The organism is Flindersiella endophytica (assembly GCF_054779015.1).
Window position 1 is genome coordinate 275,575 of the sequence record NZ_BAAGYY010000023.1, and the last position, 55,881, is coordinate 331,455.

Genomic DNA, 55,881 nt, shown 5'->3' on the forward strand with positions numbered 1-55,881 from the left:
CCTCGGCGATGTCGTCGGGCATCTCGTGGCTGTCGAACAGCCGGGCGATCTGGTCCGCGGCCTGTTGCGGGGCGCCGGCGAGGGCCTCGAGAATCCGCTGCTGCAACTGGTTCCGCGCGACGAAGCGCAGGTAGGCCTCGGTAGTGACGTGGAAGCCGGGCGGCACGGGGAGCCCGCCGTTGGCGAGCCGGGCCAGGCTCGCACCCTTGCCGCCGGCGACGGCGAGCTCGGCGGAAGGGTCGTCGAGTGCCAGAACCAACGGTGCCATCAGGCGTTTTCCTCTCTGGCGGCGCGGTCTGCGCTGTTGGACTTGTTAGCGCTATCAGTGGTGTTGGTGCTGTCGGGGTTGTCGGCGTTGTCGTCGCTCAAGCCGATCGCCGCGTCGAACTGGTGCCGCGCGATCGCCAACGCGTTGTCGACATACCCGATGGTGGCGCTGATCAGTGCGGCTTCCTCGCGGTTGCCAGATGCCTGCTCCGTGCCGAGCGTCCGGTAAATGGTCTCGGCGATCAGGTCTGCCCGTTCGTCGTCTGTGATCTCGTATTCGGCGGGCATCATCGGGCTGGCGAACAGATTGCCCAGGAACGTCGCGCTGACGACGTTGACGTGCGCCCGAGTTGGCAAATCTGGGCGGACCGCGCCATGCTTCTCGAGGATCGCCACATAGTCGGCGTACCCCAACCTCTGCGCGGCGTCGCCGCCCTGGCGCGGTCGCTGGCCGGCCAACCGCCCGAGGATCGCCTGATCCCCGAGGAATACGGCTTTCAGTAACGGGCGCTGGAGCATGGCGGCGGCGAAATGCCGGAACAACGTACGTACGATCGGCGCCTTGCAGTCAGTGGTGAGGCGCTGCCGTACGTCGGTCAGCAGCACGAGCCTTTCCTGCCGCAACAACGCGAGGAACAAGGCGTCCCGCGTCGGCCAGTGCAGATAGATCGTGCCCTTGGCAACCCCAGCCGCCCGCGCGATGTCGTCGACGGTGGTCTTGTCGAATCCCCAGCGCTCGATCAACCCGCCGGCAGCCACCAAGATCCCCTCGGCCCGCTCCCGCCGCCCAGCGATGTCGTCTTTCCGCAGCCGACCGCGCACGCTGTCCTCACATCTACCGTCTAGTTGACCAGATAACGTCTTTTGGTCAACTGTACGCTTCTAGTGCGGTCGAGTGGTCACCGAACGAGGTGATGCCCACCACAGCCGCGCGGAGGCAACGGCAGCGGTCCCACGCACCCGCCGACGATCACGGCCACGGCAAATTGCGGTAGCCGCAAACTCAGGCAGCCGCGACCAGCGGCCTAGACGCACTGCGCTGGTCGCGAAGACGCGGGGCCGCACCTCGTACACGCAGAAGGCGCCCCACCCCGCGATCTGCGGGACGGGGCGCCTCCTGTCGTAACGCCTACAGCGCGAAACCTCAGGCGGACAGCTTCGCCGCCAGGTTGTCGGCCAGCGAGCCGAGGAACTCGTCCGTCGTCTGCCAGGTGGCGTCGCCGCCGACGAGCAGTGCCAGGTCCTTGGTCATCGCACCCGACTCGACCGTCGAGACGCAGACCTGCTCGAGCGTGTGCGCGAACTCCGACAGCTCCGGCGTTCCGTCGAGCTTGCCGCGGTGCGCCAGCCCGCGCGTCCACGCGAAGATCGACGCGATCGGGTTCGTCGAGGTCTTCTCGCCCTTCTGCCACTGCCGGAAGTGCCGCGTCACCGTGCCGTGCGCCGCCTCCGCCTCGACCGTACGGCCGTCCGGCGTCATCAGTACCGACGTCATCAGGCCCAGCGACCCGAAGCCCTGCGCCACCACGTCCGACTGCACGTCACCGTCGTAGTTCTTGCAGGCCCACACGAAGCCGCCGTCCCACTTCAGCGCCTGCGCGACCATGTCGTCGATCAGCCGGTGCTCGTACGTGATCCCCGCGGCCTCGAAGTCGCCCTTGAACTCAGCTTCGTAGACCTCGGCGAACAGGTCCTTGAACCGCCCGTCGTACGCCTTGAGGATCGTGTTCTTCGTCGAGAGGTACAGCGGGAAGCCCCGGTCGAGCGCGTACCGCATCGTCGCGCGCGCGAAGTCGCGGATCGACGAGTCGAAGTTGTACATGCCCATCGCGATACCGCCGTCGGTGAACTTCGCGACCTCGAACTCGATCGGCTGCGAGCCGTCCTCCGGCGTGTACGTGATCGTCACCGTGCCAGGGCCGGGCACCACGAAGTCGGACGCGCGGTACTGGTCGCCGTGCGCGTGGCGCCCGATCACGATCGGCTTGGTCCAGCCCGGCACCAGCCGCGGAACCGTCGAGATCACGATCGGCTCACGGAACACCACGCCACCGAGGATGTTACGGATCGTGCCGTTCGGCGACCGCCACATCTTCTTCAGGCCAAACTCCTCGACCCGCGCCTCGTCCGGCGTGATCGTCGCGCACTTGACGCCGACACCATGCTGCTTGATCGCGTTCGCGGAGTCGATCGTCACCTGGTCGTCGGTGGCGTCCCGGTTCTCGATCGACAGGTCGTAGTACTCCAGTGGCACATCAAGGTACGGCAGGATCAGCCGGTCCTTGATGTCCTTCCAGATGACCCGCGTCATCTCGTCGCCGTCGAGCTCGACGACCGGGTTGGCTACCTTGATCTTCGCCATCGTTCCGTTCTCTCCTCAAACGCTTGTCAGTCGGCGCTTTACAGCTCTCAAAGGTTCTGTACGTCGGCCTGCTTGGCGCGGACCGCCTCGGCGGCCTCCTTCAGCGCGGCGAGCTCGGGCTCTGTGAGCTCGGTCTCGACCACGCGGCGCACGCCGTCGCGGCCCAGCTCGGCCTCGACGCCGAGGTACACGCCGGAGATGCCGTGCTCGCCCTCGACCCACGCACAGACCGGCATGACCGCGCCGGAGTCGTCGATCACCGCGCGCGCCATCCTGGCGGCGGCCGCACTGGGTGCGTAGTACGCGGAACCGGTCTTGAGCAGCGCGACCACTTCCGCACCGCCGTTGCGCGTACGCGTGACCAGCTCGTCGATCTTGCTCGCCGGCAGCAGGTCGGCCAGCGGCTTGCCGTCGACCGTGCACCGCGACGGCACCGGCACCATCGTGTCACCGTGCGAGCCGAGCGTGAGCGTACGTACGTCCGCGATGGGTACGCCGAGCTCCTCGGCCACGAAGTGGGTGAAGCGTGCGGTGTCGAGCATGCCGGCCTGGCCGAGTACGCGATGCTTGGGGAAACCGGTTGCGAGCTGGGCCAGCGCGGTCATCTCGTCGAGCGGGTTGGAGACCACGATCACCACGGCGTTCGGCGCCTGCTTGGCGACGTTCTCCGAAACCTGACGGACGATCTTGGCGTTGGTCTCGATCAGGTCCATCCGGCTCATGCCGGGCTTGCGTGGCAGGCCGGCGGTGATCACCACGATGTCGGAGCCGGCGATCGCCTCGTAGCCCTCGCCGTCGCGGCCGGTGGTCTGGCCGATCACCTTGGTCTCGAAGCCCTCGATGGAGCGGGACTGGTTCATGTCGAGTGCGAGCCCTTCCGGCTTGCCTTCGACGATGTCGGTGAGGACGACCGTCTCGAACCGGTCGTACTCCGCGAGCCGCTGCGCTGTCGTCGAGCCGTAGAAGCCCGCACCGACCACGGTCACCTTGCCCTGTCGCGCCATGCTCCGCCTTCCCGCGTATATCTTGGCGTCAAGATACCTGTGCCGAGCCTATCTGATGTTGTTCGGAACGATGACCGCGAGGACCGCGATCGCGACCCCCATCACCGTCATCACGGTGACGTCGAGGGCGCGGCTGCGTAGCACCAGCAGGCCGGCGCGCCTCGTGGGGAGCAGCAACCGGAAACCGGCGCCGAGCAGGACAAAACCCGCGAACAGCAACGTGCCGACCAAGTAGTTCTCGACGACCACGATTCCGAGGGAACAGACCAATCCGGCCAGGACGAGCCCGAGCGGCCACTGCCTGGCGAGCAGGCTCCGGCGAATCGGTCGAGGAACGGGGCCGCGTACCGGCGCCTGCGTCATCGCACTCTCCTCCAGCTTGTTCGACGGCAGGCTATCGCTCCAGCCCGTCCGCTCTGCTGTCGACGGCCAGCAACCGGTTTCTGAGCCCAGGCCGGCGGCCCGAGGCTGGGCACGCTCCATCGACTTCCGGCAACCGAGCCGAGCCGAGCATCGCCGGCGCCCGAGCACCTCGCGCCAGCTAACTCGGCCACGTCTGCATCGTCGCGCCCGGACAATCGAAACCGTCCGAAACCGGTTTCTCACCGGCCGACACGTACGGCCGCCGAACCGACGATCAGAAACCGGTTTCTCGCCAGCCGACACGTACGGCCGCCGAACCGACGATCAGAAACCGGTTTCTCGCCAGCCGACGCGCACGGCCGCCGAACCGTGGTCCAGAAACCGGTTTCTCGATCTAACGCACGCGCATGGCACTAGCTAGCGAAGCGCTGGCGGGGCAGGTCCCTGCGGCACGCCAATGCGACGCCTGCAAACTGTCAGTGAAACCGGTTTCTCGACTGCGATCCGCGGTACCGCCAGCCCCGACCATCGTGCGTGAAACCGGTTCCCGGCTTCGCGGTGATCCGTCATGGACGTGCGCGGATCGCTCAATCCACCAGGCACAGGCCGCGCTCGGCGACGCGTACCGACACGCGTTGGCCGAACGACAGCGCCAACCGGTCCGACTCGATGCCGTCGCCGAAGACGACGAGGCGATCGCACTCCACGGTGAGGGCGAGCTCCCCATCCGCCGTCACCAAGCCCTCGGTCAGCTTCGTGCCGGTCACCGGCGACGGCCACGCCTCCCGTACGAACCAGGCGAGAAACCGGTCTCCCGGACTCGGCAACGCGAACGGGCTGTGCCGCTCCTGCCATACCGAGCGACACCAGCCCGTCGCTCCCGTACCCGTGCCGACCAGCACCCCCGATGACGACTGCTGCTCGGCCTCCCCCGCCGGCACGTCCAGCCGGTAGCGCGCCGACTGGTGGGTCTGATGTCCGACGTAGATCTCGTTCAGCGCGACCAGCCGCTGCCCGTCGTCAGCCGCGGCCGCGACCATGGTTCGTTCGGTGATCGCCGCCGACCGGTCCGCCGCCCGTACCAACAGCCCACGCGCCGCCGACGCCGGATGCGTGACCAGCACGCCGGCGTTGCGTCCCGGCGCCGGATCCACTCCGATCACCGGCTGCGCATCGGCGTACTTCGCGACGTTCGCGACCAGTCCGTCCTGCCCGACCACCACGATCACGTCGTCCGGCGCGAACAGGAAGCGATCGAGGTCCGACCGTTCAACCTGCCCCCGCCGCCAATCCGACGGAACCGCCGCAGCGACCGCATCCAACGCGGCGTTGAGCTGGTCGTGCCGCTCACGCACCGTCGCCAGATCGGAGCCGCGCTCCCGCAGGAAGAAACCGGCGGCGGCAGGCGTGCCGTGCCGCGCGACCAGCTCCTCGTACTCGCTCCGCCGCCACACGACCACCGCCCTCGGTGCGAGGCTCATTACGAGGCCTCGCCTCGGCCGTTCAGCGACCGAGTCACCGTTCCGAGCAGGTCGGTCACGGTGTCGGGGGTGATCGTCAACGACCCGATCTCCGGTAGCTGACCTGCCAGCTCGCGTACCGCCAGCAGCGTGATCACGGCCCGGTCCAGGCTCTGGTACGCAGCCAGCTTGTCGCGCTCCACCTCGGCCTCGGCCAGCCCGACCTCGCGAGTCGACTCGGCGCGGGCGGCCGCCAACGCGCGGTCCCGCTCGGCCTGTACGGCGGTCGCCAGTCGTTCGCGCCCGGCGCTCGCCTCGGCGTCGATCCGGGCGGATGCTGCCTTCTCCTCCGCTTTCCGACGGAAGTTTGCGCCCTCCTGCGCGACCAGTTGCTCCTGGCGCTTGGCCAGCTCGATCTTGTTCTGCAGCTCGTTCTCTGCGATGGCGCGCTCGCGCTCGACAGCCCGGGCGCGACGCTCGTACGTCGCCCGGTCCGCTTCCTGTTGCACCAGCTCGCGGGTCGGCGTCTGCAGCGCGCGTTCCAGCTCCGGCTCCGGGCGGATCGCGACCACCCGTACGCCGACGACCGTGATCCCGGTCGCGGCCAGCCGGCCGTCCTCGGCGAGGGCGCCGGCGATCCGGTCTCGGACTGTGGGCACGCCTTCGGCGAGCGCGGCCTGCAGGTCGAGCCCGACGAGTGTGTCCAGCGCGGGCTGCTGGGCGAGCTCGGACAGGAGGCTCGCGAGCTGCTCCAGCGGAGCAGACCGCCACCGGCCGGTACTCGGGTCGATGGAGAAGTCCATCCGTTCGGACGCGACGGCCGGATCGGTGATGCGGAACGTCACCGCGGCTTGCACGGTTATGTCCTGGAAGTCGCGCGTACGAGCGTGGAAGAGCAGGGGCAGCTCACGGTCGTCGACCGGGATCTCCGACAGCACCGCCGACAGCGAGCGGAACCAGAACGCCAGCCCGACGCCGTCGTGCACCAGCCGGCCGCGCCGGTGGTGGCGGACGTGCTGGGTCGGCGATCCCCGCAGGTGACGCAGGAACAGCAGACGCGTGATGTCGGCCATGGACCCTCCCGAACTTGATATCGTCAGTCCGACGATAAACCCATCGCCCATTTCTCGTCAAGGTGACATGAATAGCAGCTCGTACCCACCCTTCGCCGTGACCGTCGACCTCGTGGTGCTCACGATCCGGGCACAGGCACTGCACGTACTCGCCATCGCGCGCGGCGAGGAGCCGTACGCCGGCCGGCTCGCGCTGCCTGGCGGTTTCGTCCGGATCGACGAGGACCTGCCGCGGGCGGCCGCGCGCGAGTTGGCCGAAGAAACCGGTCTCTCACTGGACGCGGTGCATCTGGAGCAGCTCGCGACCTACGGCACCCCCGACCGCGATCCGCGGATGCGGGTGGTGACCGTGGCACATCTCGCACTGGTGCCGGACCCGCCGGAGCTGACGGCCGGCACCGACGCGGCCGCTGCCTACTGGGAACCGGTTTCTCACCTGGCGGGCGACCAGTTGGCGTTCGACCACGGCCGCATCCTGGCTGACGGGCTGGAACGGGCGCGGGCGAAGCTGGAGTACTCCAGCCTGGCGACGGCGTTCTGCCCGCCGGAGTTCACGATCGCGGAACTGCGGCAGGTGTACGAGATCGTGTGGGGTACCAGGCTGGATCCGCGGAACTTCCACCGCAAGGTCACTGGCACGCCCGGATTCCTCGAACCCGCCGGCCAAGCCGTCCTCCGCCACGAGCGCGGCCGGCCGGCTCAGCTCTACCGCAAAGGCGCCGCCGACATCCTGTATCCGCCGATGCTTCGCCAGCCCCAGAGCTAGCGCCGCGCACGCCTCGCCGAAAGCGCACGACGCGGGCCGAGAAACCGGTTCCTGGAACCGGTTTCTCGATGCGTTTCCGACGGGATTGCTGCGCTCATCAGGAGGCTCAGCCACCGAAACCGGTTTCTCCTCGAATACCGGCAGACGGACCGCTAGGAGCCCGAACGGCGAACCCCCAACGCAGAAACCGGTTCCCCATCGGCACCTCGAACCACACGGCCCACTGGAGGGTCGGGCGGCGGGCTCAGCCGAGAGAAACCGGTTTCTGGGTTGAGGTCCCGATCACGTGTCGGGCAGCGAAAGCCGGTCGAAGAAACCGGTTTCTCCACGACTAACGAACAGTCAGCGGCCAACGGCGGAGCGCGCGCCACCGGGTGAGGCTCATCGGAGAAACCGGTTCTCCCTCACTGCGGCCCACCCCACGAGCCCGGCAGCAGGCTCATACGCAGAAACCGGTTACCCGGCCCCGCCAACGGCCGATTGGGCTCCCGCGGCGGAAGAAACCGGTTCCTGGCAAGCCCAGGACGAAGGGCGGGCTCGTGGCGAGGAACCGGTTTCTCGCCACGCCGGCGGTCGAGGCAGCTGAGCTTGTGCCGGCGCTCGGTTCTAGGGGGTGTCCTGTAAGTGTCGGTGGATAGCGAGGACGGTCATGGCGCCGGGCTGGCAAGGCGGGCGGAGTCGTTCGTATCGGTCATACGGGCGATCTTCGTCCAACGCAGCCAGCGTGGGGCCAGGGCCGCCGCAGCCCGGCGACACTTGCAGGACACCCCCTAGAAGAGCCAGTCGAGGCGGGCGTAGTAGTCCAAGCGTGGGTCGCTGGGATTGGCGCCGTACTCGGTGAGGAAGCGGGCGACATGGGACTGCCCGTACTGCGGGTTCATGGTCTCCGAGCCGATGCTCCTACACATCAACGCCAGGTCGGCGTACCGGTCGGCACGACCCAGGCGGCCGAGGTCGACGAGGCCGGTCGGGGTGAGGGTTTCGGGGTCGATCATGACGTTGGGCAGGCAGTAGTCGCCGTGGCAGACTGCCAGGTCCTCCATCGGCGGGCGGGTGCGCTCCAACTCGGCAAGCAGCCCACGCCGGTCGAGGTCGCGTTCCCACTGGTCCATCTCCTCCACCCCGCGCTCGAAGAGGCCTTCGTCGAGGGCGCGCCGGACGTTGCCGAGTGCGACGTCGAGCGTTCGGTCGAACGGACAATCGCTTACAGGCAAGGCGTGCAGCGCCCGCAGGATCTCAGCCACCGAGTCGATCACCCGCATCCGCTGGTCCACCGGCCACGGATCGGACGCCGGACGGCCGGGCACGGCGGTCATGACCAGCCAACGTACGGCTCCGGACGCACCGGCGTCGACCACCTTTGCGGCCGGAAAGCCCTTCGCCGTAAGCCATTCCAGCCGCCGCGCCTCCGCGAGTACGTCCGCCCGCGGATCCGGATGCGCGGAAACCCTTGCCAGCTTGACGAACAGCTCCGACAGCCCGGCCAGCCGATAGGTCAGCGCACCCGACATCCCATGCGTGACGGGAATCCACTCGTGCGACGGATACGCCGAGCGCAGCCTCGCCTCAACCGCTTCGAACACCCGGGCATTGTCTAGTGGAAGAAGTGCCTCGTGCCACTGAAATACAGCGCGACGCCCGCCGCCTTCGCAGCCGCGATCACTTCCTCGTCGCGTACCGAGCCGCCCGGCTCCACGACCGCCTTCACACCGGCGTCGAGCAGGACCTGCAGGCCGTCGGCGAACGGGAAGAACGCGTCGGACGCCGCCACCGAACCCGCCGCCCGGTCACCGGCGCGCGCCACCGCGAGCTTGGCCGAGTCGACCCGGTTGACCTGGCCCATGCCGACCCCGACCGTCGCGCCGGCGGACGCGAGGAGAATCGCGTTGGACTTGACGGCGCGAATCGCGCGCCAGGCAAAGGAAAGGTCGGCCAGATCGGCGTCAGAAACCGGTTCCCCGGCAACCAGCTGCCAGGTCGCCGGGTCGTCGCCAGGGGCGTTGATCGCGTCGGAGTGCTGCATCAGCAGGCCCCCGGACACCGCCCGCGTCTCGACCCCGCCAGGCGTGGCCGCCGCGCTACGCAGCAACCGGATGTTCTTCTTACGGCTGAGGATTTCCAGCGCGCCAGGCTCGAAGTCCGGCGCCACGACGACCTCGGTGAAGATCTCCGCGACCTGCTCGGCCATCGCCACACTGACCGGCTGGTTGGTCGCGATCACACCGCCGAACGCCGACACCGGGTCACACGCGTGCGCCTTGCGGTGCGCTTCAGCCACGTCGGCACCGACCGCGATCCCGCACGGGTTGGCGTGCTTGATGATCGCCACGCACGGCCGCGTGAAGTCGTAGGCCGCCCGCCGCGCCGCGTCGGAGTCGACGTAGTTGTTGTACGACATCTCCTTGCCGTGCAGCTGTTCCGCCTGGGCGAGACCGGGCTGCGTGACGTACCCCGACGTGTACAGCGCGGCCGGTTGGTGCGGGTTCTCGCCGTACCGCAGCACCGCCTTGCGGTCCCACGTCGCGCCGATCCAGGCGGGGAAACCGGTTCCTTCATCGGTTGGCGCGACGACGTTGCCGATCCACGAGGCGATGTGCACGTCGTAGTTCGCGACGTGCACGAACGCCTCGACCGCCAGTCGCTGCCGCTGCTCCAGCGTGAAACCGCCGGACGTGACGGCCGCCAGTACGTCGGCGTACCGCTCGGGCGACACCACGACAGCGACCGACGCGTGGTTCTTCGCAGCCGAACGCACCATCGCCGGCCCGCCGATGTCGATCATCTCGACGATCTCGTCCTGGCTCGCGCCGGAGGCGACCGTCGCGGTGAACGGGTAGAGGTTGGAGATCAGAAGGTCGAACGGTGCGATGCCGAGCTCGTCCAGCTGCCGCTCGTGGTCGGAGTTGCGCAGGTCGGCGAGCAGACCGGCGTGAATGCCGGGGTGCAGCGTCTTCACCCGCCCGTCCAGGCACTCGGGGAAACCGGTTACTTGCTCCACCCGCGTGACTGGTACGCCCGCCGCCTCCATCGTCGCGGCGGTCGAGCCGGTCGACACCAGCTCGACGCCCGCCTGCGCGAGGCCCTGCGCGAACTCGGTCAAACCGGTCTTGTCGTAGACGCTGAGCAGTGCGCGCCGAACCGGCCGCTGTGTGTCGCTCACGGTGCTCACGGGATGGTGACCTTTCTTCCCGAAACCGTCCAGCCCTCGCGGACCATCCGGCCGATGTACTCCACGAGCTGTGCTCGCTCGACTTCCTTGATCCGGTCGGCGAGGGTGTCCTCGGTGTCGTCGTCCTCGACGGGTACCGCGACCTGCGCGATGATCGGACCGGTGTCGACACCATCGTCGACCAGGAACAAGGTGGCTCCGGTGAGCTTCACGCCGTACGCGAGGGCGTCGCGGGGGCCGTGGATGCCTGGGAACGCCGGCAGCAGGGCGTTGTGGGTGTTGAGGTACTTGCCGCCGAACGCGGTGAGGAACTGCTTGCCGACGAGCTTCAGGAAGCCGGCGGAGATCACCAGGTCCGGCTCGTATGCTGCGACTGCCTTGGTCAGCGCGGCGTCCCAGTCGTCGCGGGTCGGGTGGTCAGGCACCCGTTCGACAAACGTCGGGATGCCGGCGCGTTCGGCGCGCGCCGTGCCCTCGATGCCATGCCGATCCGCACCAACCGCGACGACCTGCGCGCCGTACGACGGGTCTTGCGTAGCGTCGAGCAACGCTTGCAGATTGGTGCCGGAGCCTGACACTAGGACGACGAGTCGGGCGGGCAGGGCGGCCTCCTTGAACCTTGGGCTGAGTAGTTCGACACGATATCGGGAGGAGCGGGTTCGTCCGGTGGCGGGCAGAGCCCGCTGGGTCGGAGCCGACGTGGCAGACGCGGACCGACGCGTGGAAAGACTTGGACAGAGACCGCACCGGTAGCGCAGATGACCGGACGACAGGAGGAGCCTGGTGAGCAGTCCCGAAGAGCCGCCGACGAAACCAACGGCGACGAACGGTGACGCCGCGGACGAACGCGGCACACCGCAGCCGGCGGGCGGCCAGGGCGCGGCCAAGGCCAAGCCAGACGCGGACCGGCCGGGTGGTGGACAGCCTGGCCAGCCGGCCGGAGCGGCACAGCCGGGTACGTCAGCGCAGCCGAGCGACCAGCGGAGCACAGGCCAGTCCGCCGCGGACCCGCAGCGCGACGCGGGCAGCGACCAGCCCAGCGCGAGTGACGACCAGCAGGAGCAGCCGGCCGGAACAGCACAGCCGGCTACATCCCCGCAGCCGAACGACCAGCAGGGCACAGGCCAGTCCGGCGCGGGTAGCGAGCAACAGAGCGCGGGTCAGACCGAGGCGGACGCCGGGCAGTCGGGTGCGGGAGGAGCTGACGGCGAGTCGGCCATTCCGCAGCTTTCGCCGATTCCGCCCGGAGGGACATCCGCGCCTGTCGATTCCGACCGGGTGTTCGGGCGGACGGGGCAGCCGTTCGCCGGGGCGCCGACTCCGGCTGAGCCAGGGTCGGGGTGGCAGCGATCCCCGTCCAGCCAGGCGGAGCCTGTCGCGCAGCCGACCGAGGCCGACCTGAAGAAGATCCGGAGCTTTGGGCGTTGGGCGCTCGCGTTCGGGATCATCGGGTTGCTCACGCTGCTGGTCCCCCCGTTCGGGCTGATTCTCGGCATCGCCGCGATCGTGGTCGGGGTCATGGGGCGGAGACTCGCGCGGCGGAAGTCGGTGTTCAGCCCTGGCGCGGTACCAGGCATCGTGCTCGGGATCGTTTCGACGATGATCTCGGCCGTGATCGCGGTGTCGCTTGCGGTGTTCTGGACGGAAACCCGTACCTACATGACGTGCCTCGAAGGCGCCAACACGCACAGTGCCCAGACCAAGTGCGTGGACGAGTTCAAGGAGAGCCTGGAGAAGCGCGGACTGGTCACCGAACCTCAGTAGCGCCCTCGCCGCCGGCATCGTCCTCGGCCGGGCCGTACTCGGAGTCGGCCGGGTCGGTGGGCGCGTTGCGCCAGTACACGCGTACGTGATCGACGGTTGCCGCCACGGCGCCGGCGATCACGAACGTCAGTACGGCCACCAGCCCGCAGACCAGCGGGTCCGGGCCGAACCGCGCCATCCGTCCCGGGCCGGCCGCGCCGTCGGCCAGCAGGATGCAGAGACAGTAGCCAGCTCCGGCTACCGCACCCGCCAGGGCGCCGCGTAACGCGACCACCTCGAGCCGCGGCACCGGCACGATGCCGTCACCGGATTTTGCGGTAGCCGCAAAACGCGCTGACCGCCGAGCGGCGACCACGCCGCCGTAGGCACCCGCGGCAAGCGGCAGCACGAAGACGCTCATCAGCCACGCGGGCGGCGGCTCACCGGTCGGTACGGCCGCCAGCAGCGGGAACGTCGGCAGCGCGCCAAGCACCACGCCTGTCGGCGCGACCACAGTGCCGGTGCCGAGCGCGAAGCCGGGACCGAGCGTGTACGCGGCGGCGTAGATGGCGGCGTTCGGCAGGTACGCCACGCAGGCCAGCACCACCAGCACCCCGCCGATCGGGCCGGCGCGCAGTCCGCCCAGCAGGTCCAGCGCCCGCCCGCCGTGTGCCAGCAGCCCGATCAGCACGAGCACACCGCCGGCCAGCAGCAGCGCGCCCAGCCCTACGAGTCCCCCGGCCAGCGCCGAGCGAACCTCGACCGGCAGCCGGCGCACCAGCTTGCGTACCCGCCGCGACAACCGCGCCGACCGCGCCATCCCGGCGCCACCGCAGCACATGGCGAACAGTCCGGCGGTGAAGAACGCGCGTACCGGCTGCGGTCCGGTCTCGCCGGAACGAGCCAGCGCCGCCGCAGCGGCCGCGAACGCACCGTACGAGAGCGCCAGGACGCCGGCACCGACCGCGACGTCCCGTGCCCCGCGTAAGACAGAAGTCTCGGCCGCCCAGCGCCCGGCCCGCAGGAGTACGAGCGCGGCGATCATGGTCAGTCCGAGCGGCGTCAGGCCGAAGTCGCCACGCTCTGCGAGCTCGACGGGAACGAGGTGAGCCAGTAGCCACCCTCCGACACCGACCTGTACGGCCTGCCCGGCTGTGCCACCGTCCGTAGCGAACCATCCGATCACAGCGAGTGCCGAGCAGACCAGCATGCCGGCTACCGCGGCCCAGCCGGCGGCGAGTACACCGGCGACCGACGCCGGACGCAGGGTCGGACCAGTGGGCGCGGTGGCAGCTCCGGATGACGCGGCCGGACCATCTCCGTCGTCGGGCGGAGTGTTCTCAAGCCGGCCAGGCATCAACTCGGTCATCATCGTCATGGTCGCAGCCGGTCCCGGAGAATCCCGGCCGAGACACGCCGTCCGGATACCGGATGAGCCCTCGACACAGGCAGCAGCTGCCACCGCCAGATGCCCGTCAGCAGGACGGAAGCACTCTGAGCATCTGCATGCACCCGACCTGTACTCAGCCTGACCGGCCCACTTGACGGACGCGAACCCGCTGGTGAATGGTCACAGGTAGGTTCCAGGCACCGGATCGCCCCTCGCCATCGGCACCCGAACAAAGATAAGTTCGTCCCTGCGCGAGGCGATGCAGCGCAGAAAGCCCGGATCCCGGACTCCGATCTGGTGGCGATCTTGCCGAAACCCAGTGCAACCTCGTGGGCAGGTCCCGTGTCATCTGAAGGTGAGAGTCGGCTAGGTGGAGGGCTAATGGAGAGCGCCGACGACTTCGACGCCTTCTACCACGCCACGCGGGGGCGCTTGCTCCATCAGATGTACGCGATGACAGGGAACATCGCCGACGCCCAGGACTGCGTTCAGGAGGCGTACGCAAGGGCTTGGCAGCATTGGACGAAGGTTTCGGAGCACGTCAATCCGGAGGCATGGCTTCGTACGGTGGCATGGCGGGTCGCCGCCAGCCGCTGGCGCAAGGTCAAGAACGGCATCGCCGCGATGGCAAGGCACGGACCGCCGGCTCACTCGCCGGAGCCGAGCCCGGACAACGTGGCGTTGGTCACAGCGCTGAAGGAGATCCCAGAGGCGCAACGGCGCGCCATCGTCCTGCATCACCTGGTCGGACTCTCGGTGGATGAGGTGGCCCGCGAAACGGGGGTCGCCAGCGGCACGGTGAAAGCACGGCTCTCACGTGGACGTACCGCTCTCGCGGAGTTGTTGCGCGAGGACGGTCCGCAGCAGGCGCCCGAACAGGAGAGACAGAATGCCCGCTGACGAAGAACGGCAGGTAGACGACGAGTTGTCGCGCCTGCGGTCCGACGTCGACCAGGTGGATTGGTCTGACGCCTCCGCCGTACGGCACCGTGGGCAGCAGCGCGGGCGGCAGCAGGCTGCCGCGGGCACGCTGGCTCTCGTACTCAGCGTTGGTGTCCTGGGGGTGGCGGCGACCGGTCGGTTTCCGGGGCAGGACGGGCAGTCTCCGCTGATCACGGCGGCGCAGAACTCGAAGACGCAGTCCGCGGGCTCCGAGGATGGCAGCGAGACGTCGAAGGACTCGCACGGCGAGGGCGGCGGCAAGGACGGCAGCAACCCGAGGACCGGCGAGTCGACGCACAAGAACAACGATCCGTCGTCCGACGATCCGAAGGCTCCGACCGCGACGGCTACGGCGACCACGCCGGCCGGCTCGGTCACTCCGACACCGACGAAACCCGGCTCCGAGACACCCGGGCCGACCGACCCGACTCCTACGAGCTCGACGACCGTACCGACGCCGCCCGAACTGACGGCTGCGGCGCTGCTGACCAGCGACCTGATGCCGACGGTCAACGACACGACCGAGACCTGGTCGGCGACCGGCGACACCGACGGTGAGGGCGCGATGAACGCCTCGGTGTGCGCGGATGGGAGCTTGGCGGGGCTGGGTGCCCGGAGCGTCATACGCCGCGACTACTCCTGGGGACCGGCCGGCTCCACCGTCGTCGGCGACAACGTGGTCGGGGTGTTCGAGACCAGCGAGGCCGCCGGGACGGCGTTCGACTCGTACTCCGGGTGGATCGGCTCGTGCGCCTGGGCCAACCAGCCGCAGTCGGCGGCGACCGAGGTCACGGTTGACGGCGGGACGGCGCGGTGGTGGGTGGCGAAGAAGACCACCTCGGACACGACCGGCGAGATCGAGGTCGTTGGCCTGGTACGTCGCGGCATGGCGCTGTCGGTGATCGTGTGGCACCAAGAGGGCCAGGACCTCAACTACCAAACCGACCCGATGGCGGCGAGCCTGAAGAGCTCGGCCTCGCGCCTCGAGTCGTTCGGCGGCTGAACCCCTCGGTCCGAGGTTTTGGGGACTCCTCAGGTATCCGCAAGTTTCGCCGCGCCGAATCCTGCTGTCGTGTGTGGATGCCGGGTTGGCATTTTGCGGTAGCCGCAAAATGCGGTCGTCGCATGAGGTGGTCAGCGCGAGTCGCGGCACCGCTCCGGTCGCAGTCAGCTCGGACAAGCGGGCAAGCGTGGCACGTGACGCCGGATCGGCATTGCGAATAACCAGCGCGCGGTGGCTAGGTGGTGGCGGGCGAGCAAGTGCCCCGCCGGGCCCGTGCCGGCGAGGCGGGCGCTGGGTGGGCTAGCCGGCGACCAGGCAGCGGCGTGACGACAGCACGACCAATGCCATCGGGACCAGGAGGAAGCCGGTCAGGCAGAGCGGGCCGATCGCGGTTGGGAGGTTGGGGTCGCGGCTGATGAGGGTCGAGACCAGGCCGAGGCCGCTGAAGATCGCCGCCACGATGAAGCCGAAGACTCCCACCGCCCTGCCCAGGCGCGCCGGCACGTTCGGCCCGCGCGGGCCGCAGAGGGCGGCGACTACCAGCGCGAGGACGATCGACGTGGAGCCGAGGTAGTTCGTCGCGAGGTCGATGAACGGGAGGCGCTGGTCGTTGCCGCGGACGATCAGGGCGTCCCAGACGTAGGTCCAGAGGATCGGCTGGATGATCAGCGTCAGCGCCACCAGCAGTGCCGTGCGCCGCCCCTGTGCCAGCCCGATCTCACGCTGGTACAGCGGCGCGAGCTCCGCCACCGTCCCGAACTCCGCCACCGCCTGTTCCTCGGCCTCCGAGCGGGAAAGCCCGTGCAGGTAGTACGCGTCGGCCACGTCGGTCAGCCCGTCGCGGGCTTCGGTGAGGAGGTCGGCCTTGGTACGCCGGGACCCGCGAAGCGCGGCTTCCAGCCCGGCGATGTAGTCGTCGATCACCGTCACCACACCAGTATCGGCCCCGGGCGGGCGATTGTCGTCAGGGACGTTCCCCGCCCAGCCCTGATCCGCCGGGAGATGCCGAGAAAGCCAAGCCGCCGAGAGCCGGAATACCGGACCAATCGAAGCGGCACCGGCTACAATTGTCCATTACAAGTCGCACCGACTGGATCGCCGAGTGTCATAAGCAGCGCTCAGAGCCGCATACGTGCGCCTGCCAGGCGTTTGACGGTTACACTCGGAGACTGCTACCAGGTGATCCGGCCTGGTTACCGAATGACTCAGACAGAGCGAGATGCGCTCGAGGCAGGCTCGAGCAGCGCTCTACCGTCCCTGGGGGTGACCCCGGGCCCCCATGTTAGGCGAAGCACTCTGACCACTTTCAAAGAACTAGGCGCGCTGCCGGAGATCGTAGAAGCCCTCGAAAAGGTGGGGATCGCCGAGCCGTTTCCGATTCAGGAGATGGCGATCCCGATCGCACTGACGGGCACCGATCTGATCGCACAGGCGCGCACCGGCACCGGCAAGACGTTCGCGTTCGGGCTGCCGCTTCTACAGCGGATCGTCGCCCCGGACGACCGCGACTACGCCGACCTCGACGCACCTGGCAAGCCGCAGGCCCTGGTCGTGGCTCCGACCCGGGAGCTCGCCGTCCAGGTCGCCGCCGACCTCACTCTGGCCACGTCCGTACGCAAAGCGCGCGTGCTGACCGTCTATGGCGGCGTCGCGTACGAGCCCCAGCTCGACGCCCTGAAGTCCGGCGTCGACGTGGTCGTCGGCACTCCCGGCCGGCTGCTCGACCTGGCCGACCGCGGAACCCTCAACCTCGCGCACGTCAAGATCCTCGTACTCGACGAGGCCGACCGCATGCTCGACCTCGGCTTCCTGCCGGACGTCGAGCGTCTGATCAAGCTGACCCACGAGATGCGTCAGACCATGCTGTTCTCCGCGACCATGCCGGGCGACATCGTCCAGCTGGCCAGGCGGCACATGCGGCATCCGGTCAACGTACGCGCCGAGTCGGTGGGCGAGAGCCAGGTCGTTCCCGCGACCGCGCAGTTCGTCTACCGTGCGCACGATCTCGACAAGGCCGAGGTCATCGCACGGATCCTGCAGGCCGAGAACCGCAGCCGCGTGATGATCTTCTGCACCACCAAGCGGGCGGCGCAGAAGGTCGCCGACGACCTGGCCGACCGTGGCTTCGCCGCGACGGCGATCCACGGCGACCTCGGGCAGATCGCGCGTGAGAAGGCGCTGGAGCGGTTCCGTTCCGGCAAGATCGACGTGCTGGTGGCCACCGACGTAGCCGCTCGCGGCCTCGACGTCGAGGGCGTGACGCACGTCGTCAACTACACCTGCCCCGACGACGAGAAGACCTATCTCCACCGGATCGGACGTACCGGCCGTGCCGGCGCGTCGGGTGTGGCCGTGACGTTCGTCGACTGGCCGGACCTCACCCGCTGGAAGGTCATCAACAACGCGCTCGGCCTGCCGTTCGACGAGCCGACCGAGACCTACTCCACCTCCGACCACCTGTTCCACGACCTCGGGATCCCCAAGGCGGCGACCGGGCGAGTCGGCGAGCCGCGCCCGTCCAGCGGCGGTTCGTCGCGTACGCGGGAGCGCGGTGACCGTGGCGACCGCGGTGATCGTGGTGGCCGCGGCGGGCGCGACCGTGACCGGCGGCCGGGCCGTCGGCGCGGAGGTGCGGCCGAGAGCGGTGGCACCGGCGAGCAGGCTGCCGAGGACACGACGCCGCGGCGCTCGCGTCAGCGGCGTCGGCTGCGCGCCGGCGTGCCCGTGGACGGCGCCGAGCAGGCCGCTCCCGAAGGCGGCGCGGTGGAGCCCGGGGAGAGCAGCGGTGGCGAGTCCGCTGCCGCTGAACGCCCGCGGCGCAGCCGTAACCGGCGTCGCGTACGCAAGAGCGCGGACTCGGCCGAGGCGACCACGCCGGCGAGCGAGTAAGCGTCTCCGCAAGGGGCCGAACTAGCCAGATCGTGCCTGTCGCGCAGGGTGGGTTTCCCACCTGCTCGCGGCAGGCACGATGCGTCTCCGGCGGGACGATGACAGCGCTCTGCGGATGCCGCAGCACAGCCACCGTGCGTGCGCATGTGCGCCGGCGACGCAAAAGGGCTGAGGCAGCCAACCGTGGTTACGACAGGACAATCATGCGCTGTGGAGCCCGCCGGCACAGCCGCAGCCGTCGTCGCGTGCACAACAGCCCAGCTTCGGCCGAGGCGACCACGCAGGCCAGCACTAAGGCAGCTCCGCAACGGCCTAAGCGGGCAGATCGTCAGCAACGCCCGAAGCACGGCGTTGCGTACAGGAAGAGTGCCGATTCGGAAGATGCGGAGGGCTGAGGCAGGCGGACCGTGGCTACGGCACGACGATGACGGGAGTGCCGACCTGGGAGAACTGCCACAGGAAGGCCGCGTCTTCCTGTTTCTGGCGTACGCAGCCGTCAGACAAGGACTGCCCGAGCTGTGCGGGCGTCTGCACCGGCTTGTCGTCGGCGATGCGGACGGGGATGTTGTGGAAGCCGATGGCGGCGTTCTGCCCTTCGGTGAACGTCACCATGAACTCCATGCGCTCCGTGCCGTGGTAGCTCGTGGTGTAGCGCTTCTTGCGCAGGACGTCGTAGTTTCCGGGCTTCACCTGGCCGAAGCGGGTGCCGGAGACGAGGTAGCTGCGGACCACCTGGTTTTCGGCGTCGACGAGCCAGACGTGGTTGCCGGCCAGTGTGTAGACGACGCGCTTTCCGCTGCCGGACCCGGCGGGTAACGGCTGGGCGGGGTCCGCCTTGGAGTCGGTCGGATCCGGCGTCTGGTTGTCGGTCGGCGATCCCTGGCCGGCGACGTCGGTGGGCTCGGGCTCGGGCGTCTCGAGCTTGGCCGCCCGGTCGACGACGGCGCGGTTCTGGCTCTGGCCGGACCCGTCGTCGGCGGCTGCGTTGAGGGTCGTGGGCTTGAAGTCGAGTACGCCGACAGCGGCCATCACCGCCACTGCGATGGTGAGCACAGAAGCCACTGCTGCCGCTACGCGCCCACGGCGGACGCGGTACCGCGAAGCGGCGTGCCTCATCGCTCTCCCTCCGACTCGTTCGGCCGCAGACCACTCTAACGGTCCGCCGCTGCCGACGTTCACCCCGTGTTGCCTGCGGGCCTATCGTGATCGATCATGAGCACGCCTCGAAACCTGCGGTTGCCGGATGGAGTATGCCCGACCCGGCTGGTCACACCGCGTGGCGAATTCGCTGCCCTGGAAGCGACACACAGTCAATGGAACGACCTCGGCCAGGCACAGCGTTCCGCCGTCTTGTTGATACCCGGTTGGACGGGAAGTAAGGAAGACTTCCTGGCGATTCTGGCCGGGATCGCCGATGCCGGTCACCGAGCCGTCGCGATCGACCAGCGTGGGCAGTACGAGACCGCGGGGTCGGACGACGAGGCGGCCTACACGTTGACCGAACTCGGCCGCGACACGACTGCGATCGCGGCCGGGTTGGGTGCGGGCCGCGTACACCTGCTCGGGCATTCGTTCGGAGGGCTGGTGGCAAGGGCTGCCGTACTCGGCTCGCCGGACACCTTCGCCTCGCTCACGTTGCTGTCGTCGGGACCCGGCGCTTTCACGGCCGAGGAGCAGACGACGATGCTGCGGCTGATGGCGGAGGCGATTCCCACGATGGGCTTGGAGAAGGTGTACGACGCCAAGCGCGAACTCGAGCGCGGGCGCGGGCTGGCCGAGCCGCCGCCGGAGATCGAGGCGTTCCTGCGTACGCGGTTCGTGACGAACGCGCCGGTGTCGCTGGCCGCCATCACCAGGCACCTGGTCGACGCGCCGGACCTGGTCGACGAGCTCGCGGCGATCGGGATACCGAAGCTGGTGGTGTTCGGTGAGGACGACGACGGCTGGCCGCCGGCCGTACAGATCGAGATGGCCAAGCGGTTGTCGGCTGACTTCGAGGTGATCGCCGGAGCCGGGCACTCGGCCGCGGTCGACCAGCCGGACGAGACCCGGCGTGTGCTGGCGACGTTCTTGGCCGCCGTCGACGGACGTCAGAACGCGCCGGGGAACAACGCGCCGTAGGCGACGATCCCGAACGCCCACGAGATCAGCAGGTAGAGCCAGCCGCGGCCGGTCTTGTCGGCGCGCATGCCGAGGAACGCCAGCGCCGCGACCGGTACCAGCAGCCAGATGCCTTTGGTGATCACGCCGTTGGCCATGCCGAAGGAGTAGAGCCCGGCGACCACGGCGGCGATGATCGTGGCGACGCCGAGGAAGAAACGTGGACGCTGGAACAGGTCCGACGGGTTCATGAGCGCAAGGTTATCCGTTCCAGGTTTCCCGCACCCCCACTCTGGCCGGTCCGGACTCGTCGGTGGCGAGTCCTTCCCACGAACGACGGGCGGGGAAGGCCTCGCGGCCCTGCGGGCAGTGGGCCGCGAAGTCGCACCAGCGGCACTGTGGACCCGGGCGTGCCGGGAACACGGTGTCGACCTCGTCGCCGTGGAGATCGGGGTAGGCGGCTTCGGCTTCGGCGACCTCTTCGCCGATCGCGTTGGCGCGCTCGATGTGGCGGGTGAGTGACTGGGTGGTGTGTTGCCAGCTCACGACCGTACGGGACGGGAGATGGTGCAGCTCGACGCGGCGGCACGGCTTGCGCAGGGTGCCCTGCGCGGCGGCGGCGTAGACCGCGAGCGCGAGCGACCCGCGGGCGTCGTCGGTGGTCGGAACGTGCCGGCCGGTCTTGTAGTCGACGATCACCAGCTCGACGGGTGGACGCTCGCCCGCGTCCGCCGCGGTCGCGTTGCCGCGCACTGTTCCGGTGGGACTCGGGTCGGCGGCGGTCGACGTGTCCGGCGCTGGACCGGAAGAGTTCGCGCCGGTCGCTGTCGCGGTACCCGCCACCGATCCCACGGGACTCTGCCCGGCGGTGGACGCACTGCGTGGCCAGGCGTCCGGATCGTCGTCGAGGTCGTCGCCGGGTGGTGCGGGTAGGCGCTCGTCGATCCGGTCGGCTCGGCCGGACAGTGCGAGCACCGGCGTTCGCAACGCCACTGTGCGTTCGACGCCGATCGGTTCGTCAGAGGGGTCGAGCCCGGCGGTGTAGTCCTCGACCATCTCGCGCGCCAGCTCCCGCCAGCGTTCGGACTGGTCACGGTCGCGGAAGCCGTCGGTGAGCCAGCCGTTGACCAGCAGGGCCCCAGCCGCCTCAGGAGTGCGCCGAGCCACCGGCAGGCGCCACCACTGGGCCAGTGCCGTGTGTACGGCCGCGCCCAGGCTGTTGTGCGCCCACGGCGGCCCCTTCTGCGGCGTGGGCCGCTCGAGGTAGGTGAACCGGTAACGGCGCGGACAGTCGAGCCAGCCGGTCAACCTGGTCGGTGTCGCCCGCACCAGGCGCCGCGGCATGTTGTCGAACCCGAGTTGTTCCGCCGCACTCATGGCGACCATCCAACCAGCCCCCACCGACAACCGGCCCCGCCGAGCGGCGGCGCGTCGCCATCGAACAGGGCGAGAAGCTCAGGCCGCCTTGCCGGCCAGTTGCTTGGCCAGGAACGTCAGCTGCGAAGGCGCCATCCGCCGCCAGTACCCAGCGGTGTGCGCGCCCGGCTGGAAACCCCCCGCCGGCTTGGCCGGCAGCCCCGCGATGAAGTCGCGCGTGTTATCGGCGAACGGGTCGTCGCGTCCGCAGTCGATGCGGAGCGGCACGTCGTAAAGGATCGGCCGGCCCTCGAACACCTCGTTGGCCAGGAAGTCGCTCTCGTCGTCGAACGCGCCCGGCCGCACCTCGTCCCACTCGCGCCACAGCGCCGGGCTCACCACCGCCGCCGCGACGACTTCCTCGGGCTCGCGCTCGGCGTACAGCAACGCGCCGTACCCGCCCATCGACCACCCGATCAGGCCGTACCGCCGGACCAGCAGCCCGCGCCGCGACAGCCGCGGCATCAGCTCGGCCCGGATCATCGTCACGGGGTCGTCGCCGTCGGCGCGCCGGTGCCAGAAGCTCGCCTCGCCACCGTCGACCGAGACGATGACGAACGGCGAGGCGCCGGCGGTGACCGCCTGCGTGAGATAGCGGTCCAGGCCGATGCCGGCGAACGCGAACGTATGGTCGCCGCCTCGCCCGTGGAGCGCCAGGACGAACGGCAGCTTCTCCGTGCCGTTCGAGCCCGGTGGGTACGCAGCGGTCCAGGAGACCTTCTTGCCGCCACGTGCCTCCGACACGAACGACTCGGTGACCTTCGGACCGGCTTTCGCCGACGGAACCACACCGTCCGGCCCGGTGAGTCCGAGCGCCTGGTGCAGGCGGGTACGACCGGGTAGCAGCTGTGCCTCGACCAGGCCGACACCGCCCGCGCAGGCGGCCACAGCTGCACCCGCACCGACCGCGAGGAACTTACGTCGGGACACAGGCATGCGCAGCATCGTTCCAGACCACGAGCGGACAGCGAAAGCCCGCCTTTGACTAATCGTTGACTAAATGCGGTGGTAGCGGAATCCTGGCGGCTGTCAGATCCCGATTTGGGGAAGAACAAGCGTCATGACGGGCGATCCGCTTTGTCCACGGTGTGGCCGGCTGATCGAATCGACGGTCGCGGCACCCACCGGCTGGACCTGCTATGTCCACGGCGCGGTCACGCCGCTGCAACCGTTCGCGCAGCCGAACGCCGAACTGCTCGGCCTGCTGGCCGACCACTCCCGCGTTCCGGTGTGGCTGCCGTGGCCGCTGCCCCACGGGTGGGTGGTCACCGGTGCCGGGCACGCGGGCAGCCCGGCGGAGGGGGTCCGGGCGACCGTCGTCGCGTGTGGCGGGCCCAACCCGCTCGGTGGCGCCGGTGAGCTGCTGATCATCGCCGAGGAGCCGGGTGTCGGGCTGGGCGCGCGGTACGCCGGGCTGCCGGGGCCTGACCCGGGCTCTACGTTCGGGCGCGGCGTCGCGCAGGGCAAGGTGCACACCGACGGGCATCCGACGCCGCTGTGGCATGCGGTGTCTCCGGCGGGGCGGGCGGCGTACGCCGGTGAGGCGGCCGGGCGCTGGCTGTGGCTGGTCTTCTGGCCCGACACGGCCGGCACGCTGCTGGTCGAGCCGCTCGAGCTCGCCGACGCCCGTACGCTCGGGCACGAGATCGACATGCTGCCCTTCGGAGCGCTGACACCGCAGCTCACCGAGCCGTTCGACAGCCCCGAATAACGCACCCGCCCGCCGGACGCCGGCTGTGGCCGGTAGGCGCCGACGAGCGCAGGTCATCGGGTGATTCGACAGCCTCGGATAACGTGTCGCTCGTGCTCATCGACCTGCACACGCACTCCAACTGCTCCGACGGCACCGATACGCCCGCCGAGCTGGTGGCCAAGGCTGACGCCGCCGGCCTGGCTGTGGTCGCGCTCACCGACCATGACACGTTCGCCGGCTGGGGGGAGGCCGCCGCCGAGGCTGAGCAGCGGCCGATCGGTCTGCTCCTCGGTGTGGAAATGTCGTGCAAGCTCCGCGGAACCGGCGTTCACCTGCTCGGATACCAGCCCGATCCGACCGAGCCGGAGCTCGCCGCAGAGCTGGAGCGGATCCGCGCGGGCCGGGCCGGGCGCGTTCCGATGATCGTCGACACCCTGCGCCGGCACGGCGTCGAGATCACCGTGGAGGACGTCTACGCCCACGTCGGCGACGCGCCGTCGCCCGGCCGTCCACACGTCGCCGACGCGCTGGTCGCCAAGGGGTACGCCGCCAACCGCGCGGAGGCGTTCGAGGTGTGGCTGTCGGAGGGCAGGCCGGGCAACCTCACGCGGTACGCCCCCGATCCGGCGCTCGCGATCCGGCTCGTGGTGGCCGCCGGCGGTGCGCCGGTGATCGCCCACCCGCACGGGCGGTCGGCGCGGCGCCTGCTGACCGACGAGGCGTTCGCGGACCTCGCCGCCGCCGGGCTGGCCGGCATCGAGGTCGACCATCTCGACCACGATCCCGCGACCCGCGCCCACCTGCGCGACGTCGCGAAGGACCTCGACCTGGTGATGACGGGCTCGAGCGACTACCACGGCAAGGGCAAGCAGCTCCATCCGCTGGGCGTCGAAACCACCGATCCGCAGCAGTTCGAGCGCTTGCTGCAGCGCATCAAGGCCAACGCCGCCGCGTCCGGTCGTACGCCGCCGGAGCCGCTGCTCTGATGCACGTACTGAACCTCTTCAACTGGCAGTTGTTCGGCGAGGTCTTCATCACGCTGACCGTGATCATGGATCCGCCCGGCACCATTCCCGTCTTCCTCTCGCTGCTGTCCGGCCGTTCGTCGGCGCAGCGCCGGAAGGCGGCGTGGCAAGCGGTGGTTGTCGCGTTCTGCGTGATCGTGGCGTTCGCGGCGTTCGGCCAGCAGATCCTCGCGTACATGCACATCAGCCTGCCCGCTCTGCAGTGCGCCGGCGGCCTGCTGTTGCTGCTGGTCGCGTTGGAACTGCTGACCGGAAAGGCCGAGGACCCCGCGAAGCCGGCCGACATCAACGTCGCGCTGGTACCGCTCGGCACACCGCTGCTCGCCGGGCCGGGTGCGATCGTCGCGACGATGGTCTTCGTGAAGGGCATCGACACCACGCCGGACCTGCTCGCGGTGGCGCTCGGGATCGTGGCGGTGCACATCGTCCTGTGGCTGTCGATGCGGTTCTCGGTGGGGATCCACCGGCTGATCAAGGACAGCGGCGTCACGCTGGTGACCCGGATCGCCGGTCTGCTGCTGTCGGCGATCGCGGTGCAACTGGTGGCCGAGGCCGTTCAGACGTTCGTCAAGAACGGCGTCTAGGACTGCTGACGAAGGTCGTCAGCGGCCGACCAGCGGCGGGTCGGTGCCCTGCCGGCTGGCCAGCGCCGTCACCCGCAGGCCGCCCACGGTGGAGGGACGGTCACAGCGGTCGGTGGCCACCGAGCAGCGCAGCAACGCGCGCCCGAACTCCTTGTCGCCCGGCTCGTCGTAGGTCACCAGCACCTGGTCCTCGGTCTCCCAGACCAGTGCGGCGGCCTCGGCTCCGGAGAGCTCTCGGGACCACTCCAGCTTTCCGGTCTCGGTGTCGCGAACCCACAGCAGCGACCCCTGTACGCCGGCGAACCTCGTCCCCTTCGGGCTCAGCCGCTTGGCCGCCAGCACCTTGTCGCAGTCGCGCCAGCGTTGCCGGCCGGGATTCTTGTACGACACGTTGGCCAGGCAGCCTTCCCGGTCGAGCGTCAGCATCGTGTCGGTACGCGGTGACACGTCGAGCAGCTTGCTGACTGTGCCCGGCTTGGCGGCGCCGACCATCGACGTGATGGCGCCGGTCTTGTAGTCCCAGGCGTACCCGGGCGCGCTGTCGGCCGGCGGAGAGTCGTAGCTCAGCGCCACCTGGTTGCCGACGAACGCCGACACGACCGGTACGCCGGCCTTCGGCTCGGTCGTCGGCTCGATGGCCACGGTGCGCAACACCTGCCCGGTGGCCAGCTCGGCCAGCTTGAGCTTCGCCGGCAGGCGGCCGCCCTTGCTGGTCTGCGTCCAGGCCACCAGCCCGCCGTCGGACGACACGGCGTAGCCGGACACGTTGCCGCGGGCGAGCTCGCGGGTGCCGCCCGGCCAGCGGTACATCAAGCGGTTCACCTGCGCCGACACCTCCGCCACCACACCGTCGCCGGCTTCCTCCAGGCTCATGACGTATGCGCCGGTCCTCCAGTGGCCGCCGTCGGGCAGCACCACAACGTCACCCTCGGGCAGGCGGCCGTCGCCGGCGGCATAGGCGACTGTGGCCGCCGCTCCAGTACTCAGCGTCGTCAGCTCGATCGGACCCCCGGACGCTTTCTGGGCGAGCGGCGATGCCGGCACGGACCCGCTGTACACCTGGGCCTTCGCGGTCGTGTCCTCCAGGCTCCGGCTCTGGCCCACCCAGACGGCTTGCGGTACGACGAAATCGACGGCCAGGCAAATTGCGGCTACCGCAATTGCCGCACCCAGCATTCCACCGGCCCTGCGCCTCCGCTGCCTGCGGCGCCCCGCGGCCAGGACGTTCAACTCCCACCCGGTGGGCGGCAGGATCATCGCGGCATGCTCGTTCAGGGTGTCTCGCAGCCCGTCCTCGAGCCGGCTCATGCCTGCTCCTGCAGTAACGCAAGCGTGGCCTGGTCGCCGAGCGTCGCGCGCATCTTGGTCAGCGCCCGGTGGGTCTGGGCCTTCACCGTGCCCACCGCACAACCGAGCACCATCGCCGTCTCGACCTCGGTCAGGTCTTCGTAGTACCTCAGCACGATGACCGCCCTCTGCCGTGCGGGTAACTGCTGGACGAGCGCCCAGATCCTGGACCGCTCGTCGATCTCCTCCGTCCTCGCCGGGATCCCCGGGTCAGGGAACCCGTCCGCCCACAACCGCTCGCTCCGCCGCGACTTGGTACGCCACCAGGTGGTGGCCGTCGTGACGAGCGTCCGCCGCACGTACGACTCGACCGCCTGCGGTTCGCGGATCCGGCCGAGCGACACGTACACCTTGGCCAGCGCCGTCTGCAGCAGGTCCTCGGCGTGCCCCCGATCGCCCGTCAGGAGATACGCGGTGCGCAGCAACGCAACAGACCGAGTCCGCACAAACTCCGTGAATTCAGCATCCCCCAGCTTCGGCATGCGTCCCCTCCTGTCTAGGAGACGCGGTTACAGCGGCCGAAGGTTTACATCCGGCCCGATTCCTACGAACTGAGCGCGGCGATCAGCTCAGGCAGGCGGCCGCGGACCCGCGCGCCACGAACGTGGTCGATGTAGTCCCGCGACTCCACGATCAGGCCGTCCCGCACGCGCAGCACGAAGACGCACGGCACCCGCGACGGCCCACCGTCGGCCATCCACTCGTACGCGAACTCCGCGACGATCACCTCGGGATCGGCGGTCTCGTGCACCACGATGTCGACCGGCCGCCGCTCGGGCCAGTTCGTGCCGGCGCCCGCACCGAAGTGCTTCCGCAGGTCGTCACGGGTACGCAGCGGCGGGCCGCCGAACGGGTCGAACGGGTGCACCACGTCGGTCTGCTCGGCGTACAGCTCGGGCAGCTCCTCCCAGCGCCCCTCGCACACGCCCTCGACCAGCGCGTGGAACACCTCGCGAGGACTCCTCGCCCCTGCTGCCATGGCCATGCCCCTTCCAGCGCCGAGCGAATTAGTTAATTTGGGTGACCCGTAAAAATTAATTCGCCGCCGCAGCCGACGACTACGATGCGGAGTGATGACTCCGAAGAAGATACGGAGTGAAGACTCCGATGTCAATCGCCGGCCGGGCAGCCGGGACGCCGCCGCCAACCGCCGGCTGATCCTGGCCGTGGCCGACGAGGTGTTCAGTACGGGCGGCGAGACGGCCTCGACCGAGGAGGTCGCCCGCCTGGCGGGCGTCGGGATCGGCACGGTGTTCCGGCACTTCCCGACCAAGACCGCACTGCTGCAGGCCGTGCTGGAACGGCGGTTCGACGGGCTACGGAAGCGGGCCGACGCGGCCGGCGCCGAACGCGGAGCGTTGCACGGCTTCTTCGCCTACGCGGTCGCCGACGCACCGGCGAAGCTCACGATCGCGGAGGCGTTCCTGGAGTCGGGCGGCGACCGGCGGAGTGGCCAGGAAGCCACGAACGCGCTGCGGTCCGCCCTCGCCCGCCTGCTGGTACGCGCCCGCGAAGCGGGCGACGTCCGCGCCGACGTCGACCCGGACCAGCTCTACGCGCTGTTGATCGCGGCCTCGAGAGCAGCCGCGCCGGCACCCCACGACGCCGAGCTACGCGACCGCATCCTCGGCATCGTCTTCCGCGGCCTGGCCACCCCGCCGGACGCCACGAGCTGAAAACAGCTAGAAGCAGCCCTCGAACTGCGGCACCCACTCCGCCGGCTTCAGCGTCGTACTCCCGAACCACTTCTTCAGCAACTTGGCCGCCGTGCCGTCCTGGTACATCTCCGTGATCGCCTTGTTCACGGCCTCACAGCCGTCCAGGTCGCCCTTCGCGATACCCACGCCGTACCGCTCGTCCGTGAACGGCGCGTTGATGATCTTCACCCGGTCGCCCTCTGCCGCCGCGAATCCGGCCAGGATCAGGTCGTCGGTCGAAACGGCGTCGACCTCGCCGGCGAGCAGCTTCTGGATGCACTCGCTGTAGGACTTCGCGTTCACCTGGTACGCCGCGATCAGCTTCTCCTCGATGACCCGCTTCCAGGAGTTGGATCCCTCGACGGCACACAGCCGCCGCGCCCGCAGATCCCTTACGTTCTTGATGTTCTGGTCGCCGGAACGCACGAGCGTGTCCTGGTGGGCGACGTAATAGGGCCCGGCGAAGTTGACCTCGGTCTTGCGTACGGGCGTGATGGAGTAGCTGGCGAAGATGAGCTGGACGGTCCCATCCTTCAAGCGGGCTTCGCGTTCGCTCGACGGCGTGGCCGTGAACGAGATCTCGTCGGAGGCGAAGCCGAGCTTGCCGGCGACGTACTTCGCGACGTCGACGTCGAAGCCCTCGAACGTCCCGTCGCCCTTCTCCACGCCGAGGCCGGGCTGGTCGGGCTTGACCCCGATCACGATGGAGTCCTTCGACAGCAGGGAGTCCGGCGACGCGTCGGCAGTGCCGCACGCCGACGCCGGCAACAGGGCCGCCAGCAAGCCGGCCACCAAGCCCGCGAGACCGCCCCACCTACGCCTGTTCGCCATCACAGCCCTCCTCACCGATACTCCGCGAGCCGTGGCGCGACACCCGCGAGCACCAGCGCCACGATGAGCAGCGCGATCACCGGCGGGACCACCGTCCAGCCGCCCAGCCGGTCGTCAGCTGTGGTGATCGCATCGTCGAACGTCTGCTGGTGCATGTGAATCAGGTCGACCATCCCCTTGTCGTAACGGTCGAACTCGTCGGCCAGCGCTCCCATCCGCAGGTCGATCGCGCCCCGCACCTGCCCGGCGACCTTCTGCTGCCGCATCTCACCATCGCGGCGCTGGAACGCGTCGTAGGCCGGCAGCACCTGCGAAAGCGGCGCGTCCTGCAGCGTCAACCCCGCCCTGCCCTCGTCGCCGAGAAAGCCGAGGAAGTCGATCGCGAGCGGGTCGTCGGCATAGGCGGCGGCGGTGTCGGAGACCCTGTTCCTGTAGTCGAACAGGTTCCCCGCGTCGACGTAGAGGATCGACTGCGCCTGCTCGAAATAGACCTGCTCGTAGGTGTCCGAACGCTGCGGGTCGAGCAGGTAACGACTCTCGTCCGCATGCATGCTGTTGCCGATCGCGCGCGCCCGCGACAGCGACAGGATCGGGTCGAAGCCCTCCTGCTTGGCCGACTTCAGGTCGTTGCCGATGCCGCCCAGCATGCCGGTGCCGGCGAGCAGGAGTACGACGGTGCCGAGCGTCGCCAGCGCCAGCGCGGGATTGATCCGTCGCCGGAAGCGGACTGCCAGGAACCACTGCATACCGGCCAGCACCGCCAGCGCCGCCAGGCCGACGAGCAGCAGCGCCCAGCGCGCGTCGAGCACAGCGGAACGCTTGTCCTCATACGTCTTGCGGACGATCGTGCCGCTTTCCAGCGTGAGGTTGTACGCCTTCGGCAGCAGCTCCAGCCGCATCAGGTCGTTGGCCTGCCGGAAGCGCTCCAGCACCGCCGCCGGCGGCGGTCCGGCCGCGTGGTCGGCCTGCTGGTCGAGCAGGATCGCCTCCGCGGCCAGCCGTTCGTAACGACCGAGCCCGTCGAGCACGTCGCGGATCGTCTCGCGTTCGGTCGGGTCCGCGCCGGACAGGTCAGCCGCGTGCAGCAGCGCGGCGTTGGCCTCGGTCCGGCGCTGCTGGTACAGCTGCAGCGCGCGGTCGCGGCCCGCGCCGAGGTTGTGCTCCCGGCCGATCAGCAGCACGTTCGCGACCTGCGCGTCCATGTCGCTGAGGGCGAAGTAGAGGTCGGCCGTCGCCATCACCTGTGGGCCGGCGTCGTGCCCGATCACGCGGACGCTCTCGCGCGCGTTCCCCACCGCCACGGTCGTGATCAGGAACAGCGCGGCGGTCAGGAGCACGGCCAGCGCCGACAGCAGCCGGATCATCGACGGGCGGGTACGCGGCCGCAACCGCCCGACCTGCCGCAGCATCCGCGAGCCCATCGGCGGCCCGGCCGGCGGCGACGAGACCGGCGCACTTCCCTGCGGGGGTTGGAGGATAACGGTCATCCCGCTCACCCCTCCTTCGTCAGCGTGATGCTGGTCCAGGCGCCGACGTGGATCTGATCACCTTGTTTCAAAGGGATCTCGGCGTTGACCTCGACCGGTTCGTCGGAGTCGTTGAGCGTCGTGCCGTTGGTCGAGCCCGGATCGACCAGCACCCAGGAGCCGTCCGGCTGGGCCAGCAGCACCGCGTGCAGGTGCGACACGCCGGGGTCCTCCGGCGGCTGGCCGAGGTCGATCTCGGGCGCCAGGCCCTGCGAGACGCTGCGCCGGCCGATTCGTACCTGGTCGCCGGTCAGGATCAGCCGGCGTTCGAGCGTGTACGGAGGGAACCGCAGCGCCACGGAGTCGGGACCACCCAGCTCGATCACCCGGTCGTAGTAGGCCCGGTCGGCCTCGATCACCGCGATCCACGTGCCTGCCGGAGTGTCGACGGCCACGTCCGGAGCCGCGCCGGCTGCCGGGCCGGCGGCCGGATCCGGCGGAGGAGGAACTGGAACCGGCGCCGGACCCGGCGTTGGACTCGGTACGGGCGCGGCCCGCCCGGTGCCGGTCACGAAGTCGTACCCGCAGTCCTCGCAGAACCGGTCGGTACGCGGCGCCCCGCACCGCGGACAGGGCTCACCGCCCGGGGCCGAAGCCTGCGCCGAAGCCGAAGTCGACCCGGCCCTGCTCGCCGGAGGCGGCAGCGACGACACCGCCGGCCCTGCCGCGCTTGCGTCACCCATGGCGATTCCGCAGACGTCGCAGTAGTCGTCTGCTCCGCTCTGGTGCCCGCTCGGACAGGTCGGCATGTCACTCGCCCGACTTCTGGCGTGTACGCACGGTCCGCGTCGATCTCGTCTCCAGCGAGATCTCGTCGGCCCGGTCGACGCGCTTTCGCAACCGCGCGGTGCCACTCTCCGGATCGCCTTCGACGACCTTGTTGAGCAACGCCACCGTCTCGTTGTGCCCGGCCTCCCGCGCGAGGACGAGCGCGCGCCCGAGCCGGGCCGTCGCGGTGTCGACATCGCCTTCCTGGTAAGCCGCCAGGCCCTCCTGGATGTCGGACGCGAGCTGCTCCTGCCCGGTGTAGTGCGCCACCCGCTGGTTGATCTGCGTCGAGAGCGCCTCGTCGCCTGTCCATTCCGCCAGGACGTTGCCGCTTGCCAGCACCTGCTCCGATCCCGGCACCACGAGCTTGACCCACGCCGCCCGCATCTCCCGGCCCATGCTGCCCGCCGGCACCTCGACGCAGATGTGGTAGTCGCGGCTCTCCTTGCCCCACGAGCCCGTCGGATAGTCGCCGGCCTGCGGGGCGTTGTCCGTTCGACGCGCGGTGAGGTCCTCGACCGTCGGCATGACCTGCTTGACGAACCGCAGCGTCGCGCCCTGCGGGGTCCAGATCCGCAACGCCAGGTCGGCGACGGTCTTGCCCATCGCCGTCCGCGTCATCTGCTCGAAGTCGAGCTCGAGGTCCTGCGGACGCGGGATGTCGAGCAGGCTGCCGAGCATCGCCGAGGCGATCCGGCGCAGCTCCGCGGGGTTCCAGTCGGTGCCGACACCCCTGCAGTCGCAGACGAACTTGCCGCCCACCGCACCGAGGATCTGGTCGAGCTGCTCTGGCGACTCGTGCTCGTTCTCGCCGTCGGTCAGCAGGATCGCGTGCTTGATCGCGTCCGAATGCTTGCGCAGCAGCTCGTCGGCCAGCCGCAGCCAGGTGCCCATCGCGGTGCCGCCGACGGCCACGCAGTCGCGGATGGCGTACTTCGCGTCGTGCCGGGTCTCCTCGCCGGCCCGTACGAGATAACGCCCGCGCGGATAGATCATGCCGGCCTCGTGCGAGCCGCTGACGACCCCGAAGTAGACACCGTCGCGAAGGGTGTCTACGGCCTTCTGCGCGGCGCGCTTGGCCGAGGAGATCTTCGTCCGCGGGACGTCCATCGAGCCGGAGGTGTCGATGATGATGACCTCGGCCGCCTCGGCGCCGCCGGATCCGCCCGGTCCGGCGGGCGCCGGCCCGCTCAGGCCGGTTGCCGTACCGTCGGCCTCGACCGTGACGACGGCGTGCACCTCGCGGCCGCCCTCGGCGAGGTACTTGTTCTGGTCCACCGTGATGGCGAAGCCGGTCATTTCGCGACCCCCTAGATGCTGCCGGATGCTGCGGACTCTGGTGCCGCCGCCTGCGACGACGGTGGGAACGGGATCACGACGACGGTGATGTTGTCGTGGCCGCCGGCGGCGTTCGCGCTCTGGACGAGCGCGCGCGCGATCGACAGCGGAGTCCCGTTGGCGGTACGGGAGACGGCCTCGAGCTCGGCGGGCTGCGGGAAGTAGTTCCACAGGCCGTCGGAGCAGACGAGGAGCAGCCCCGGCCCGCCCGGCCGGTACGTCTCGACGTGCGGCTCGAGGTCGCCGGCGTCGGCGCCGAGCCAGCTGGTGAGCAGGTGGCTGGTGAACTCCAGGCCGCCGAGCGAGTCGTCGACGGTGAGGATCGCCGAGTCGAGCACGCCGGAGCCGTTTCCGCTGACGCGCTCCGGCGAGCTGAAGAAACCCGTGGTGTCGTCTTCGGCGGCGGCCAGCCAGTACGCCCGGCTGTCACCCACCCAGCCGATCGTCACCGCTTCCGGCCCGACGACAGCCGAAACGTAGGTGCAGGCAGGCGGATTCGACGACTCGTCGTCCAGCCGGGCGACGGCCAGCGCCGCGTGCTCGATCGCGGTCCGGGTGGCGGTCTCGGGGTCAGCACCCGCCTCCAGGCACTCGGTGAGCATCGTGGCCGCGGCGTCAACCGCTGCCTGCGAGGCGTCCTCCGGATGGTTCGAGGACGAGACGCCGTCGGACACGACCGCCAGGATGCCCTTGGAGTACAGGGAAACCGCCATCGCGTCCTCGTTGCGGCTGTGCCGCAGCCCGCGGTCGCTCACCGCGCCGACGGCGCCCGCGCCGGTCTCGATCTCCTGGTGGTCGCGGCCGGTCGGCTGTCGCACGCCGCACGTCTCGCAGTAGCCGTCGGCACTGATCAGCAGCCCACCGCAAACCGTGCACGGCGGTGTCTGCCGCCTGCCGCACGCCTCGCAGAAGTCGTCGCCCGCGGACACCGGCGCTCCGCACGCCGGGCACCTCGGATCTGCCCCCAAGTCGCTCACCACCAAGTCTTCGGTCGTACGGAGTTGGCCCGATCCACCAGCAGGTGGCGCTCCGGCGGCGTCTTCGACAGCCGCGCCAGTCCGCGGTACGTACGTTCCAGCCGACGCCGGATGGCGTCCTCCTCCACCTCGACGCCGAGCAGTTCGGCGTGGTCCGGCAGCTTGGAAGCCGGCCGGCCACTGCTCAGCCAGGCCAGCGCGTTCTCCAGCAGCTCGGCCGCCAGCCGGTCCTTGCGCTCGGCGTCGATCCGGATCCGCAGCAACCGCTCGCCGGCCTCGATCATCGCGGTCAGGTCCAGGCCGGCGGGCTCGACGCCGCGAACGGTGGCCAGCACGGCCGCCGCCTGCGCGGTGACGTAGAAGCTGGAGTAGTTCGGCACCGACAACAGCGTCTCGATCGCGCCGGGCCGATCCGCCTTGGCCAGCTTGGTTCTCGCCAGCCCGAACGCGGCGTTGACGTAGGTCGTGTCGGTACGCCAGACGACTTCGTACCGCCGCGCCGCCTCGTCGAGCTTGCCCTCGGCCTCGCACGCGAACCCGCAAGCCAGCTTGGCCGCGAGCTCGCCGGGGAGCAGGGAGTAGAGCTGGTCGAACGTGGTCCGGGCGACGTCGTATCGCTTGGTCGCCAGCGCCACCCGGCCGCGCAGCCACTCGACCTGCCACTCCGGCTGGCGGCGCTTGCCGGAGTCCCATTCCTCCAGCAGGGCAACGGTTTCGCCGATACTTTCGGCCGTGAAGTAGGCGCGGGCGAGCAGCTGGCCGACCTCCGGCGACATCGCCAGCACGGCCGGCAGCGCGGCCGCGGCCTCCCGCGGGTCGAACGGCTCGAACACCGCCTCCGCTCCGGAGGAGAGGTCGAGCTCGGCGCCCACAACGTCCTGCTCCGGGCCCAGCAGCGTGGACGGAGCCGGCCGCGGCCGGCCGTCCTGCGCGGACAGCACCTCACGCAGGATGCCGGTGAGCTGTTCGGACATCTCCGCCGCGCTCTGGAACCGCTTGCGTGGGTTGGCGTGGGTCGCCCGCCGCAGGAACCGGTCGTATGACTCCTGCTCCTTCAGCAACGGCACCTTGTCGCGCGGCGGCATCGTGGTGGAGAAGATGCCCTGATAGCCGCGGAACGGGAACGACAGCACGGCCATCGAGCGCGCGACGGTGTAGAGGTCGGAGCTGATCGACGGGCCGTCCTCGGAGATCTCCGAAGCCTGGTAGCCCGGCGTGCCGTAGATCGGGCTGTCGTCGTCGGCCATCCGGCGGACGCCGCCGAGGTCGAGCAGCTTCAGCTGTTCCTCGGACTGGATCGCGTTGTCGGGCTTGAAGTCGCAGTAGAGCAGGCCGTGGTCGTGGAGGTAACCCATCGCGCGCAGCACCTCCAGCGCGTACGCGATCACCTGGCCGAGCGGCAGGCAGGCGTCCTCGCCCTCGGCTTCGCGCTTCTGCCGCAGGATCTCCTTCAGTGACTGCCCGCCGACGTACTCCATCACGATGTAGCCGGCGGCGGCGCCCGTACGGACGTCGTGTTCCTGGACGAAGTTGTAGATCTTGACGATGTTCGGGTGCTCGACCTCGGCGAGGAACGCGCGTTCGGTGGCGGCCGCCGCCATCGACTCGGCGTCGTCGCTGTCGAGCAGGCCCTTCAGCACGACCCAGCGGTCGTTGACGTTCTTGTCCCTGGCGAGGTAGACCCAGCCGAGACCGCCGTGCGCGAGACAGCCGAGCACTTCGTACTGGCCCCCGACCAGTTGCCCGGTCTTGAGCTTCGGCGTGAACGAGAAGCGCTGCCCGCACTTGCGGCAGAAGCCTTCCGCGCGGCCCGGCCGGCCGTCGCGGCTCTGGCCGACGAGCTCACCGCACGAGCTGCAGAACCGCTTGCGCTCGGGCACCTCGGGGTTTTCGAGGATGGCCGTCGCGGGGTCGCGGTAGGGCACCGGCGGCACCTCGATCAGCCCGGCTCCGAGCATGCCGCGGCGGGACGAGCCGGTGGAGGTCGCCTGCGAAGGAGTGGAGGTGGAGGTCTCCCCGGCTTCCGTTCCTGCGGTGCCGGCCACCGGAGCGGCAGGGTTGGCAGGTTCGGACTCGATCGGTTCCGCCGCGCTGTCGACGTCCGGCGCGAGCCCGCACACGTTGCAGTAGCCGTCCTCGACCACGCCCGCGCAGCCGGAGTTCGTGCACCGCTCCATACCGGCTCGCCTCCCTGCTCACTCCTGGGCTCAAACTCCTGGGGCTCAAGCTCCTCGGCTCACACCCTCAGGTGCTGACCGAACCCACCGCACGTTGGTACGTCGCGACCGCGACGGTCGCCGCACCGAGATCACATGGCGCCGACCACAGCAGTTGCCGTGCCCGCAAGTACAGGCGGTCGAGGTCGGTGTCCTCCGCATGCCCGAGCCGGGCGGCCTTTGCGCGGTAGGCCTCCAGCCGGCCGCGTAGCTCGTTGCGCCGGTCCAGCAGCCCGGCGATCGCCTGGAACACCTCCTCAGCCGTACGCAGGCCGTCGGCGGTCGCACGTTCGAGATCGTTCATTCTGCCCGCCAGCTCGCTCCAGCGGCCTCGATTCCGCAACAACGCGAGGGCATCGAGCCGGCCGGTGAGATCGGCGAGCACGTCGGGCTGCTCTGGAAGAACCGGATCGGCGATCTTGGCCAGGACGGCCTCGCGCGCCCGCACCGTGCGGTCGTAGGTCTCGCGGATCCGGTCGAGCGTGGTGGTGAGGCCGCCCAGCCGAGTCTCGCACTCGTCGCGGGCTCGCCTGGCCTCCGAGAGCTCGTTCTCGAGCGTGGCGTACGCGGCGGCGAGCTGGTCGAACCGCCGGGTGTCGAGCTGCCCTGGAGCACCGAACGACAGCGGGTCGCCCTGAACGGTCGCGCGCAGCTCCTCCAGCCGGGCCGCGAGCTGCTCCGCCTCGGGCGGGTGGACGCCGAGGTCGGCCGCCAGCTCGGTCACGCTCTTGTGGGTCTGGTCGAGCTCGGCGATCCGGGCCAGCAGCACCGACCAGGCCGCGTCGGCGGCCGCCACCATCTCGGTCGCGCGGTCGTAGGCCTCGGTCATCTCCGTGACGGCGGCGTCGAGTGTCAGGGTCGCCTGCGTCGGCCCGAGCAGTGTGCGCTGCTGCAGCGGGATCTCCTCGCCGTCGGGTACGACGACCGGGCCGGTCAGCAGCTTGGTGAGGTGTTCGAGCGCCGGCGGGTCGGGCTTCGCCTTGCGCTCGCGTAGCCGCTGCGCGTCTTCGAGCGTGCGGCCGTAGGCGTCGAACAGCCGCCACAACCGCTCGATCTGGGCGCGTGCCTCGTCCCATCGCCTTCGGGTGAGGCCCGTCAGGTCAGCGCTGTCGAGCAGCCGGTGGCCGACGTGGTTGTCGAGGTCGAGCAGAGCAGTGGAGATGCGGTCCTGGTCGGCCCGGAGGCGTTCGAGAGCGCGATCGACCGCTTCCTTGGTCATCGGCGCGCCACCGGCGATTTCCTCCACGGCCGTCCCCTCGCAGTCCCGCTGCCTGGAACAACTCTGACCGCTGGGCTCGCGTTCCCGCAAGCCTTTCCGGCGACCTGCACCAAGCCTGCAAACCCGCTCAGGTCTCGGTTCTGTAACGCGGCAGCGCGCTCGGGTGGCTAGAGAGTGCCGGTCTGCAGGGCCAGGTGGGCCAGGTGGTTGCGTGCCTCCTCGGCGTACTTCGGCTGGCAGAGCACGTCGTAGGTGCTGGCAACCACTTGTGTACGTGAGGTGAAGTCGCGGTGGCCGCCCGTGGCGCGGTAGCCGAGCCAGCCGAAGATCAGGCCGAAAACGGCACCGAACACGATGCCGGTCAGCACCAGCACGAGGCCGTTGACCGAGGCAGGCGCGAACAGCATCATCAGCACGCCGACGAACAGGCCCCACCAGGCGCCGCCCATCGCGCCCGCGGCGACGGCCCGGCCCTGGGTGAGGCGGCCGGTCACACGTTCGACGAGCTTCAGGTCACTGCCCACGATCGTCACGTGCTGGACGGGGAACTTCTGGTCGGAGAGGTAGTCGACAGCTCGCTGCGCTTCGGCGTACGTCGGGTAGGAACCCACGGGAAGACCCGAAGGGGGTTCGGGGAGTGGCAGCGACATGGCCCGCCTTCTTTCTCGGCTTTGCTCGTCACCTATGTCTACCGTGATCAACCGACTTACCCTAGGCGAGAATGCCCAACCCGCCGCGCAATCTGCGGATTTTTAAGGTACTCTAAGCGACGGCTGTGCGTCTGACGCACGCATCGTGTCCGTTAGAGCCCAAATCGGGGGGCCTGCCGAACCATCTGGTTCCGGCGAACGCTCACGATCCGTCTGCACCCCCACGGGGGTCCGGCTGCGAGGAGGTGGCTTCGGGTGAATAACGCCTATCCCCCAAGTACTACCGTCCTCCGTCGTCACCGGACCCGACTCGCGCTGATCTAGCCTGGCGCCAGCTCCTCAGGGATATCCGGCCGCGGCGGAGGGCCTCCGCCTGCATCCAAGCCGTTTCCCTGTTCGACGAGGAGGTGGTCATGATGGCCGCGCCCAGCAGCGTTCGGAACTTCCCCAACCACACCGCAGTTTTGTCCGGCCGACGGGCCCGCGCGATGATCAGCGCGATCCGCCGGCGTACCCCCCACGCCGCTCCGCCCCCGCCGGCCGAGCCGATCATCGGCGCCGACTCCGCGATCGTCGACTGGGCGTTCTACCGCGACGGTGAGCGCCAGAACGACATCGCCTCCTACGCCGAGGCGGTCCGGCAGGCCCGTCAGGGCGGCGGCTTCGTGTGGATCGGCCTGTTCGAGCCCACCGAGGACCAACTGGCCGACATCGCCGCCGAGTTCGACCTGCACCCGCTGGCCGTCGAGGACGCGGTCACCGCGCACCAGCGGCCGAAGCTGGAACGCTACGAAGACATGCTGTTCGCGGTGTTCAAGACCGTGCGCTACTGCCCGCACGAGCAGCTCACCACCAGCAGCGAGGTCGTCGAGACCGGCGAGGTCATGGTGTTCGTCGGGCCGGAGTTCGTGGTGACCGTCCGCCACGGCGACCACTCGGCACTCGGCAAGGTACGCCGGTCGCTCGAGGACAACCCCGAGCACCTCGCGAACGGGCCGTCCACCGTCCTGCACGCCATCGCGGACCGTGTCGTCGACGACTACCTCGCAGCGGTCGACGAGCTGCAGGACGACATCGACGAGATCGAGATCTCGGTGTTCAGCGCGCGGGGCGCGCGTAACGTCGAGCGGGTCTACCACCTCAAGCGCGAGGTACTGGAGCTCAAGCGCGCGGTCGCGCCACTGGCCGGGCCGTTGCGGCAGCTGTCGGAACGCCCGATCCGCCTGGTGTCACAGCCGATCCGGGAGTACTTCCGCGACGTCGAGGACCACTTGACGCGCGTACGCGACCAGGTTGCCTCGTTCGACGAGCTGCTGACCTCGATCCTGCAGGCGAGCCTGGCGCAACTCACCGTTGCCGAGAACGAGGACATGCGCAAGATCTCGGCCTGGGTCGCGATCCTCGCCGTGCCGACGATGATCGCCGGGGTCTACGGCATGAACTTCGACTTCATGCCCGGCCTCCACACGGCCTGGGGCTATCCCGTGGTGATGGCCGTGATCGTCGTGGTCTGCTTCCTGCTCCACCGCTACCTCAAGCGCAACCGCTGGCTCTGAGGCACCGCCTCAGCTTCGGACGACCGCGTTGGGCGCGCGAGTAACGCGCGGGTCAACGCGGTCGTCGGCGCCAAGCCTTGCCTGCCGGTGGCCGATTTCCGCACCTCCGGCCAAAACGCTCCATATCGCGGTACCCGCGGATTACAGTGACGCCAGCGTTATCGGCATCACCAGGGAGCGCTCATGATCAAGAAGATGCTGGCACTCACGGCCTCTGTACTCGCAATCCTCACTTTCTCCGTCGGCCCGGCCGCCGCCATCACAGACGGCGAGCTCGACGGCAACCGCCATCCGTACGTCGGGCTGATGGTCGCCCAGGACGCCAAGGGCGCACCGCTCTGGCGATGCAGCGGCACCCTCCTGTCGTCAACCCTGTTCCTGACGGCCGGGCACTGCACCGAAGCGCCCGCCGCGCACGCCGAGATCTGGTTCGCGGCCGACGTCGAGTCGGGCATTCCGGCCAACGGCTACCCGAACGACGGCGACGTCGGAGGCAAGCCCTACACCCATCCCAGCTACGACCCGAACGCCTTCTACCGCTACGACCTCGGCGTGGTCGTGCTCGACAAGCCGGTGAAGCTGAGCAAGTACGGCGCGCTCCCCAAGCAGGACGTCCTGGACTCGCTGGCCACCGCACGCGGCAGCAAGGACCTGACGTTCACCGCCGTCGGGTACGGCCTGCAGAAGAGCTTCCCCGACGCGGCGTCCTGGAAGGAACAGAGCCAGCGCGTGCGTATGCTCGCCAGTCCGCACCTGATCCAGATCAACACCGGCCTCACCGGCGACTACTCCGTCCTGCTGTCCAACAACGCCAACACCGGCGGGACCTGCTTCGGTGACTCCGGCGGACCCAACTTCATCGGCAACAGCAATGTCGTGGGTGGCGTTACGTCCTTCGGCATGAACGGCACGTGCGGAGGCACCGGCGGCGTCTACCGCGTCGACCGCGCCGACGACCTCGGCTGGCTGTACTCCACGTTCGGCAGCCGCCTCGGCTGACGCACCGCCCGGAGCTCCGGCTCCCCACTGGCGCGAATGACCACGTTAACCACGGTTTTGGCGGGTTAACCACGCCCCGGAGCGTGGCGAAGGTCCGTCTAGCGTGGTTAACGTGGTCATTCGCGCTGGGCTCAGGCGGCGGTTGCCGCTGCCTCGGCCGCTTTCGCGTAGGAGTCGACCAGGCTGTGCCAGCCACCCTCGCCGGCAACGCCGTCGCGCATCGACTCCCAGCCGTCGCCGTGGCGGTCGAAGCCGGCGTGTACGAGCGTCACTGTCGTCTGCGCCGGCCCGACCGTCTCGAACGTGACGTCGACCCGGCTCGCCTTCGCCGCGTCCGGCTCGGCCTGCCACTCCAGCGAGATCTCCCACGAGAACGCCAGGTGCTTCGGCGGCTCCCAGACCAGCACCGTCCCCCACGGGCACTTCGTACCGTCGGCCTCGCGCCCGTAACACCGGCCGCCTTCCCGAGGCTCGATCACCGCCTCCACCAGCTCTCCCGAGCCGATGTGGTGCGCCCGCGGCCACCACGTGTCGAACCCGTCGGTGAACACCTTGAACGCCGTCTCGATCGGTGCCTCGACGGTGAGCTCCACCCGCACCTCGTCGCTTTGTACGGAAGTCATCGCTCCGCTCCCTTGTCCTTCGCATGCTCGGCCTCGGCGGCCGCGCCGAAATCCGCCATCGCCCGCTGCCAGAAGACCTGGAAGTACGCACGCAGCGCCTCGATCCCCTGCGGGTTAAGCCGGTACAGCCGCCGGGTGCCGGCGGCGTGGTCCACGACGAGCCCGGCCTGCTTGAGCACCTTGAGGTGCTGGGAGACCGCGGGCCGGCTGACCGGGAGCTCACGAGCGAGCTCGCCAACCGCGCAGGGGCCCCGGCCGAGGCGTTCGAAGATCGCCCGCCTGGTCGGGTCCCCCAGCGCGTCCAACGCCGTGGTTTGGTAAGTCTCCACGAACCGTAAGTCTAGACTTACCGATCCACGATCGTCAAGACAGGGCGTCGCTCGACACGATGCGTACGGCCGTGTTCCGGAAGCCGGCCCGGGTGAACGCCTTGGCCATCGGCACGTTCCCGACGTCGGTGTCGGCACCGACCTCCTCGCCCGGCGCCAGCTCCGACAGCCGCCAGGCCATCTCGGCCAGCAGGTCGTTCACATAGCCGTGCCCGCGCTGCGCGGGAACGACGCCGATGTAGCCGATCGTCGGCATGGAGTAGTTGCGCGCCGGGATGATCAGGCCCGCCAGGTCGCCGCTCGCGGTGTACGCCAGCTGCCACCACTCCCGCGGCGACGGGAACCAGTAGAGGTTCTTCAGGTCGAGCTCCGCCGCCTTGTCGAGCCCGTGCTTGGCGACGTCGCGGCGGCTGTGCGCGTCGAGCGTTCCGCTCAGCACGTCGCGCAGCGCGGCGAGCATCTGCGCGTCGTCGGCGGGCCGGAACTCCAGGCGGTCACCGCGCTCCGGCAGGCCGTCCCGCTCCGCCGACCAGCGGTACGACAGCCGCTCGACGAACGGCTCCAGGCCGGCGTTCCGCGCCGCCTCCAGCCGGGCCTCGGCCGCGGCCTTGTAGTCCGGACGCTCGCGCCAGCCGGACGGCAGGAACAGGTGATAGTCGGGTCGCGCGCCCTCGTCGTTGCGCATCTTCTCGTGCGCGATGAGCAGCAGCTTGGTGCCGAGCTCGACCTGCCGCGGACCGGGCTCGGCCTCCAGCCAGTCCAGCGCGGCCGGGCGTTCGTCGTCCGGGCCGGCCCACCAGCACGCGCGGGCTACGACGACGTCGTCCTTGATCGCGACCCAGGTGTGCTCCGGCCGGTACTCACCGGCCTCGATCAGGGCTTCGTAGTCTCGCGCGGTCTCCCAGAGCTCGGGCAGCCGCGGACAGGGATAGGAAAGGAAGAGCTTGCTCTCGCCCGGTCGTAGCGGGCGGATCACGAGTTTGGACATCGGTCCTCCGGATTGGGGTCTCCCCCAAGGACCGCCGGTCGAACCGGGTCAGCCGGGTCTGCGGCCCGACGTGGCGGCATGGGGGCAGGAAACAGAGCAGATCACCGTTACCTACCTCCCTCCGACCAGCGGGGCTGTCCTAGACCGCTCTGAGGATAGCGCATGAAATAGTCAAGCCATGACCCGCCGAAAGGTGTCCAACCCACTTGCGCTGGCTGTGCTCGCCCTCCTGCTCGAACGGCCCATGCACCCGTACGAGATGTCCCGTACGCTCCGCGAGCGCAACAAGGAAGGCAGCATTCGGCTCAACTACGGATCGCTCTATTCCGTTGTCGAGAAGCTCACCCAGCACGGCCTGATCGAGGAACGCGAGACGATCCGGGAGGGCCGGCGACCGGAACGCACCGTCTACGCCGCGACGCCCGCGGGCCGCGCGGAGTTCGAGGACTGGCTGTCGGAGTTGCTCAGCACACCGGTCAAGGAATACACGCAGTTCGAGGCCGGGCTGTCGCTGGCCGGCGGCCTGCCGCCCGGCGAGGTGGCCAGTCTGCTGGAGCTGCGCTGTTTCACCCTCGAACGCCAGCTCGCCCGCGAGGAGGCCTCACTTCGGGACCGCCCGGCCGAGCTGCGGCGGGTCTTCGTCATCGAGTGGGAGTACGTCGTAGCGATGCTGCGCGCCGAGCTCGAGTGGACGCGCAAGCTGACGCAGGATATTCGCGACGGATCGCTCGACGGAATCGAGATCTGGCAACAACTCCATTCGGAGCGCTGAAAAACCACTCGCACGGAAACGCTTCTGACGCGTACCTTTTCGTTCCAGGAAACGTCCGCGAACGAAGGGAAACCGCCATGGCTGCAACACCGGAGCTTGCCTTCCGGTGCTGCAGTGACCCGGCGGAACCCCTGTCGTAGTTCGCGATTCCCATGCGTCCTCGGCGCCGGAGGGATTTCTTCACATCCCTCCCACCGGCGCCGAGGAGACGTATGCATGCGCCCGGCTAAGGCCAACTTCAAGAAATTCAAGCTGAACCCGAAGTATGTCCACATGCGTTCCGAGGGTTTGACCCGTCGTACCAATGGCGGAACGCGCGTGCTCATCATCGATCCGATCGACCCGGACGCCGAGCACAAGGCTAAGCGGCGGCGGCGAGCCAGCCGTTGATCGCCGCCAGATCGGCTTCCGACGCCAGGTGCCCGCCGGCCAGTTCATGGCCTTTCGCGCCGGGCACCTGGCCGAGGAGCCAGTCGGCGTGCCCGCGTGGGACCAGCACGTCGTCGGGGCCGTACCAGATGCCGACCGGCACGGTGATCTCGTCGACGCCGAAGCCCCACGGCCGGACGAACGCGATGCAGTCGTCGATCCAGCCGTCGAAGCCGCCCGACCACTGTTGCACGCCGACCTCCCGCTGGCCCGGTGTGTTCTCGGCGAGCCGGCGGCGTGCCTCGGCGAGGTCGGACTCCGGCATGGCGTACTCGTCGCCGATCGGGACCTCGCTGCGGCTGACGCGCTCGGCCGCCTCGCGCCCGATCCGTTCGACCAGCGGACGGTAGGCAGCCTCGCCCTGCTGGGCGAGCGTGAACTCCTCGACGTTGCCCGGCGACATGCCGGCGTACCAGTCGAGCCCGTGGGCGTCGTAGGGCGCCACGCTCACCATCGCGGCGCAGCGGGTCACGCGATCGGGGAGCCGGGCCGCACAGGCGAGCGTGTGCGGCCCGCCGCCGGACCCGCCGAACGTCGCGAACCGGTCCCAGCCCTCGGCGTCGACCAGCAGGCGTACGTCTTCGACCGCGTCGACGACCTGCCGGCCGGGCTGGCGGGTGGAGCCGCCGTAGCCAGGCCGGTCGTAGACCATGGCCCGGATGCCTGCCCGCTCGAACCGCTCGACGCCCTTGGCGGTCAGCCATCGTGTGCTCGGAGTGCCACCATGGACGACGAGGCGCACGCCGTCCTTCGGGCCGTACAAGCAATAACGCAACACGCGACCACCGGGCGTTCGTACCTCGCGGGTCTCCGGTGGAGTCCAGGAACGTTCAGCTTGCGTCCTCATGGCCGTGATTCAACTCCCGTCCACCGGCCGAAGCCAGCAGATCCGCTACTGGCGAACGGCGAGACAGGCCACGCCTCCCAGACATCGCCTGACTCCTTCGGAGACGCCCTCTACTGAATCTGCGCCTCTGGCGCGTGGCCCGCATCCACGCTGCCGGCGCGGCTGCGCCGCGAGCTTCACCAGCGCTCGCTGGGAGACATGGCCTATCGTGGCAAGTCATGAGCACGCAGACGATCGCGCCGTATGGCGAGTGGCAGTCTCCGATCACCGCGACGATGCTGACGGAGGCCGGGCGGCCGGTCAGCTTCTCCTCGATCGTCGGTGACGAGATCTGGTGGTCGGAAACCCAGCTCGACAAGGGTGGGCGCACGGCCGTGATGGCTCGCCGCGCCGACGGCACCGTCTCCGAGCTCCTGCCGGAGCCTTGGAACGCCCGCAGCCGGGTGCACGAGTACGGCGGCGTCAGCTGGGTCGCCGTGCCGGGCGCCGGTGACGGCGGCTCGCCCGCGCTCGTGTTCGCCAACTTCGCCGATCAGCGGCTCTACCGGCTCGATCCGGGTGCCGCCGAGCCGGTCGCGTTGACGCCGGAGCCGTCCGAGCCGGCCGGCCTGCGCTATGCCGACCTGCGGCTCACCGCCGACGGCACCGAGGTGCTCGCCGTCCGTGAACGCCACCAGGGCAAGGAGATCTCGCGGCACATCGTCGCCGTGCCGGTGTCCGGCGACGGTGAGGTGCGCGAGATCGTCGGCGGCTCGCACTTCCTGGCGTTCCCGCGGATCTCGCCCGACGGCAGCCGGCTGGCGTGGCTCGCGTGGGACCACCCGAACATGCCGTGGGACGGCACCGAGCTCCGCGTCGGCGCGCTTGGCCCCGACGGCCGGGTCGCCGAATACTCAACCCTGCTTGGCGGTCCGGCCGAGTCGATCTACCAGCCGGAGTGGGCGTCCGACGACACGCTGTACGCCGCGTCCGACCGGTCGGGCTGGTGGAACCTCTACTCCGTCCCGGCCGCCGGCGGATCGCCGACGCCGCTGCACCCCGCTGAGGAGGAGTTCGGCGATCCACTCTGGCTGCTGGGCTTCGCGTCGTACGGCATCCTGCCCGACGGCCGGCTGCTGGTGACGCACGGCACCAGCCGGCAGCGGATCGGCGTGCTCGACCCCGCGAGCGGCGAGCTGACCGACTTCGACCTGCCGTACGCCAACGTCATGCCGGCGCTGTCGGTCACCGGCAACTCGGCCGTGTTCCCGGCGAGCGGCCCGCTGACGCCCACCACCATCGCCCGGCTCGACGTGGCGTCCGGCTCGACCGAGGTCGTCCGCCAGTCGGTCGACGTGTCGAAGCTGCCCGCCTCGGACTACCTGCCAGTTCCCGAGTCGACGACGTTGTACGCCGCCGACGGGCGCGACATCCACGTCAACATCTATCCGCCGCGCAACCCGGCCTTCGCGGCTCCGGAAGGCGAGCGGCCGCCGTACGTCGTGTTCGCCCACGGCGGGCCGACGGGCCACTCGGATGCGACGCTGAGCCTCGCGACGGCCTACCTCACCAGCCGCGGAATCGGCGTCCTCGACGTCAACTACGGCGGCTCGACCGGCTACGGACGGGCCTACCGCGAGCGGCTGCGCGAGCAGTGGGGCATCGTCGACGTCGACGACTGCGCGGCCGCCGCGCAGGCGTTGGTTGACAGGGGCGATGCCGACGGCTCGCGGCTGGCGATTCGCGGCGGCAGCGCGGGTGGCTGGACGGCGTTGTGCGCCGTCACCCGTACGAAGGTGTTCGCGGCCGGCACGTCGCTGTTCGGCGTGACCGACGTAAGGATGTTCAACGAGATCACGCACGACTTCGAATCGCGTTACCTGGATGGGCTGATCGGGCCGTTCCCGGGCGCGGCGGCCGTGGCGAAGGAACGCTCCCCGCTGACCAACGCGGCGTCGACGGCGTGCCCGGTGCTGTTGCTGCAGGGCGCCGAGGACCCGATCGTTCCGCGGTCGCAGGCCGAGGTGTTCCGGGACGCACTGGTGGAGAAGGGGATTCCGCACGCGCTGATCGTGTTCGAGGGCGAGCAGCACGGCTTCCGCAAGGCGGAGTCGATCATCGCGGCCACGGAGGCGGAGCTGTCGTTCTACGGTCAGGTGCTGGGATTCGAGCCTCCTGGCGTACCGAAGGTGGAGCTGGTGTCATGACCGATTCCGCGGAAGCGTCGATGCGGCCCGAGCTCCTGACGGCGTTGATCGAGGAGGCCGGAAAGAAGTCGTCGGTGCTGTGGCTGACCTACTCCGGCAGCCAACGCGCGCGGCCGGCGTGGCACGTCTGGCTCGACGGAGCGGCGTATGTCGTGGCGGCGGGCGCTGACGAGAGCGTCGAGCAACCGCTGCCGGGGTTGGCCGACGTCACCTCCGCGACGGTGACGATGCGAGCCAAGGACGCGCGGTCGCGGCTGGTGTCGTGGGAGGCCACGGTGTCACGGGTCGAGGCCGGCTCGGAGGAGTGGGCGGCGGCGACCAAGTCCTTGCGTGCCGAACGCCTGAACGCCGTCGAGTCCGCGACGCTGCCGGACCAGTGGGCCGCGTCGGCCGTGGTCGTCCGCCTCCGCCCGACCGGCGAGGTGCCCGAGCATCCGGGCCGGATGCCGTCGGACGAGGCAGCGGCCCGGCCCCCGGAGACCCCCGCCACCACCCAGGGCCGCCTCCCCTGGGTCATCCACCGCCGCCCGACCAAGGCGCGCAAGCTCTCCTGAGGACTCTGCTCAGGCGCCCAGCCAACGCCGGCCGGCTGACGCCTCAGCGTGCTCACGTCGTCGCGGCTTGGATCGTCTGCCGGCTGCTGCCGAACGCATCGATGACCTATGCCTCTGTAACCGACGGCCGCCGGTGGCCGACCGTTATATCGCCCGACGTTTCTGCGACGCGGAGGGGCCAAGCATGGATCGTCGCTCGATCGACCGTGACCGGCCGAGCCCGCCTCTCGTACCCCGGCGTGTCAAGACGATCCGAGCCGCGACGCTGCTGGCCTTCCTGACGGTCGCACTGGTCGTGATCCCCGTCGCCGGCAAGGACTGGCTGAGCGACCGGGCCGACCCGCGCTACGCCAGCTGCGCCGAGGCGATCGCCCACGGACACGGCCCTTACCGTACGGGCGCCGATCCCGAATACTCCTGGTACACAGATCGCGACCACGATGGCATCGTCTGCGAAAGATGACCGTTTCGCTCTCGGGGTAAGACTTGAGAAGTTCAGCACGTCTCCCTGCGTCGGAAGGATGACGATGGCAAGCCGCGTATACGTCGCGCGGTTGGCGGGAACGCCGGTGTACGACCCGATCGGCGACGAGGTGGGCAACGTCCGCGACGTCGTCGCGATGCTTCCGCCCACCAACCGCCCGCCGCGGGTCGTCGGGCTGGTTGTCGAGGTCGCGGCATGGCGCCGCATCTTCGTACCCGTCACCCGCGTGACCTCGATCGCGGCCGGCCAGGTGATCGTGACCGGTCTGGTCAACGTACGCCGGTTCCAGCAGCGTCCCACCGAGACGCTCGCGATCGGCGGGCTACTCGACAAGACCGTACGCATCCGCGAGACCGGCGAGCAGGTCGTCGTCTTCGACATCGGCATGGAGCAGGCGCGTACGGGTGACTGGACGTTCACCAAGGTCGCGGTGTTCAAGGGCCGCCGCCACCGGTTCCGCCGGCGCCGGCAGACCGAGGTGGTCGACTGGGCCGACGTCGCCGGGTTCACCGAGGAAGAGGAGAGCCAGGACGCCACCCGCCTGCTCGAAACGCTCGCCGACCTCCGTCCCGCCGACCTCGCGGGCTTCCTGCACGACCTGTCGCCGAAGCGCCGGATCGAGGCAGCGGGCGCGCTCCACGACGAGCGCCTCGCCGACGTACTCGAAGAGCTTCCCGAAGCCGACCAGGTGCAGATCCTCACCGCGCTCGACATCACGCGCGCTGCCGACGTCGTGTCGGAGATGGGCCCCGACGACGCGGCCGACCTGCTCGGCCAGCTGCCGGAGGCGACCGCCGAACAGCTGCTGACGTTGATGACGCCGAAGGACGCCGACGACGTACGCCGCCTGCTCACCTATCCCGGCAACACCGCCGGCGGGCTGATGACCACCGAGCCCGTCATCCTGCCGCCGGACGCGACGGTCGCCGACGCCCTTGCCCGCTTACGCACCGAGGAGCTCAGCCCGGCGATGAGCGCGATGGCCTACGTCTGCCGGCAGCCGCTGGAGGTGCCGACCGGCAAGTACCTCGGCGTCGTCCACATCCAGCGCCTGCTCCGCGAGCCCCCCTCGACGCTCGTCTCCGCCGCCACCGACACCGAGCTCGAGGCGCTACGGCCGGAGACCTCGCTGGAGGACGTCACCGGCTACCTCGCGGCCTACAACCTCGTCGCCGCGCCCGTCGTCGACGAGGCGGGCCGGCTGGTCGGCGCGGTCACCGTCGACGACGTGCTCGACCACCTGCTGCCCGCCGACTGGCGGGAACGCCATGCGGAGGTGACCCGTGGCACGTGACAGCCAGCGGCTGGACGTTCCGCAGCTGCCCAACCGCTCGCCGGTTCGCTTCGAGTACGACCCGGAACGCTTCGGGCGGTTCGCCGAGACATTCGCGCGGTTCATGGGCACCGCGCGGTTCCTGGCGTACATGACGATGTTCGTCATCCTGTGGGTCCTGATCAACCTCATCGGGCTGTTCGGGCTGCGCTGGGACCCGTACCCCTTCATCCTGCTCAACCTCTTCTTCTCCACGCAGGCCTCCTACGCCGCGCCGCTCATCCTGCTGGCGCAGAACCGGCAGGAGGCGCGGGACCGCGTTCAGTACGAACGGGACCGTGCGGCGGACGCGCAGGCCAGGGCCGACATGGAGTTCCTGGCGCGCGAGATCGCGTCGCTGCGGATCGCGCTCGGTGACGTCGCAACCCGTGACTTCGTACGCTCCGAGCTGCGTTCGGCGCTGGAGAAGCACGCCGAGAAGCAGGCGGCCGGCTCGGATGATGAGCAACTGCGGCGCCCGGTTGGTGGTGATCTCGGCGGACGCCCGTAGCATCGAAGACATGCAAACGCTGCCCACCGAGGAGCAGGTCCGTGAGGCGCTCCACGGCGTGCTGGACCCCGAGATCAAGCGCCCGATCACCGATCTCGGCATGGTCGAGTCCGCGGAGATCACACCTGACGGCAAGGCCGAGGTCACGGTGCTGCTGACCGTAGCCGGTTGTCCGATGCGTGAGACGCTGACCCGCGATGTCACCGCGGCGATGTCGAAGCTACCCGGCGTGACCAACGTCGAGGTGACGCTCGGTGTGATGTCTGATGAACAGCGGCAAGGGCTGCAGACTCGCCTGCGCGGATCGGCGCCCGTACGCGAGAACCGCTTCGCCAAGGCCGACTCCCTCACGCGCGTGTTCGCGATCGCGTCCGGCAAGGGTGGCGTCGGCAAGTCGTCGGTGACGGTCAACCTCGCGGTCGCGCTGGCTGCTCAGGGGCTGTCGGTCGGCGTGGTCGACGCCGACGTCTACGGCCACTCGGTGCCCGCGATGCTCGGCATCGCCGACTCCCGGCCGACCCGCGTCGAGCAGATGATCATGCCGGTACCCGCCTACGACGTGAAGGCCATCTCCATCGGCATGCTGAAGCCGCGGCGCGACCAGGTGGTGGCATGGCGCGGGCCGATGCTCGACAAGGCACTGACCCAAATGCTCGGCGACGTCTTCTGGGGCGACCTCGACGTGTTGCTGCTCGACCTGCCGCCGGGGACCGGCGACATGGCGATCTCGGTGGGGCAGCAGCTGACCGGCGCCGAGGTCATCGTGGTGACGACACCGCAGGAAGCGGCCGCCGAGGTGGCCGAGCGCGCCGGCACGATCGCGTCGATGCTCAACCAGCGGGTGACCGGCGTGATCGAGAACATGTCGTGGCTTCCGTGCCCCCACTGCGGCCCGTCGCACCGGCTCGACATCTTCGGCTCCGGCGGCGGCGCCCGAGTGGCGGCGACGCTGACGCAACGCTTCGGCTACGACGTACCGCTGCTGGCCGAGGTCCCGCTCGACCCCGCCCTCCGCTCCGGCGGCGACGGCGGCCGGCCCGTCGTACTCAGCGAGCCTCCGACGCCCGCGTCTGAGGTGCTGAACGACCTGGCCAAGCAGCTGGGCGCGCGGCGCAACAGCCTGGTCGGAAAGTCGCTCGGCCTGACTCCGGCCTAGGGATTCGAGGGTTCGAGGCGCTCAGCCGCGCTCGAGGCACTACTCGACGTTCACGTGGAACGGGTCTCCGTCGATGATCCGGAAAGGTAGGAACAGCACGGTGTTCAGGTCGGAGCCGCCACGTTGGTTCTGCCCGCTGTCGATCATGCAGACGCTGTAGCCGACCGGCCCTTCGCCTTCCGGCTCGTCGATCTGGCACCAGTCGAAGGTCCGCGCGGCTCCGCCGCCGAGGAACGCGCCCTGGGCGGTGGAGGCGAAGGGGTACTCGTCGCAGTCCTTGCCCGGTGGTCGGGGATATGCCGGGATGTTGCACGCCGCGTCGCGGTTCAACGCTATGAGCGTGTCGTTGGTGACGCGCTCCAGCGGTGTGGGGTTGGGGCCGTCGATGAAGGCGCCGGGCAGTCCAGAGGCTTGCGCCGCGGCAATGTGCAGCGCCAGCTCCGGATAGGGGCCGTCGAGACGGTACGTCATCGTGGACCAGGTGTACTGCGAGAAAACGCAGCCGCCGATGGGATAGCCCGGCAGCGCGTTGTCGCAGCGCGGAAATGAAAGCCAGATGAGTCCGAAGCCGTCAGCGCCTTGAGCTTCCCATTCGGGATTGTGGAAGTAGGCGAAGAGCCGCGATTCCTCACTGCGGACATCACCGGATGCGAGGTCAACGGATTCGTAGAACGCGCTGCCGGCAGCCCTGGAGCCGACCTCGAACTTCTGCTCGGGAAAGTCGAGCGAGGCAATATCACAACGCTGCTCCGGAACGGGAGGACCACAGTCGGCGTCGCCGTCCACCGTGGTTCCTTTGACGATACCGGTGCCGCTGATGAGTTCCAGCTCCATTTGCTCGCCCCAGATATTGCTGTCGGCAAATGTGTAGGTATACGTCGTGGCGACATAGGTCAACGTGGCGAGAACTACACCGTTCGGAGAGGTGATGGTGCTGGTCCAGGCACCAATCTCGCACACCTGGGTGCGGTTGAACGCGATCCCGTTGAAGGCGTTGTCCAGGCACCACTGCGGAATCGGCTCCAGGGATGCCGCCGCGCCCACATCGGCAGAGTCGCGGTGCTTGTCGCGGAGGTACGCACGCGCCCGCTCGACCTCGGCGGGCGAGGCGGCGGCACAGCTGACCTGGTTGCCGGACCGCGCCGTCTTCTTGTGGTCCGCCCCTACCGGCACGCAGCTCGCGGATGCTGTTCGCGAGTTTGCTGAGATCGGACCGTTGGGTGCCGAATTCCGGAGCGTGATCGGAGGAGGTCCAGCCATCGCCGCGGGCGACCACAGGGCGGTGCCCAGGACGATCACAACTGCCGCAAGTGTTGCCGTCAAGGCTCTTGTAGCTTTCATGCCAACCCACTCTCTCTGGTTCCATGAATTGCTCGATGGTGCCCAAGAGAACCCCAAGCGCCCAGGCGTCACATCGACCGCCCGGCAGGCGTCATCGTCGCATCCGGCCCGCACAATATCCGCACACAGATATCGACACCCCTGCCGAATTGGTGATTGGCACGAAATACCCGACCGCACGACGAACGACAATTCTCCGGCAAATCGGCGGACATTACTCAGACCGTGTCCCACTGCCACAAGAAATGCGCAAGACGCCGACTGCCCCGAACCGGTTTCCGACCTCGGTCGCGTGCGAGCGCGTGCCGTCAGCGCCGTTCCGCCCGGTTCTGCCTCGGCACTTCCCGGCCCCGCGCTCCGGCCGCCGGCTCGGGTGGCACGCCAAGGCGCTGGAAGATCGCCGATCCTTCGCTGAGGTGCTCGCGGGCGCCCGCGGGGTCGCCGAGGTCCAGGTACGCCCGTCCCAGCGCGTGCTCGGCGCGCGCTTGGTCGTACTCCTGCCCCAGCTCCCGCGCCAACCCGGCCGCCTTCCGCAACTGGTCGACTGCCTCTGTCAGCTCCCCACGCTCGCGCAACGCCTCGCCCAGCGCGTGGCGCGCCTCGAGCTCGCTGTTGGGGTTCTGGATCTCACACGCGATCGACAACGCCTCGCGATATCGCTCCCCGGCCTCCCCGAATCGCCCCAGTCCACGTAGCGCGTTCCCCGCCGACACCAGCGCGAGACACTCGCGCGGCTGGTTCCCGATTCCCCGATACCGGCGCAGGCTCTCCTGGCAGTGCGGCAACGCCTCCTGATACCGCGCCATCCCGACGTAGACCGCCCCCAGGAATCGGTGCGCCGCGGCCTCCGACAGCCGGTCCGCCGACGAGCGGGCGAGCTCCAACGCCCGCAGCGCATGAGCCTCGGCCCGCTCCAGCCGCCCGAAGATCCGGTCCAGCTCCGACAGCGCGCACAACGTACGCGCCTCGCCGCCGCGGTCGCCGGTGGCGTGGTGCAGGCGAGCCGCATCCGTCAAGCAGGCAAGGGCTTCCGGGAACCGGCCGACGTCCTCGAGCACGCTGCCCCGAACCTGGAGTACGTGCGCGCGCTCGCTCCGGTCGCCGGTGTGGGGCAGCAGCAGGTCCGCCTGGTCGAGGCACGTGAGCGCGACGTCGTGCCGGTTCAGCCGGTAGTACGTCTCGCCGAGGTGATACAGCGCCCGCGCCTGGTCGACCGGATCAGTGCCGGCCCGTGCCGCCGCCAGGTGCTTGTTGTGCAAGCGGAGCGCGTCGGAGTAGAGCGCCCGGTCGTTGAGGTAGCCGAACAGCAGGCTCGCCAGCGCCCCGATCGCCTGCCGCTCGACCGCGTGGTCCACGAGTGCCACCAGGTTCGCCCGTTCGGCCGCCAGCCATCCCTCGGCGGCATCCGCGCTGGCGAACACCGGCCCGGTGGCGGCGGACGGCGCGGCGGCGATCGCGGGCCGGCGATGCCGCTCCGCCGGCTCGTACGCGTCCATCGCGTGCGCGAGCGTGTGGAGGTAGTGGTCGAGCAGACGCTGGATCGCCGCCGAACGTTCGCCGTCAGGCTCCTCCTCGCGAACCAGCTCGCCGGCGTGCGCACGCAACAGGTCATGGAAGTAGTACTGGCCGAGGCTCCTCGACTCGAGCAGGTGCGCGTCGACCAGCGCCTCCAGCGCGGTCTCGGCCTCCGCCGGCTCGATGCCGGCCAGCGCGGCCGCGGCGTACGCGCCGAGGTCGGTGCCAGGCTGCAGGCTCAGCAGGCGGTACAGCCGTCGCCGCTGGGCGTCGAGTTGCTCGTACGACAGCCGGAACGCCGCCGCGACCCCTTCCGAGCCACTGCTGAGTTCGGCGAGCCGGCGCTGCCGGTCGCGGAGGCGGGTCACCAGATCCTGGAGGCTCCAGCCCGGCCGGTGCCGCAGTCTCCCGGCCAGCAGCCGTACCGCCAGCGGGAGCCGGCCGCACATCTGGACCAGTTGCCCCACCAGCGCGTCCGGTTCGTCCGCGAGCCGCTCTGTGCCGGCGAGCGTACGGAACAACCGGATGGCCTCCGGCAGCTCCAGCACGTCGAGCGCGATGTGCTGCGCGGCGTCGAGCGTGCTGAGTCGCTGCCGGCTGGTCACCAGCGTCAGGCTCTCCGGCGCGGCGGTCAGAAGGGGCCGTACCTGCGGCGCGCCGACGGCGTTGTCGAGCAGCAGCAGATACCGCCGGCCCGCGGTGCGGCTCCTCCACAGCCCGGCGCGTTCGTCCGTGTCGGGCGGGACCAGGGCGGCGGGCACGCCCACGGCCCTCAGCAGCCGCTCCAGCGCGTCGCCCGGTGACAGTGGCGCGACGCCGGCCGTGAACCCGCGCAGATCGAGATAGAGCTGGCCGTCGGGGTACGCCGAGGCGAGCCGGTGCGCGGCATGGACGGCAAGTGCGGTCTTGCCGACACCGGGCATGCCGTCGATCGCACAGACGGTGGCCGACCCGGCGCCCCAACCGCCCCGTTCGGCGAACGCGACGAGCTCGGCGATCTCCTGGTCCCGTCCGGTGAGCGACACCAGCTCCGGCGGCAGCTCCGCGGGCCGTGGTTCGGGAGCCTGCCGCGGGCCGGTGAGCTGGGCGGCGGGTTGGACCGCCTGCGCTGTTCGGGCCCGCGAGCCGGGGACGGGCTCACCGCGAAGCATCGCCACGTGCAGGTCCTGCAGGTCCGCGCCCGGATCCACGCCGAGCTCGTCGGCCAGCAGGCGTCGGGTCGTCTCGTACCGGTCGAGTGCTTCCGCGGTGCGGCCGGCCTCGTGCAGGGCCTGGATCAGCAACACCGCAAGGGGTTCCACCATCGGGTGCTCGGCGAGCAGCTGCTGCGCCTGGCCGATCACGCGGTCAGGACGGCCCAGCCGCAGCTCGGCTCTTCCCCAGGCCAGAAAGGCATCGAGGTAGAGCTGCGTCAGCCACATCCGGGTCCGCTCCACCCACGGGCCGGACAGGTCGGCCAGCGGCGGCTCCCGCCACAGCTCGAGTGCCTCGCGGATGCGGGTGGCCTGCTGCTCGCCATCCAGGTCCGGACCGGCTGCCTGCGCCACCAGCCGTTCGAACCGATGGACGTCAACGCAGTCGGGGTCGACGTCGAGGACGTACCCGCCGGCGCGGCGGACCAGCGTGGCCTGGCGCCGGCCTGGCTCCGCCTGCTCGGTGGCCGCGGCACGCTGGAGCAGCTTCCGCAGGCGTGCGATGTGACCATAGAGCGCGTTGCGCGGCTGCCGCGGCGGATCGTCGGCCCAGACACGTTCGATCAGGGTTTCAGCAGAGACCGGGTGCCCGGCATCGATCACCAGCGCTGCGAGCACAACGCGTTGCTTGGGCGGACCGAGGTCCTGCGGATGGCCGGCGACCAACAGCTCGACGGGGCCGAAGACGCGGAACTGCGCCACGTATCCCTCCAACGAGGCAACGCATCGTCAGAGTCGGAGCCTAACACTCGGTGTAGCAGCGCAACCGGACTCGCGATCCGGCCTGTGGATGACGCCTCCGCTGCCCCTAGCCGACCTGGTTGCTCGACCAGACCTCGTGCTTGTCCTTGATGCCAACGGTCCGGCCCTCGCGTACCGCCTGCTCGACCCGATCGGCCAGGGTGTCGTTGGTCTCGTTGGGGTACGTCTGCGCGATCCCGCGGCCGACTTCGTTGTTGTGCAGGTCCATCTCCTCCTGAACCACGCGGTACTGATTGGGATCCGGGTTGCCCTCGTGTGCGGTGGTGAACTGCCTGGCGAACTCGGGTCCGAAGTCGCGGGTCAGCCGCGCGCTCCAGTACGCGTGCCGGAACGCGTCCCGTTGGGTCCCGGTGTTCGCGTCGCCGGGGAACCGGGCCGTCGCAGCCCTCTCCGCGTCGAACTTCGCCTTCGCGAACGTCGCTTTGTCCGCAGGGCCGAGCTTGTCCCAGATCTGCTTCTCGCGGCCGGTCAACGGCTCTTCGAACGGGCCGACCTTGACCTTGTAT

General features: G+C 69.5%; 54 protein-coding genes (2 of these 54 cut by a window edge). 20 read left to right on the forward strand and 34 right to left on the reverse strand.

Annotated features, from left to right (window positions below; all coding sequences use genetic code 11):
* From ACYVF6_RS25600 to ACYVF6_RS25630, 7 genes are all read right to left on the reverse strand, one after another.
* Positions 1–268: the start of a PEP-utilizing enzyme gene (locus tag ACYVF6_RS25600; protein ID WP_460525066.1), read on the reverse strand. 2,174 nt of this gene lie to the left of the window's left edge; only the first 268 of its 2,442 coding nucleotides appear in the window; the start codon lies at positions 266–268; its stop codon lies beyond the left edge, outside the window.
* The gene (locus ACYVF6_RS25605) at positions 268–1,089 is read right to left on the reverse strand and encodes a TetR/AcrR family transcriptional regulator (protein ID WP_460525067.1); all 822 of its coding nucleotides are present in this window, start codon (positions 1,087–1,089) and stop codon (positions 268–270) included. The genes ACYVF6_RS25600 and ACYVF6_RS25605 overlap by 1 nt, the downstream gene beginning before the upstream one ends.
* 322 nt (positions 1,090–1,411) lie before the next feature.
* Positions 1,412–2,629 (reverse strand): NADP-dependent isocitrate dehydrogenase, encoded by a 1,218-nt coding sequence (locus ACYVF6_RS25610; RefSeq protein WP_460525068.1) that lies wholly within the window; start codon positions 2,627–2,629, stop codon positions 1,412–1,414.
* A gap of 47 nt (positions 2,630–2,676) precedes the next feature.
* A complete protein-coding gene (gene mdh, locus ACYVF6_RS25615; RefSeq protein ID WP_460525069.1) occupies positions 2,677–3,633 on the reverse strand; it encodes a malate dehydrogenase in 957 nt (318 codons plus the stop codon).
* A gap of 48 nt (positions 3,634–3,681) precedes the next feature.
* Positions 3,682–3,996: a DUF3017 domain-containing protein gene (locus ACYVF6_RS25620; protein ID WP_460525070.1), complete on the reverse strand. Its 315-nt coding sequence runs from the start codon at positions 3,994–3,996 to the stop codon at positions 3,682–3,684.
* 587 nt (positions 3,997–4,583) lie between these two features.
* Positions 4,584–5,477 (reverse strand): NAD(+)/NADH kinase, encoded by an 894-nt coding sequence (locus ACYVF6_RS25625; RefSeq protein WP_460525071.1) that lies wholly within the window; start codon positions 5,475–5,477, stop codon positions 4,584–4,586.
* Positions 5,477–6,529: an SPFH domain-containing protein gene (locus ACYVF6_RS25630; protein WP_460525072.1), complete on the reverse strand. Its 1,053-nt coding sequence runs from the start codon at positions 6,527–6,529 to the stop codon at positions 5,477–5,479. Before ACYVF6_RS25630 ends, ACYVF6_RS25625 begins: the two co-directional genes overlap by 1 nt.
* A 67-nt stretch (positions 6,530–6,596) precedes the next feature.
* Here ACYVF6_RS25630 and ACYVF6_RS25635 point away from each other — a divergent pair, with 67 nt between their 5' ends.
* Positions 6,597–7,295, forward strand: a complete 699-nt coding sequence (locus ACYVF6_RS25635; RefSeq protein ID WP_460525073.1) for an NUDIX hydrolase — start codon at positions 6,597–6,599, stop codon at positions 7,293–7,295.
* Positions 7,296–8,065: 770 nt separating this feature from the next.
* Here the strand turns inward: ACYVF6_RS25635 and ACYVF6_RS25640 are convergent.
* Genes ACYVF6_RS25640 through purN form a run of 3 tightly spaced genes read right to left on the reverse strand, consistent with a single transcriptional unit; the run spans position 8,066 to position 11,012 of the window.
* The gene (locus tag ACYVF6_RS25640) at positions 8,066–8,878 is read right to left on the reverse strand and encodes an APH(3') family aminoglycoside O-phosphotransferase (RefSeq protein WP_460525074.1); all 813 of its coding nucleotides are present in this window, start codon (positions 8,876–8,878) and stop codon (positions 8,066–8,068) included.
* Positions 8,879–8,889: 11 nt separating this feature from the next.
* Entirely contained in the window at positions 8,890–10,455 is a 1,566-nt protein-coding gene (gene purH, locus ACYVF6_RS25645; protein WP_460525550.1) for a bifunctional phosphoribosylaminoimidazolecarboxamide formyltransferase/IMP cyclohydrolase, read from the reverse strand.
* Positions 10,456–10,460: 5 nt separating this feature from the next.
* A complete protein-coding gene (gene purN / locus ACYVF6_RS25650; protein ID WP_460525075.1) occupies positions 10,461–11,012 on the reverse strand; it encodes a phosphoribosylglycinamide formyltransferase in 552 nt (183 codons plus the stop codon).
* 235 nt (positions 11,013–11,247) lie between these two features.
* On the opposite strand from purN, the gene ACYVF6_RS25655 reads away from it, so the two are divergent.
* A complete protein-coding gene (locus ACYVF6_RS25655; RefSeq protein WP_460525076.1) occupies positions 11,248–12,228 on the forward strand; it encodes a DUF4190 domain-containing protein in 981 nt (326 codons plus the stop codon).
* Here ACYVF6_RS25655 and ACYVF6_RS25660 read toward each other — a convergent pair.
* Entirely contained in the window at positions 12,212–13,585 is a 1,374-nt protein-coding gene (locus ACYVF6_RS25660; protein ID WP_460525077.1) for a cell division protein PerM, read from the reverse strand. The genes ACYVF6_RS25655 and ACYVF6_RS25660 overlap by 17 nt on opposite strands.
* A 393-nt stretch (positions 13,586–13,978) precedes the next feature.
* Between ACYVF6_RS25660 and ACYVF6_RS25665 the strand changes: the two genes are divergently transcribed.
* Positions 13,979–14,497, forward strand: a complete 519-nt coding sequence (locus tag ACYVF6_RS25665; RefSeq protein ID WP_460525078.1) for a SigE family RNA polymerase sigma factor — start codon at positions 13,979–13,981, stop codon at positions 14,495–14,497.
* Entirely contained in the window at positions 14,487–15,542 is a 1,056-nt protein-coding gene (locus ACYVF6_RS25670) for a hypothetical protein (protein WP_460525079.1), read from the forward strand. The genes ACYVF6_RS25665 and ACYVF6_RS25670 overlap by 11 nt, the downstream gene beginning before the upstream one ends.
* Positions 15,543–15,842: 300 nt before the next feature.
* On the opposite strand, the gene ACYVF6_RS25675 is transcribed toward ACYVF6_RS25670, so the two are convergent.
* Positions 15,843–16,472 carry a permease prefix domain 1-containing protein gene (locus tag ACYVF6_RS25675; protein ID WP_460525080.1) on the reverse strand — a complete coding sequence of 210 codons (630 nt, stop codon included), beginning with the start codon at positions 16,470–16,472 and terminating at the stop codon, positions 15,843–15,845.
* Positions 16,473–16,928: 456 nt separating this feature from the next.
* On the opposite strand from ACYVF6_RS25675, the gene ACYVF6_RS25680 reads away from it, so the two are divergent.
* On the forward strand, positions 16,929–18,431 hold the full coding sequence (locus ACYVF6_RS25680; RefSeq protein ID WP_460525081.1) for a DEAD/DEAH box helicase: 1,503 nt from the start codon (positions 16,929–16,931) through the stop codon (positions 18,429–18,431).
* A gap of 411 nt (positions 18,432–18,842) precedes the next feature.
* Here the strand turns inward: ACYVF6_RS25680 and ACYVF6_RS25685 are convergent, their stop codons facing one another.
* Positions 18,843–19,484 carry a L,D-transpeptidase gene (locus ACYVF6_RS25685; RefSeq protein ID WP_460525082.1) on the reverse strand — a complete coding sequence of 214 codons (642 nt, stop codon included), beginning with the start codon at positions 19,482–19,484 and terminating at the stop codon, positions 18,843–18,845.
* A gap of 159 nt (positions 19,485–19,643) precedes the next feature.
* Between ACYVF6_RS25685 and ACYVF6_RS25690 the strand changes: the two genes are divergently transcribed.
* Entirely contained in the window at positions 19,644–20,552 is a 909-nt protein-coding gene (locus ACYVF6_RS25690) for an alpha/beta fold hydrolase (RefSeq protein WP_460525083.1), read from the forward strand.
* Here the strand turns inward: ACYVF6_RS25690 and ACYVF6_RS25695 are convergent.
* From ACYVF6_RS25695 to ACYVF6_RS25705, 3 genes are all read right to left on the reverse strand, one after another.
* Positions 20,522–20,782 (reverse strand): hypothetical protein, encoded by a 261-nt coding sequence (locus ACYVF6_RS25695; RefSeq protein ID WP_460525084.1) that lies wholly within the window; start codon positions 20,780–20,782, stop codon positions 20,522–20,524. The genes ACYVF6_RS25690 and ACYVF6_RS25695 overlap by 31 nt on opposite strands.
* 10 nt (positions 20,783–20,792) lie before the next feature.
* Positions 20,793–21,908, reverse strand: coding sequence for a RecB family exonuclease (locus ACYVF6_RS25700; protein ID WP_460525085.1), 1,116 nt, complete (start codon positions 21,906–21,908; stop codon positions 20,793–20,795).
* A 78-nt stretch (positions 21,909–21,986) separates the two neighbouring features.
* Positions 21,987–22,883: an alpha/beta fold hydrolase gene (locus ACYVF6_RS25705; RefSeq protein WP_460525086.1), complete on the reverse strand. Its 897-nt coding sequence runs from the start codon at positions 22,881–22,883 to the stop codon at positions 21,987–21,989.
* A 124-nt stretch (positions 22,884–23,007) separates the two neighbouring features.
* Between ACYVF6_RS25705 and ACYVF6_RS25710 the strand changes: the two genes are divergently transcribed.
* The 3 genes from ACYVF6_RS25710 (at position 23,008) to ACYVF6_RS25720 (ending at position 25,249) form a co-directional block, all read left to right on the forward strand.
* Positions 23,008–23,658, forward strand: a complete 651-nt coding sequence (locus tag ACYVF6_RS25710) for a DUF6758 family protein (protein WP_460525087.1) — start codon at positions 23,008–23,010, stop codon at positions 23,656–23,658.
* Between the two features lie 83 nt (positions 23,659–23,741).
* Positions 23,742–24,626, forward strand: a complete 885-nt coding sequence (locus ACYVF6_RS25715) for a PHP domain-containing protein (RefSeq protein ID WP_460525088.1) — start codon at positions 23,742–23,744, stop codon at positions 24,624–24,626.
* The gene (locus ACYVF6_RS25720; protein ID WP_460525089.1) at positions 24,626–25,249 is read left to right on the forward strand and encodes a MarC family protein; all 624 of its coding nucleotides are present in this window, start codon (positions 24,626–24,628) and stop codon (positions 25,247–25,249) included. The genes ACYVF6_RS25715 and ACYVF6_RS25720 overlap by 1 nt, the downstream gene beginning before the upstream one ends.
* 18 nt (positions 25,250–25,267) lie before the next feature.
* Here ACYVF6_RS25720 and ACYVF6_RS25725 read toward each other — a convergent pair whose 3' ends face one another.
* The 3 genes from ACYVF6_RS25725 to ACYVF6_RS25735 all read right to left on the reverse strand — a co-directional run bounded on the left by ACYVF6_RS25725 (position 25,268) and on the right by ACYVF6_RS25735 (position 27,575).
* Positions 25,268–26,557 carry a hypothetical protein gene (locus ACYVF6_RS25725; RefSeq protein ID WP_460525090.1) on the reverse strand — a complete coding sequence of 430 codons (1,290 nt, stop codon included), beginning with the start codon at positions 26,555–26,557 and terminating at the stop codon, positions 25,268–25,270.
* Entirely contained in the window at positions 26,554–27,078 is a 525-nt protein-coding gene (locus tag ACYVF6_RS25730) for a SigE family RNA polymerase sigma factor (protein WP_460525091.1), read from the reverse strand. The genes ACYVF6_RS25725 and ACYVF6_RS25730 overlap by 4 nt, the downstream gene beginning before the upstream one ends.
* A gap of 62 nt (positions 27,079–27,140) precedes the next feature.
* Positions 27,141–27,575: a nuclear transport factor 2 family protein gene (locus ACYVF6_RS25735; RefSeq protein ID WP_460525092.1), complete on the reverse strand. Its 435-nt coding sequence runs from the start codon at positions 27,573–27,575 to the stop codon at positions 27,141–27,143.
* 94 nt (positions 27,576–27,669) lie between these two features.
* Here ACYVF6_RS25735 and ACYVF6_RS25740 point away from each other — a divergent pair, with 94 nt between their 5' ends.
* Complete coding sequence (locus ACYVF6_RS25740) at positions 27,670–28,272, forward strand: TetR/AcrR family transcriptional regulator (protein ID WP_460525093.1); 603 nt, start codon at positions 27,670–27,672, stop codon at positions 28,270–28,272.
* Positions 28,273–28,278: 6 nt separating this feature from the next.
* Here ACYVF6_RS25740 and ACYVF6_RS25745 read toward each other — a convergent pair whose 3' ends face one another.
* The 8 genes from ACYVF6_RS25745 to ACYVF6_RS25780 form a co-directional block, all read right to left on the reverse strand.
* Positions 28,279–29,124: a glutamate ABC transporter substrate-binding protein gene (locus ACYVF6_RS25745; RefSeq protein ID WP_460525094.1), complete on the reverse strand. Its 846-nt coding sequence runs from the start codon at positions 29,122–29,124 to the stop codon at positions 28,279–28,281.
* An 11-nt stretch (positions 29,125–29,135) separates the two neighbouring features.
* Positions 29,136–30,611 (reverse strand): hypothetical protein, encoded by a 1,476-nt coding sequence (locus tag ACYVF6_RS25750; protein WP_460525095.1) that lies wholly within the window; start codon positions 30,609–30,611, stop codon positions 29,136–29,138.
* A 5-nt stretch (positions 30,612–30,616) separates the two neighbouring features.
* Positions 30,617–31,333 (reverse strand): FHA domain-containing protein, encoded by a 717-nt coding sequence (locus tag ACYVF6_RS25755; protein ID WP_460525096.1) that lies wholly within the window; start codon positions 31,331–31,333, stop codon positions 30,617–30,619.
* Positions 31,334–31,400: 67 nt separating this feature from the next.
* Positions 31,401–32,717, reverse strand: coding sequence for a VWA domain-containing protein (locus ACYVF6_RS25760; protein WP_460525097.1), 1,317 nt, complete (start codon positions 32,715–32,717; stop codon positions 31,401–31,403).
* An 11-nt stretch (positions 32,718–32,728) separates the two neighbouring features.
* Positions 32,729–33,685 carry a PP2C family protein-serine/threonine phosphatase gene (locus ACYVF6_RS25765; protein ID WP_460525098.1) on the reverse strand — a complete coding sequence of 319 codons (957 nt, stop codon included), beginning with the start codon at positions 33,683–33,685 and terminating at the stop codon, positions 32,729–32,731.
* A gap of 44 nt (positions 33,686–33,729) precedes the next feature.
* Positions 33,730–35,910: a serine/threonine-protein kinase gene (locus ACYVF6_RS25770; RefSeq protein ID WP_460525099.1), complete on the reverse strand. Its 2,181-nt coding sequence runs from the start codon at positions 35,908–35,910 to the stop codon at positions 33,730–33,732.
* Positions 35,911–35,977: 67 nt separating this feature from the next.
* Positions 35,978–37,195 (reverse strand): hypothetical protein, encoded by a 1,218-nt coding sequence (locus ACYVF6_RS25775; RefSeq protein ID WP_460525100.1) that lies wholly within the window; start codon positions 37,193–37,195, stop codon positions 35,978–35,980.
* A gap of 140 nt (positions 37,196–37,335) precedes the next feature.
* A complete protein-coding gene (locus ACYVF6_RS25780) occupies positions 37,336–37,818 on the reverse strand; it encodes a YflT domain-containing protein (protein ID WP_460525102.1) in 483 nt (160 codons plus the stop codon).
* A 413-nt stretch (positions 37,819–38,231) separates the two neighbouring features.
* Between ACYVF6_RS25780 and ACYVF6_RS25785 the strand changes: the two genes are divergently transcribed.
* A complete protein-coding gene (locus ACYVF6_RS25785) occupies positions 38,232–39,374 on the forward strand; it encodes a magnesium and cobalt transport protein CorA (RefSeq protein WP_460525103.1) in 1,143 nt (380 codons plus the stop codon).
* 183 nt (positions 39,375–39,557) lie between these two features.
* Positions 39,558–40,373 carry a trypsin-like serine protease gene (locus ACYVF6_RS25790; protein WP_460525104.1) on the forward strand — a complete coding sequence of 272 codons (816 nt, stop codon included), beginning with the start codon at positions 39,558–39,560 and terminating at the stop codon, positions 40,371–40,373.
* Between the two features lie 131 nt (positions 40,374–40,504).
* Here ACYVF6_RS25790 and ACYVF6_RS25795 read toward each other — a convergent pair whose 3' ends face one another.
* Genes ACYVF6_RS25795 through ACYVF6_RS25805 form a run of 3 tightly spaced genes read right to left on the reverse strand, consistent with a single transcriptional unit; the run spans position 40,505 to position 42,313 of the window.
* Positions 40,505–40,996 (reverse strand): SRPBCC family protein, encoded by a 492-nt coding sequence (locus ACYVF6_RS25795; protein ID WP_460525105.1) that lies wholly within the window; start codon positions 40,994–40,996, stop codon positions 40,505–40,507.
* Positions 40,993–41,325, reverse strand: a complete 333-nt coding sequence (locus tag ACYVF6_RS25800; RefSeq protein WP_460525106.1) for an ArsR/SmtB family transcription factor — start codon at positions 41,323–41,325, stop codon at positions 40,993–40,995. Before ACYVF6_RS25800 ends, ACYVF6_RS25795 begins: the two co-directional genes overlap by 4 nt.
* 34 nt (positions 41,326–41,359) lie before the next feature.
* The gene (locus tag ACYVF6_RS25805; protein ID WP_460525107.1) at positions 41,360–42,313 is read right to left on the reverse strand and encodes a GNAT family N-acetyltransferase; all 954 of its coding nucleotides are present in this window, start codon (positions 42,311–42,313) and stop codon (positions 41,360–41,362) included.
* Positions 42,314–42,491: 178 nt separating this feature from the next.
* Between ACYVF6_RS25805 and ACYVF6_RS25810 the strand changes: the two genes are divergently transcribed.
* Together ACYVF6_RS25810 and ACYVF6_RS25815 are read left to right on the forward strand one after the other, a co-directional pair.
* Positions 42,492–43,085: a PadR family transcriptional regulator gene (locus tag ACYVF6_RS25810; RefSeq protein WP_460525108.1), complete on the forward strand. Its 594-nt coding sequence runs from the start codon at positions 42,492–42,494 to the stop codon at positions 43,083–43,085.
* Positions 43,086–43,301: 216 nt separating this feature from the next.
* On the forward strand, positions 43,302–43,475 hold the full coding sequence (locus ACYVF6_RS25815) for a hypothetical protein (protein ID WP_460525109.1): 174 nt from the start codon (positions 43,302–43,304) through the stop codon (positions 43,473–43,475).
* Here ACYVF6_RS25815 and ACYVF6_RS25820 read toward each other — a convergent pair.
* A complete protein-coding gene (locus ACYVF6_RS25820; RefSeq protein WP_460525110.1) occupies positions 43,447–44,361 on the reverse strand; it encodes an alpha/beta fold hydrolase in 915 nt (304 codons plus the stop codon). The two genes, ACYVF6_RS25815 and ACYVF6_RS25820, sit on opposite strands and share 29 nt — an antisense overlap.
* A 218-nt stretch (positions 44,362–44,579) precedes the next feature.
* Here ACYVF6_RS25820 and ACYVF6_RS25825 point away from each other — a divergent pair, with 218 nt between their 5' ends.
* The 6 genes from ACYVF6_RS25825 to ACYVF6_RS25850 all read left to right on the forward strand — a co-directional run bounded on the left by ACYVF6_RS25825 (position 44,580) and on the right by ACYVF6_RS25850 (position 50,564).
* On the forward strand, positions 44,580–46,547 hold the full coding sequence (locus ACYVF6_RS25825; protein ID WP_460525111.1) for a S9 family peptidase: 1,968 nt from the start codon (positions 44,580–44,582) through the stop codon (positions 46,545–46,547).
* Positions 46,544–47,101, forward strand: coding sequence for a hypothetical protein (locus ACYVF6_RS25830; protein WP_460525112.1), 558 nt, complete (start codon positions 46,544–46,546; stop codon positions 47,099–47,101). Before ACYVF6_RS25825 ends, ACYVF6_RS25830 begins: the two co-directional genes overlap by 4 nt.
* A gap of 184 nt (positions 47,102–47,285) precedes the next feature.
* Positions 47,286–47,564, forward strand: coding sequence for an excalibur calcium-binding domain-containing protein (locus ACYVF6_RS25835; protein WP_460525113.1), 279 nt, complete (start codon positions 47,286–47,288; stop codon positions 47,562–47,564).
* A 58-nt stretch (positions 47,565–47,622) separates the two neighbouring features.
* Positions 47,623–48,879 carry a magnesium transporter MgtE N-terminal domain-containing protein gene (locus ACYVF6_RS25840; RefSeq protein WP_460525114.1) on the forward strand — a complete coding sequence of 419 codons (1,257 nt, stop codon included), beginning with the start codon at positions 47,623–47,625 and terminating at the stop codon, positions 48,877–48,879.
* The gene (locus ACYVF6_RS25845) at positions 48,869–49,408 is read left to right on the forward strand and encodes a DUF1003 domain-containing protein (RefSeq protein ID WP_460525115.1); all 540 of its coding nucleotides are present in this window, start codon (positions 48,869–48,871) and stop codon (positions 49,406–49,408) included. Before ACYVF6_RS25840 ends, ACYVF6_RS25845 begins: the two co-directional genes overlap by 11 nt.
* A gap of 10 nt (positions 49,409–49,418) precedes the next feature.
* A complete protein-coding gene (locus ACYVF6_RS25850; RefSeq protein ID WP_460525116.1) occupies positions 49,419–50,564 on the forward strand; it encodes an Mrp/NBP35 family ATP-binding protein in 1,146 nt (381 codons plus the stop codon).
* A 39-nt stretch (positions 50,565–50,603) separates the two neighbouring features.
* Here ACYVF6_RS25850 and ACYVF6_RS25855 read toward each other — a convergent pair whose 3' ends face one another.
* The 3 genes from ACYVF6_RS25855 to ACYVF6_RS25865 form a co-directional block, all read right to left on the reverse strand.
* Positions 50,604–51,737: a hypothetical protein gene (locus ACYVF6_RS25855; protein ID WP_460525117.1), complete on the reverse strand. Its 1,134-nt coding sequence runs from the start codon at positions 51,735–51,737 to the stop codon at positions 50,604–50,606.
* A gap of 476 nt (positions 51,738–52,213) precedes the next feature.
* Positions 52,214–55,315: an AfsR/SARP family transcriptional regulator gene (locus ACYVF6_RS25860; RefSeq protein ID WP_460525118.1), complete on the reverse strand. Its 3,102-nt coding sequence runs from the start codon at positions 55,313–55,315 to the stop codon at positions 52,214–52,216.
* Positions 55,316–55,421: 106 nt separating this feature from the next.
* Positions 55,422–55,881 carry the 3' portion of a DUF6973 domain-containing protein gene (locus tag ACYVF6_RS25865; RefSeq protein WP_460525119.1) on the reverse strand. It continues 647 nt past the right edge of the window, so only the last 460 of its 1,107 coding nucleotides appear in the window; its start codon lies off the right edge, out of view — the gene reads right to left on this strand; the stop codon is at positions 55,422–55,424.

Excerpts from the sequence above, each read along its gene's own strand:
- ACYVF6_RS25610 (WP_460525068.1), bottom strand. The coding sequence starts at position 2,629 with ATGGCGAAGATCAAGGTAGCCAACCCGGTCGTCGAGCTCGACGGCGAC.
- mdh (WP_460525069.1), bottom strand. The coding sequence starts at position 3,633 with ATGGCGCGACAGGGCAAGGTGACCGTGGTCGGTGCGGGCTTCTACGGC.
- ACYVF6_RS25620 (WP_460525070.1), bottom strand. The coding sequence starts at position 3,996 with ATGACGCAGGCGCCGGTACGCGGCCCCGTTCCTCGACCGATTCGCCGG.
- ACYVF6_RS25625 (WP_460525071.1), bottom strand. The coding sequence starts at position 5,477 with ATGAGCCTCGCACCGAGGGCGGTGGTCGTGTGGCGGCGGAGCGAGTAC.
- ACYVF6_RS25630 (WP_460525072.1), bottom strand. The coding sequence starts at position 6,529 with ATGGCCGACATCACGCGTCTGCTGTTCCTGCGTCACCTGCGGGGATCG.
- ACYVF6_RS25635 (WP_460525073.1), top strand. The coding sequence starts at position 6,597 with ATGAATAGCAGCTCGTACCCACCCTTCGCCGTGACCGTCGACCTCGTG.
- ACYVF6_RS25660 (WP_460525077.1), bottom strand. The coding sequence starts at position 13,585 with ATGACGATGATGACCGAGTTGATGCCTGGCCGGCTTGAGAACACTCCG.
- ACYVF6_RS25665 (WP_460525078.1), top strand. The coding sequence starts at position 13,979 with ATGGAGAGCGCCGACGACTTCGACGCCTTCTACCACGCCACGCGGGGG.
- ACYVF6_RS25670 (WP_460525079.1), top strand. The coding sequence starts at position 14,487 with ATGCCCGCTGACGAAGAACGGCAGGTAGACGACGAGTTGTCGCGCCTG.
- ACYVF6_RS25680 (WP_460525081.1), top strand. The coding sequence starts at position 16,929 with ATGGCGATCCCGATCGCACTGACGGGCACCGATCTGATCGCACAGGCG.
- ACYVF6_RS25690 (WP_460525083.1), top strand. The coding sequence starts at position 19,644 with ATGAGCACGCCTCGAAACCTGCGGTTGCCGGATGGAGTATGCCCGACC.
- ACYVF6_RS25695 (WP_460525084.1), bottom strand. The coding sequence starts at position 20,782 with ATGAACCCGTCGGACCTGTTCCAGCGTCCACGTTTCTTCCTCGGCGTC.
- ACYVF6_RS25700 (WP_460525085.1), bottom strand. The coding sequence starts at position 21,908 with ATGAGTGCGGCGGAACAACTCGGGTTCGACAACATGCCGCGGCGCCTG.
- ACYVF6_RS25705 (WP_460525086.1), bottom strand. The coding sequence starts at position 22,883 with ATGCCTGTGTCCCGACGTAAGTTCCTCGCGGTCGGTGCGGGTGCAGCT.
- ACYVF6_RS25710 (WP_460525087.1), top strand. The coding sequence starts at position 23,008 with ATGACGGGCGATCCGCTTTGTCCACGGTGTGGCCGGCTGATCGAATCG.
- ACYVF6_RS25720 (WP_460525089.1), top strand. The coding sequence starts at position 24,626 with ATGCACGTACTGAACCTCTTCAACTGGCAGTTGTTCGGCGAGGTCTTC.
- ACYVF6_RS25725 (WP_460525090.1), bottom strand. The coding sequence starts at position 26,557 with ATGAGCCGGCTCGAGGACGGGCTGCGAGACACCCTGAACGAGCATGCC.
- ACYVF6_RS25730 (WP_460525091.1), bottom strand. The coding sequence starts at position 27,078 with ATGCCGAAGCTGGGGGATGCTGAATTCACGGAGTTTGTGCGGACTCGG.
- ACYVF6_RS25735 (WP_460525092.1), bottom strand. The coding sequence starts at position 27,575 with ATGGCAGCAGGGGCGAGGAGTCCTCGCGAGGTGTTCCACGCGCTGGTC.
- ACYVF6_RS25740 (WP_460525093.1), top strand. The coding sequence starts at position 27,670 with ATGACTCCGAAGAAGATACGGAGTGAAGACTCCGATGTCAATCGCCGG.
- ACYVF6_RS25745 (WP_460525094.1), bottom strand. The coding sequence starts at position 29,124 with ATGGCGAACAGGCGTAGGTGGGGCGGTCTCGCGGGCTTGGTGGCCGGC.
- ACYVF6_RS25750 (WP_460525095.1), bottom strand. The coding sequence starts at position 30,611 with ATGACCGTTATCCTCCAACCCCCGCAGGGAAGTGCGCCGGTCTCGTCG.
- ACYVF6_RS25755 (WP_460525096.1), bottom strand. The coding sequence starts at position 31,333 with ATGGGTGACGCAAGCGCGGCAGGGCCGGCGGTGTCGTCGCTGCCGCCT.
- ACYVF6_RS25760 (WP_460525097.1), bottom strand. The coding sequence starts at position 32,717 with ATGACCGGCTTCGCCATCACGGTGGACCAGAACAAGTACCTCGCCGAG.
- ACYVF6_RS25770 (WP_460525099.1), bottom strand. The coding sequence starts at position 35,910 with ATGGAGCGGTGCACGAACTCCGGCTGCGCGGGCGTGGTCGAGGACGGC.
- ACYVF6_RS25780 (WP_460525102.1), bottom strand. The coding sequence starts at position 37,818 with ATGTCGCTGCCACTCCCCGAACCCCCTTCGGGTCTTCCCGTGGGTTCC.
- ACYVF6_RS25785 (WP_460525103.1), top strand. The coding sequence starts at position 38,232 with ATGATGGCCGCGCCCAGCAGCGTTCGGAACTTCCCCAACCACACCGCA.
- ACYVF6_RS25790 (WP_460525104.1), top strand. The coding sequence starts at position 39,558 with ATGATCAAGAAGATGCTGGCACTCACGGCCTCTGTACTCGCAATCCTC.
- ACYVF6_RS25795 (WP_460525105.1), bottom strand. The coding sequence starts at position 40,996 with ATGACTTCCGTACAAAGCGACGAGGTGCGGGTGGAGCTCACCGTCGAG.
- ACYVF6_RS25805 (WP_460525107.1), bottom strand. The coding sequence starts at position 42,313 with ATGTCCAAACTCGTGATCCGCCCGCTACGACCGGGCGAGAGCAAGCTC.
- ACYVF6_RS25810 (WP_460525108.1), top strand. The coding sequence starts at position 42,492 with ATGACCCGCCGAAAGGTGTCCAACCCACTTGCGCTGGCTGTGCTCGCC.
- ACYVF6_RS25815 (WP_460525109.1), top strand. The coding sequence starts at position 43,302 with ATGCGCCCGGCTAAGGCCAACTTCAAGAAATTCAAGCTGAACCCGAAG.
- ACYVF6_RS25820 (WP_460525110.1), bottom strand. The coding sequence starts at position 44,361 with ATGAGGACGCAAGCTGAACGTTCCTGGACTCCACCGGAGACCCGCGAG.
- ACYVF6_RS25825 (WP_460525111.1), top strand. The coding sequence starts at position 44,580 with ATGAGCACGCAGACGATCGCGCCGTATGGCGAGTGGCAGTCTCCGATC.
- ACYVF6_RS25830 (WP_460525112.1), top strand. The coding sequence starts at position 46,544 with ATGACCGATTCCGCGGAAGCGTCGATGCGGCCCGAGCTCCTGACGGCG.
- ACYVF6_RS25835 (WP_460525113.1), top strand. The coding sequence starts at position 47,286 with ATGGATCGTCGCTCGATCGACCGTGACCGGCCGAGCCCGCCTCTCGTA.
- ACYVF6_RS25840 (WP_460525114.1), top strand. The coding sequence starts at position 47,623 with ATGACGATGGCAAGCCGCGTATACGTCGCGCGGTTGGCGGGAACGCCG.
- ACYVF6_RS25850 (WP_460525116.1), top strand. The coding sequence starts at position 49,419 with ATGCAAACGCTGCCCACCGAGGAGCAGGTCCGTGAGGCGCTCCACGGC.